The sequence below is a fragment of the Streptomyces sp. NPDC002138 genome, assembly GCF_040296485.1.
In the GTDB taxonomy this organism is placed as follows: Bacteria; Actinomycetota; Actinomycetes; order Streptomycetales; family Streptomycetaceae; genus Streptomyces.
Window position 1 is genome coordinate 1 of the sequence record NZ_JBEOXE010000058.1, and the last position, 44,995, is coordinate 44,995.

A 44,995-nucleotide genomic window follows, 5' to 3' on the forward strand; every position below is an offset into this window, starting at 1 on the left:
GGGGGGCCCGGGGGGGGGGCCCCCCTTTGGGTGGGGGGGGCGGGGCCGGGGGGGGGGGGGGGGGGGGGGGGGGGGGGGTGTGGGGGCGGGTTCCCCTTGTGGGCCCTCCGGGGGCGCCTCAAACGCCGGCGGGGCTGGGTTTGGGTGCGGGTTGTGGGCGCCTTGAGCGTCGGCGGGGCTGGGTTTGGGTGCGGGTTGTGGGTGTGGGTGGAGGGGGTGGCATTTCAGCCTGCCCGGCGTTTGAGGGCCCGCCGGAGGCGACTTCGGGCGGCGCTCGGGTACGCGCCTCAGGCATCGGCGGGGTCGAGTGTGGCGAGGCTGGGGGCGCCGTCCGGCGGGGGCGGTTTCGGGGTTGTCCACAGGGGGTGTGGGCTTGGGGCGGGGTGCGGGAGAGTGGGGGGATGGGGCGGTGGGGGGAGGTCGGGGGGCTGGTGTTGCCCTCCGCGTGTGCGGGGTGCGGGGTGGTGCGGGTGGTGGTGTGCCCGGGGTGCCGGGAGGCGCTGGGCGGGGCGTTGGCGGGGGCTGTGCGGCCGTGTCCGGGGCCCGCGGGCCTGCCCGTGGTGCATGCGGCCGCGCCGTACGCGGACGGCGTCCGGGGGGTGCTGCTGGCCCACAAGGAGCGCGGGGCGCTGACGCTGGCCGGGGTGCTCGGCGGGGCGCTGGCCGCGGCCGTCCGCGCGGGCGGTGGCGAGGCGGACCGCGGCGGGCTGGTCCTGGTCCCGGTGCCGTCCGCGCGACGCCAGGTGCGGGCGCGCGGCCACGACCCGGCCCGCCGGATCGCGCTGGCGGCCTCGGCGCGGCTGCGCCGGGCCGGGATCCCGGCGCGCGTGGCGCCCGTACTGCGCCAGCGGCGCCCGGTGGCGGACCAGGCGGGCCTGGGGGCCCGGCAGCGGCGGGAGAACCTGGCCGGGGCCCTGGAGGTGCGGCCCGGCGGCCTGCGGCCGCTGGAGGCGGGGCGGATCGTGCTCGTGGACGACCTGATCACCACCGGAGCCACCCTCGCGGAGGCGGCCCGCGCCCTGAGGGCGGCGGGAGGGGCTCAGGCCGGGCTGCGCGCGGCCGTCGTGGCCGCCCCCGCGGGGTCTTTCGACTCGAACAGCGCAAAAATCCGGTGAATAGATTTGGAACTGAGTGGGAAGGCGCATCGTTGCAGGTAGTGAGAGGGAATGGCCACCTGAACGGAGGTACGTTCCGGTAGCGGGTGCCGACAACCGGCCAACAGGGATATGTTCGGTTGAAGAGGAACTCGCGCTTCGGAGCTTCTCCGCATCGGGCAGGCGTGCCCCTCGACTCCAACGTCGGTGGGTGGTGATCTTGCCGATGGGGGAGGAGGAGGTGAAAGTCGCCAAGTCCGAGGCTCCGGTGACAGCCGGGGCCTGGTGCAAAAGGGAGACGCTTCGCCGCTGAGGCGGAGCTATCCGGGAACGGAGTTCTGCGTGGACATCGTCGTCAAGGGCCGCAAGACCGAAGTGCCCGAGCGGTTCCGCAAGCACGTGGCCGAGAAGCTGAATCCGGAGCGGATCCAGAGGCTCGACGCCAAGGTGATCAGCTTGGACGTCGAGGTGTCCAAGGAGCACAACCCGCGTCAGGCCGACCGTTCCGACCGCGTGGAGATCACCCTTCACTCGCGGGGCCCCGTGATCCGTGCCGAGGCGGCCGCCGCAGACCCCTACGCGGCGCTGGACCTGGCCCAGGACAAGCTCGAGGCCCGGCTGCGCAAGCAGCACGACAAGCGCCACAACCGCCGCGGCAGCGGCCGGCTCTCCGCGGCCGAGGTCGCCGACGTCGTGCCGGGTGTCGCGCAGCTCAACGGGAACGGTGAGGTGATCACCGAGGAGAAGACGGACGCCATTCCGACCACCCGCATCGGATCGCTCGAGGTCCAGGGTGAGGGCCCGCTCGTCGTCCGCGAGAAGACCCACTCGGCCTCACCCATGACGCTCGACCAGGCTCTGTACGAAATGGAGCTGGTCGGCCACGACTTCTATCTGTTCGTCGACTCCGAAACCAAGCTGCCCAGCGTTGTCTACCGACGGCACGCATACGACTACGGCGTCATTCACGTGAACCCCGACGGTGCCTCCAGCACGGAGGAATCGCCTGGTGGCGCGGGTGGCGCGCTCGGCGGCTGACCGTCCGTTCCGGTGCCCCCGGTGACGCTTACGCGCCACCGGGGGCACCCGTACGCACCCGGCGAACCCCCGACCCGCGGCCCGGGCATGGAATCATGGCGGGCAGTCAGCCGGCGTCCGACTGCGTCGGGTTGACCTCGGACGGCCTTGCAGGGGGAGGAACGATGGCGGACAGCTTCGGACCGGTGCGCGGTGATGGCGGTACGGACTGCCGGACCGGCCCGGGTGGTGAGCCGATCCGTGTACTCGTGGTCGACGACCACGCCCTCTTCCGGCGCGGGCTGGAGATCGTCCTCGCGCAGGAGGAGGACATCCAGGTCGTCGGCGAGGCCGGTGACGGCGCGGAGGCGGTGGACAAGGCCGCGGACCTGCTGCCGGACATCGTGCTGATGGACGTGCGGATGCCCCGGCGCGGCGGCATCGAGGCATGCACCTCGATCAAGGAGGTGGCCCCCTCCGCGAAGATCATCATGTTGACGATCAGCGACGAGGAGGCCGACCTCTACGACGCGATCAAGGCCGGGGCGACCGGGTACCTGCTCAAGGAGATCTCCACGGACGAGGTCGCCACCGCGATCCGCGCCGTGGCCGACGGGCAGTCGCAGATCAGCCCGTCCATGGCCTCGAAGCTGCTGACCGAGTTCAAGTCGATGATCCAGCGCACCGACGAGCGGCGGCTGGTGCCCGCGCCGCGGCTGACGGACCGCGAGCTGGAGGTGCTCAAGCTGGTGGCGACCGGGATGAACAACCGGGACATCGCCAAGGAGTTGTTCATCTCCGAGAACACGGTGAAGAACCACGTCCGCAACATCCTGGAGAAGCTGCAGCTGCACTCCCGGATGGAAGCCGTGGTCTACGCGATGCGGGAGAAGATCCTCGAGATCCGCTGAGGGCCCCGGCGGGCGCCCCGCCGCGGCCCTGCGCCGCAGCCCTCCGCCGCGGCCCTTTCGAACGCGGCCCCCGAACGCGCCCTACAGCGCGGCCAGTTCCGCCGTCACGGCGGCGGCTTCCGCCGGGCTCTGCGCACGGTCCACCCGGATCGCGTCGCAGCCCACCCAGCTCGCCGCCTCGCGCAGCGCCTCGGCCATCGGGCGCGCCGCGGCCGGGCTGGTCAGGGAGAGCTGGCGGGCCACCAGGGTGGTGCCCTCGCGGCCCGGGTCCACCCGGCCCTGGAGCAGGCCGCCCGCCAGCAGCGGCATGGCGAAGTACCCGTGGATCCGCCGGGGCTTCGGCACGTACGCCTCGAGCCGGTGCGTGAAGCCGAAGATCCGCTCGGTGCGGGGGCGCTCCCAGATCAGCGAGTCGAAGGGCGAGAGCAGCGTCGTGCGGTGGCGCCCGCGCGCGGGGGCCGCCAGGGCGGCCGGGTCGGCCCAGGCGGGCCTGCCCCAGCCCTCGACCTCCACCGGGACCAGCCCGGAGTCCGCGATCACCGCGTCGAACTGGTCGTTCTTCAGGCGGTGGTAGTCCGCGATGTCGCTACGGGTGCCGACGCCCAGGGACTGCCCCGCGAGCGTGACGAGGCGGCGCAGGCACTCGGTGTCGCTCAGTTCGTCGTGCAGCAGCGCGTCCGGGACGGCCCGCTCCGGCAGGTCGTAGACCCGCTTCCAGCCGCGGCGCTCGGTGCAGACCACCTCGCCGATGTCGAGCAGCCACTCCACCGCGATCTTGGTCTCGGACCACTCGAACCACTCCCCGCCGTTCTTCGCGCCGCCCAGCTCGGTGGAGGTGAGCGGGCCGTCCGCGCGCAGCCGGTCCAGGACCGTCTTCGTCGAGCGTTCCTTGTCCGCCAGGACGTGCCAGCGGTGTCCCTTGGCGCGGCGGGCCCGGCGGCGGAAGGCGAAGTGCGGCCACTCCTCGATGGGCAGGATGCAGGCCGCGTGGGACCAGTACTCGAAGGCGTGGTTCCCCGACCAGTACGAGGCCTCCACCGCCGGGCGGCCGACCGCGCCCAGGCGCGCGTACGGGATCAGCTCGTGCGAGCGGGCCAGCACCGAGATGGTGTCCAGCTGTACGGCGCCCAGGTGGCGCAGGACGCCCCGCACCCCGCCCTTGCGGTCGGGGGCGCCGAGGAACCCCTGCGCGCGCAGGGCGATCCGGCGGGCTTCGGCGGCGGACAGCGACACGGTGGCGGAGGTCATGCCCCGCAGCCTAGGGCGAGGCACCGACAACGCCGCCGGGCGGCGGGGGAACGAGCGGCCGTCAGGCGTCCCGGCGGGGAGCGGGCAGGTACGGCAGCCGCGAGGGCAGGCCCAGGTCGGAGGGGAGCAGCGCGCCGATCCAGCAGTCCCGCAGGGTCTCGCGGTGCTCCATGCCCGCGCGGTGCACGCCCTCGACGATGAAGCCGGCCTTCTCGGCGACGGCCCGGGAGGCGGTGTTGCCGACGCCGGCCCGCCAGATCAGCCGCAGGCAGCCGACGTCCGTGAAGGCCCAGCGGGCCACGGCCCGGACCGCCTCGGTCATGTAGCCCTTGCCGCGGTGCCCCGGGGCCGTCCAGTAGCCGATCTCGTGCGCGAAGTCGCCCCGGCGGTGGACGCCGACGGCGGCGACGAGGGGGCCGTCGGCCCCGAGCCGGACGGTGAAGTTGTACTCGGTGTCCTCGAGCCAGCCGCGCGGCGCCGTCTCCGTGACGAAGGTTTCGGCCTCCGGCAGCCCGTACGGCACCGGGACCGCTATCCAGTGCTGGATGGCCGGGTCCTGGCAGGCGGCGTGCATCTCGGCGATGTCGGAGGGCAGGTACGGGCGCACCGTCAGGCGCTCGGTGATCAACGTGCGGGGTTCCATGCCGGAATTCTGCGGGGCCGGGGGCCACCGGGCGAACAGTTTTCGCCCCACACCGGCACCTTCCGTGCTCCTTGTCCGTTCTCCTTGCGGGTGCCAGCCGCCCTGCGGATACGGCGGACCTCCCGGCGTGACCACGTCCTCGCTTACGATGGCCGTTGCGGTGGGGTCCACCTGCCGTGCCCGTGTACGAACAGTGCCCAGGCCCGACCGGCAAGGAGACAAACCTCGGTGTCCGTCTTCAACAAGCTCATGCGTGCAGGCGAAGGCAAGATCCTGCGCAAACTGCACCGCATCGCGGACCAGGTCAACTCCATCGAAGAGGACTTCGTCAACCTCTCCGACGCCGAGTTGCGGGCGCTCACGGATGAGTACAAGCAGCGCTTCCAGGACGGCGAGAGCCTGGACGACCTGCTGCCCGAGGCCTTCGCCACGGTGCGCGAGGCCGCCAAGCGCGTCCTCGGCCAGCGGCACTACGACGTCCAGATCATGGGCGGTGCCGCACTCCACCTCGGCTACGTGGCCGAGATGAAGACCGGTGAGGGCAAGACCCTCGTCGGCACCCTGCCCGCGTACCTGAACGCGATGTCCGGCAAGGGCGTCCACCTGATCACGGTGAACGACTACCTCGCCGAGCGCGACTCCGAGATGATGGGCCGCGTCCACAAGTTCCTCGGTCTCGAGGTCGGCTGCATCCTGGCGAACATGTCGCCCGCGCAGCGCCGCGAGCAGTACAACGCGGACATCACCTACGGCACGAACAACGAGTTCGGCTTCGACTACCTGCGCGACAACATGGCGTGGTCGAAGGACGAGCTGGTCCAGCGCGGCCACAACTTCGCCGTGGTCGACGAGGTCGACTCGATCCTGGTCGACGAGGCCCGTACGCCGCTGATCATCTCCGGCCCGGCCGACCAGGCCACCAAGTGGTACGGCGACTTCGCGAAGCTGGTGACGCGCCTGAAGAAGGGCGAGCCCGGCCAGCCCCTCAAGGGCATCGAGGAGACCGGCGACTACGAGGTCGACGAGAAGAAGCGCACCGTCGCCATCCACGAGGCGGGTGTCGCCAAGGTCGAGGACTGGCTCGGCATCGACAACCTCTACGAGTCGGTGAACACCCCGCTCGTCGGGTACCTGAACAACGCCCTGAAGGCCAAGGAGCTGTTCAAGAACGACAAGGACTACGTCGTCATCGACGGCGAGGTCATGATCGTCGATGAGCACACCGGCCGTATCCTCGCGGGCCGCCGCTACAACGAGGGCATGCACCAGGCGATCGAGGCGAAGGAAGGGGTGGACATCAAGGACGAGAACCAGACCCTCGCCACGATCACCCTGCAGAACTTCTTCCGCCTGTACTCGAAGCTGTCGGGCATGACCGGTACGGCCATGACCGAGGCCGCCGAGTTCCACCAGATCTACAAGCTCGGCGTCGTGCCGATCCCGACCAACCGGGACATGGTCCGCAAGGACCAGGCCGACCTGATCTACCGCACCGAGGTCGCCAAGTTCGCCGCGGTCGTCGACGACATCGCGGAGAAGCACGAGAAGGGCCAGCCGATCCTGGTCGGCACCACCTCGGTCGAGAAGTCCGAGTACCTCTCGCAGCAGCTCTCCAAGCGCGGCATCCCGCACGAGGTGCTCAACGCGAAGCAGCACGAGCGCGAGGCCTCGATCGTCGCCCAGGCCGGTCGCCGCGGCGCCGTCACGGTCGCCACGAACATGGCCGGCCGCGGTACCGACATCAAGCTCGGCGGCAACCCGGACGACCTCGCCGAGGCCGAGCTGCGCCAGCAGGGCCTGGACCCGGAGGAGCACATCGAGGAGTGGGCACACGCCCTGCCCGCGGCGCTCACCAAGGCCGAGGCGGCCGTCAAGGCCGAATTCGAAGAGGTCAAGGAGCTCGGCGGCCTGTACGTCCTCGGCACCGAGCGGCACGAGTCGCGCCGCATCGACAACCAGCTGCGCGGCCGCTCCGGCCGTCAGGGCGACCCGGGCGAGTCCCGCTTCTACCTGTCGCTGGGCGACGACCTGATGCGTCTGTTCAAGGCGCAGATGGTCGAGCGCGTCATGGCGATGGCGAACGTGCCGGACGACGTGCCGATCGAGAACAAGATGGTGACCCGGGCGATCGCGTCCGCGCAGTCGCAGGTCGAGACCCAGAACTTCGAGACGCGCAAGAACGTCCTGAAGTACGACGAGGTCCTGAACAACCAGCGTGAGGTCATCTACCGCGAGCGCCGCCGCGTGCTCGAGGGCGAGGACCTGCAGGACCAGGTCCGTCACATGATGGACGACACCATCGACGCCTACATCACGGCGGAGACGGTCGAGGGCTTCGCCGAGGAGTGGGACCTGGAGCGCCTGTGGGGCGCCTTCAAGCAGCTCTACCCGATCAAGGTGACGGTGGAGGAGCTGGAAGAGGCCGCGGGCGACCGCGCCGGGATCACCGCCGAGTTCATCGCGGAGTCCGTCAAGGACGACATCCACGAGCAGTACGAGGCCCGCGAGGCGCAGCTCGGCTCCGACATCATGCGCGAGCTGGAGCGGCGCGTGGTGCTGTCGGTGCTGGACCGCAAGTGGCGCGAGCACCTGTACGAGATGGACTACCTGCAGGAGGGCATCGGCCTGCGGGCGATGGCCCAGAAGGACCCGCTGGTCGAGTACCAGCGCGAGGGCTTCGACATGTTCAACGCCATGCAGGACGGCATCAAGGAAGAGTCCGTCGGCTACCTGTTCAACCTGGAGGTCCAGGTCGAGCAGCAGGTCGAGGAGCTGCCGGTGCAGGACGCGGCGCCGTCCCTGACGAAGCCGGAGATCCGGGCCAAGGGTCTGGACGCGCCGCAGCGGCCGGACCGGCTCCACTTCTCCGCCCCGACGGTGGACGGGGAGGGCGGCGTGGTCGAGGGCGACTTCGACTCCGACGGCGCCGAGGGCTCCGGCGACGGCATGACCCGGGCGGAGCGCCGCAAGGCGCAGAAGGCGTCCGGCGGGCGTCGCCGCAAGAAGTAACCCCCTTCGGGGACCCCGTCCGGGGCCGGGCACCGCGGTTCGCGGGTGTCCGGCCCCGGACGCGTTTCCGGGGCCGGGCGGCGGGCCGGGCGGCGCCTTGGACGGCGGGCCGGGGGAGGCCGTCACGGGCGAGGTGGTCACGGGTGTGGTGGTCACGGCCGGGGGCCCGCCACTTCCACGGCCGCGCAGCGCCAGCGCAGGTCGGGGCCCTGTTCCAGGCGGAAGGCCATGGCGGTGACGCGGTCGCCGGTCGCGATGCGGGCGAAGGCCTCGATCACGCCCGGGCCCGGGTGGAAGCGGCCGCACTGGCGCAGGACCGGGCGCAGGTGGTCCCGGTAGGCGCCCGCCGGGGCGGCCAGGGTGACCAGCTGCTCGTACGCGGGGCCCACGGTGTGCCCGAGCAGGGAGTGGACCGGCCGCTGGCCGCTGAGGACCGCCAGGAGCCGTTCGGCGAACCAGTGGTGCGGGCCGGGCCGAGCGCCGCGGGGCGGGCTCGGCGGGCGGCGCTGGTCGTGGCGGCCCGCGGGCCGGGTGGTGCTCCGCGTGCTGGTCATGGCGCATCCCCGAAGAGGCCGGGCCCGGCGGTACCGGGCGGTAACTTGGTTGGGAGACCTTCTACGGGCGCCGCGCCGGGCTCCGCAACGGCCCCGCGGCCCGGAGCCCGGCGCGGACGGGGTTCGCCTATCAGGGGCGCCCCGGCGCGGCCCGGCCCCGGGCCGCGGCCGCGCGCCCCCTCGGCGCGTGGACGCGCCCGGCCCCGCGGGCGGCACCCCGAAGGGGGACCGGGCCCTGCGCCGGACGGAGTCCGGCGGGAAGTGCCCCGGGGCCGCCGGGTTCGGGCCCGGCGGTCGTATCCTGAGGGCGTTTCCGACTACCGAAAGCAGCCGGCCATGCGTGTGTACGTCCCCCTGACCCTCCCCGGGCTCGCCGAGGCGCACAAGGCGGGCGAGCTGGGCCCCGCCCCGCTGCGCGCGTACGCCGTCACGCCCGGCCTGCGCGAGTGGTACGTCTCGGACGACATCGAGGAGCTGGAGTACGCCGCCCTGAACCGGGCCGCGATCGCCTCCCTGCGGCTGATCGCCGAGGACTCCGCCGCCCCGCGCAAGCGGGTCGTCGTGGCGCTCGACGTCGACGACAAGGCCGCCGCCGCGATCCCCGGCGTGGACGAGGCGACCCTGGGGCAGGTGTCCCTGGCCGCCACCGTGCGCCTCGCCGTGGCCGCCGCGGTGCACGTGGACGCCGAGGACGCCGAGGCCGACGTGCGCGCCGCCGCGGCCGCCGTGGCCGCCGCGGACGCGGGTGACGACGACGCGCAGTTCACCGTGGACGGCGCCGAGGACCACGACCTGCTGTGGTTCGGGGTACAGGAGATCCCGGGGCTGCTCACGTGACCGGCGCGGGCGATGGCACGGACGGCGCGGACGACATAGCCGTGGCCGAGGTGGCCGAGGTGGCCGAGGTGGCCGAGGTGACCACGGCGACCGGTGCGCACATCGTGTGGGACTGGAACGGGACCCTCCTCCACGACCTCGACGCCATCATGGCCGCGACGAACGCCTCCTTCGCCGAGCTGGGCTTCGCGCCGATCACCGTCGAGCGCTACCGCGAGCTGTACGTCGTCCCCGTGCCGCAGTTCTACGCACGGCTCATGGGGCGGGTGCCCACGGACGCCGAGTGGCTGGTCATGGACGCGACGTTCCACCGGCACTACTGGGCCGTGGCCGAGGACGCCGGGCTGGCCGAGGGCGCGCGCGAGCTGCTGGACGGCTGGCGGACGGCCGGGCTCACCCAGTCCCTGCTGTCCCTCGCGCCCCACGAGAAGCTGGTGCCCCTGGTCCAGCGGCACGGCATCCACGGACACTTCCTGCGCGTCGACGGACGCGTCGGGCCCTCGCACACCTCGAAGGCCGGGCACCTCGTACGCCATATGGCGGCCATGAAGGGGACGGGGGTGACGGCCACCCGTACGGTCCTCATCGGCGACGCCGTGGACGACGCCCTGGCGGCCGCTCACGTGGGCGCGCTGGCCGTGCTCTACACCGGCGGCTCGCACAGTCGCCGCAGTCTGGAATCAGCCGGAGTACCGGTCGTGGACACGCTGGCGGAGGCGGTCCGGACAGCTCGCGAATTGGCTGGATAACAGCGTTTGAGACGCCGACGAAGGGCCCCCGCACGCGCGAGGGGCCCGCGTCGCTGTCCAGAGTGTCAAAGTTCCACCCCCGGATTTGTACACAAGCCGCTCGTGACGCGCCCGGGGTGAGGCGAGATAGCCTAGTACCCGTGATCAGCCCGATAGTCCTCGGAGGCACTGGAGCCTCCGGCACTCGCCCGGCGCACTTCCGTGCCCGGGCCATCGCTGATCCCCGCCGCCGGGGCCCGTGGCCGAGAATGGCCCGTTCCGCCCCGCCCGGCTCCCACGACGGCATAGCGTCGATCCCGACCGGACTTCCCGACGGACTTCCCGCCTCGCGGCGCTACGTCATCCCTTCCTTCACCACCTACGTCACGCAATGGCGCGCGACAGGAGCCAGAGGACATGCAGACCAAGCTGGACGAAGCAAAGGCCGAGCTGCTCGCACGGGCGGCCCGGGTAGCTGAGAACAGCCCGGCCGGGGGGCTACTTCCGACTGGGTCCGGGGTAGGTGAGGGTCCCGACCGGGACATGACGCTCTCCTACCTCCAGCGCTACTACCTGCACACCGCACCCGAGGACCTCACCGACCGGGACCCGGTCGACGTCTTCGGCGCCGCGCTCTCCCACTACCGGCTCGCCGAGAACCGGCCACAGGGCACGGCCAGCGTGCGCGTCCACACCCCCACGGTCGAGGAGAACGGCTGGACCTCCAGCCACTCGGTCGTCGAGGTGGTCACCGACGACATGCCCTTCCTCGTCGACAGCGTCACCAACGAGCTGTCCCGCCAGGGCCGCGGGATCCACGTCGTGATCCACCCGCAGGTCGTGGTCCGCCGTGACGTCACCGGCAAGCTGATCGAGATCCTCGGTCCCGACTGCGCCCACCCGTCGCCCGACCGCCACCCCTCAACGAGTCCCTCCGGGACGCCCGACGTCTTCGGCCCCGCCACCGCGCGCCCCCACGACTCCCTCGTCGAGTCCTGGATCCACGTCGAGATCGACCGCGAGACCGACCGCGCCGACCTCAAGCAGATCACCGCCGATCTGCTCCGCGTCCTGTCCGACGTCCGCGAGGCCGTCGAGGACTGGGAGAAGATGCGGGACGCGGCCCGCCGCCTCGCCGAGGAGCTGCCCGGCGAGCCCACCGCGCCCGACCTGCGCGAACACGAGCTGGACGAGGCCCGGGAGCTGCTGCGCTGGCTGGCCGGCGACAACTTCACCTTCCTCGGGTACCGCGAGTACACCCTCGTCGACGGGGACGCGCTGGCCGCCGTACCCGGCACCGGTCTCGGCATCCTGCGCTCCGACCCGCACCACAGCGGCAAGGACGACGGCCACCCGGTCTCGCCGTCGTTCAACCGGCTGCCCGCCGACGCCCGTGCCAAGGCGCGCGAGCACAAGCTGCTGGTGCTGACCAAGGCCAACAGCCGCTCCACCGTGCACCGCCCGTCCTACCTGGACTACGTCGGCGTCAAGAAGTTCGACGCCGAGGGCAACGTCGTCGGCGAGCGCCGCTTCCTCGGCCTGTTCTCCTCGGCCGCCTACACCGAGTCCGTGCGCCGCGTCCCGGTGATCCGCCGCAAGGTCGTCGAGGTCCTGGAGGCCGCCGGCTTCGCGCCGAGCAGCCACGACGGCCGCGACCTGCTCCAGATCCTGGAGACCTACCCGCGCGACGAGCTGTTCCAGACCCCGGTCGACCAGCTGCGCGCCATCGCCACCTCGGTCCTCTACCTCCAGGAACGCCGCCGGCTGCGGCTGTACCTGCGCCAGGACGAGTACGGGCGCTACTACTCGGCCCTGGTCTACCTGCCCCGCGACCGCTTCACCACCGGCGTCCGGCTGCGCCTGATGGACATCCTGAAGGAGGAGCTCGGCGGCATCAGCGTCGACTTCACCGCCTGGAACACCGAGTCGATCCTCTCCCGCATCCACTTCGTCGTCCGCGTCCCGCAGGGCACCGAACTGCCCGCGCTCACCGACGCCGACGTCGAGCGCATCGAGGCCCGCCTGGTCGAGGCCGCCCGCTCCTGGGCCGACGGCTTCGCCGAGGCGCTGACCGCCGAGTGCGGCGAGGAGCGCGCCGCCGAGCTGCTGCGCCGCTACGCCGGCGCCTTCTCCGAGGGCTACAAGGCCGACCACTCGCCGCGCGCCGCCGTCGCCGACCTGGTCCGCCTGGAGCGGCTGTCCGCCAGCTCCAGCGACTTCGACCTCTCGCTGTACGAGCCGGTCGGCGCGGGCCCCGGCGAGCGCCGCTTCAAGATCTACCGCCAGGGCGAGCAGGTCTCCCTGTCCGCCGTGCTCCCGGTCCTGCAGCGCCTCGGCGTCGAGGTCACCGACGAGCGGCCGTACGAGCTGCGCTGCGCCGACCGCACGCACGCCTGGATCTACGACTTCGGCCTGCGCCTGCCCGCCTCCGCGGGCAACGGGGACCAGGTCGGGGACGCCCGCGAGCGCTTCCAGAACGCCTTCGCCGCGGTCTGGCAGGGCGACGCGGAGAACGACAACTTCAACACCCTGGTGCTGAGCGCCGGGCTCACCTGGCGGCAGGCCGTCGTCCTGCGCGCGTACGCGAAGTACCTGCGCCAGGCCGGTTCCACCTTCAGCCAGGACTACATGGAGGACACCCTCCGCAACAACGTCCACACCACCCGGCTGCTGGTCTCGCTCTTCGAGGCGCGGATGTCGCCCGGCCGCCAGGCCGCGGGCACCGAGCTGATCGACGCGATGCTGGAGGAGCTGGAAGGCGCCCTGGACCAGGTCGCCTCGCTGGACGAGGACCGCATCCTGCGGGCCTTCCTCACCCTCATCAAGGCCACCCTGCGGACCAACTTCTTCCAGCACACCAGCACGGGCGCGCCGCACGCGTACGTGTCGATGAAGTTCGACCCGCAGGCCATCCCGGACCTCCCCGCGCCCCGCCCGGCGTACGAGATCTGGGTCTACTCGCCCCGCGTGGAGGGCGTCCACCTGCGCTTCGGCAAGGTCGCCCGAGGGGGTCTGCGCTGGTCCGACCGGCGCGAGGACTTCCGTACGGAGATCCTCGGCCTGGTCAAGGCGCAGATGGTCAAGAACACCGTCATCGTGCCGGTCGGCGCCAAGGGCGGCTTCGTCGCCAAGAACCTGCCCGACCCGTCGGTGGACCGCGACGCGTGGCTCGCCGAGGGCATCGCCTCGTACAAGATCTTCATCTCGGCGCTGCTCGACATCACCGACAACCTCGTCGGCGGCGAGGTCGTGCCCCCCAAGGACGTGGTCCGCCACGACGAGGACGACACCTACCTCGTCGTCGCCGCCGACAAGGGCACCGCGACCTTCTCCGACATCGCCAACGCCGTCGCCGAGTCCTACGGCTTCTGGCTCGGCGACGCCTTCGCCTCGGGCGGCTCGGCCGGTTACGACCACAAGGGCATGGGCATCACCGCCCGTGGCGCGTGGGAGTCCGTCAAGCGGCACTTCCGCGAGCTGGGCCACGACACCCAGACCGAGGACTTCACCACGGTCGGCGTCGGCGACATGTCCGGTGACGTCTTCGGCAACGGCATGCTGCTCTCCGAGCACATCCGCCTGGTCGCCGCCTTCGACCACCGGCACATCTTCATCGACCCGAACCCGGACGCGGCCACCTCGTACGCCGAGCGCCGCCGCCTGTTCGACCTGCCGCGCTCCTCGTGGGCCGACTACGACACCTCGCTGCTCTCCGCGGGCGGTGGCATCCACCCCCGCACCGCGAAGGCGATCCCCGTCACCGCGCAGATGCGCCAGGCCCTCGGCATCGAGGCCGGCATCAGCAAGATGACCCCGGCCGAGCTGATGCAGGCGGTCCTCAAGGCCCCGGTCGACCTGCTGTGGAACGGCGGCATCGGTACGTACGTCAAGGCGACGGCCGAGACCCACGCCGACGTCGGCGACAAGGCGAACGACGCCATCCGCGTCGACGGCCAGGACGTACGCGCCAAGGTCATCGGCGAGGGCGGCAACCTCGGCCTGACCCAGCTGGGCCGGATCGAATTCGCCCGTCTCGGCGCGGGCGGCGAGGGCGGCAAGATCAACACCGACGCCATCGACAACAGCGCCGGCGTGGACACCTCCGACCACGAGGTGAACATCAAGATCCTGCTGAACGCGGTGGTCTCCGACGGGGACATGACCGTCAAGCAGCGCAACACCCTGCTCGCCGCGATGACCGACGAGGTCGGCCACCTCGTGCTGCGCAACAACTACGCGCAGAACGTGGCGCTGGCCAACGGCGCCGCCCAGGCGCCCAGCCTGCTCCACGCCCAGCAGCGCTTCATGCGCCGCCTCGGCCGCGACGGACTGCTCGACCGGGCGCTGGAGTTCCTGCCCAACGACCGGCAGATCCGCGAGCTGCTGAACAACGGCAAGGGCCTGACCCAGCCGGAGCTGGCCGTCCTGTTCGCCTACACCAAGATCACGGCGGCGGACGAGCTGATCGGCACCGTGCTGCCGGACGACCCCTACCTGCGCCGCCTGCTGCACATGTACTTCCCGGCCGCCCTGCGCGAGAAGTTCCCCGAGCAGATCGAGGCGCACGCGCTGCGCCGCGAGATCATCACCACGATCCTGGTCAACGACACCGTCAACAGCGGTGGCTCGACCTTCCTGCACCGGCTCCGCGAGGAGACCGGGGCCTCCCTGGAGGAGATCGTCCGGGCCCAGCTCTCGGCCCGCGAGATCTTCGGCCTGGCCGAGGTGTGGGACGCGGTCGAGGCGCTGGACAACAAGGTCGCGGCCGACGTGCTGACCCGGATCCGGCTGCACTCGCGACGGCTGGTCGAGCGCGGTACCCGCTGGCTGCTCAACAACCGGCCGCAGCCGCTCCAGATCACCGAGACCATCGCCTTCTTCGGCGAGCGGGTCACGCAGGTCTGGTCGGAGCTGCCCAAGCTGGTGCGCGGCGCCGACCTGGAGTGGTACGCCTCGATCGTGGACGAGCTGACCGAGGCGGGCGTCCCGGAGGAGCTGGCGGCCAAGGTCGCCGGATTCTCCTCGGCCTTCCCGACGCTCGACGTCGTCGCGATCGCGGACCGCACGGGCATCGACCCGCTGGGCGTGGCCGAGGTCTACTACGACCTCGCCGACCGGCTGGACATCACCCAGCTCATGGACCGGATCATCGAGCTGCCGCGGTCCGACCGCTGGCAGTCCATGGCCCGCGCCTCCATCCGCGAGGACCTGTTCGCCGCGCACGCGGCGCTGACCGCCGACGTGCTGGCGGTCGGCAACGGTTCCTCCACTCCCGAGCAGCGCTTCAAGGCGTGGGAGGAGAAGAACGCGGCGATCATCGGGCGCGCCCGGACGACCCTGGACGAGATCAAGGGTTCGGACGACTTCGACCTGGCGAACCTGTCGGTGGCGATGCGGACGATGCGGTCGCTGCTGCGGGCGCACGCCTGAGCCGTACGCCCGGGCCGTCCGCCCGGGCCGTACGCCGGCCATGAGTGACGGGGAGGGCCCCGGGACCGGAATCCGGTCCCGGGGCCCTCCCCGTTCGATGGGCGCCTCGCGCGCGCCTACTGCTTGCCGAACTCTTCGTAGGCGTCGCAGACCTCCTGCGTCGGCCCGTCCATCCGCAGCACGCCGTGCTCCAGCCACAGGACGCGGTCGCAGGTCTCGCGGATGGTGCCGATGCCGTGGCTGACGAGGAAGACGGTGCCCGCCGTCTTGCGCAGCTCCTCGATCCGCTTCTGGCTGCGCCGCTGGAAGGCGGCGTCACCGGTGGCGAGGGCCTCGTCGATCATCAGGACGTCGTGGTCCTTGGCGGCGGCGATGGAGAACCGCAGGCGCGCGCCCATGCCGGAGGAGTAGGTGCGCATCGGCAGCGAGATGAAGTCGCCCTTCTCGTTGATCCCCGAGAAGTCGACGATGCCCTGGTAGCGCTCCTGGACCTGCTGCTTGGACATGCCCATGGCCAGGCCGCCGAGGATGACGTTGCGCTCGCCGGTCAGGTCGTTCATCAGCGCCGCGTTCACGCCGAGCAGCGAGGGCTGGCCGTGGGAGAAGATCCGGCCGCTCTCCACGGGCTGGAGGCCCGCGATGGCCGAGAGCAGCGTGGACTTGCCGGAGCCGTTGGTGCCGATCAGGCCGATGGCCTCGCCCTTGTACGCGATGAAGGACACCCCGCGGACGGCGTGCACCTCGCGGATGCCGGGCTTCGGCTTCTTGCGGTTGAAGATCCGGCTGAGCGCGGCGGTGGCGCTGCCGCGGCCGGCTCCGGTGCCGACGATCCGGTAGGTGACGTGGACGTTGTCCGCGATCACGGTGGGGACGCGGGTGTCGGCGGTGGCGGTTGCGGGTGCCGGCGCGGATCCGGGTGCGGACCTGGGTGCGGGGGTGCTGGTGGGGGTCGTCGTCGTGTCAGCCACGGCCGTACTCCTCCTCGGCCTTCCAGAAGTAGATGAAGCCGCCGATGCCGACGACGAGGGCCCAGCCGATGGCGATCAGCCAGACGTGGTGCGGGAGGGACGAGGCCTTGGTGCTGTCGATCAGCGCGTACCGCATCAGGTCGATGTAGACGGCGGCCGGGTTCGTCTGGAGCATCGTCATCACCCAGTGCGGCAGGTGATCCTTCTTCAGCATGTCGCTGATGCTCCACATGACGCCGGAGGAGTACATCCAGGTGCGCAGGATGAACGGCATCAGCTGGCTGACGTCCGGGTTCTTGCTGCCGAGCCGGGCCATGATCATGGCGCAGCCCGCGCAGAAGACGGCCATCAGGAACAGCGTGGGGAAGACCAGGAACCAGTGCAGGGTCGGCAGCTGGCCGAAGCAGACCAGCAGGACGACCAGGGCGCCCATGGTGACGAGCAGCTGCTGGAAGAGCTGGATCACGCTGGACAGGGGCAGGCTCGCGCGGGGGAAGTGCAGGGCCCGGACCAGGCCGAGGTTGCTGTGGACCGCGCGGGTGCCGGCGTTGACGGAGGTGCCGATGAAGTCCCAGACGAAGACGCCCGTGATCAGGAACGGGACGTAGTCCGTGACGCCGCGGCTGGCCTTCATGATGATGCCGAAGATGAAGTAGTACACGGCCGCGTTCAGCAGCGGGGTGACCAGGTGCCAGACCTGTCCGAGCTTCGCTGTGCTGTACGTCGCCGACATCCGGGCGGTCGCGTACGACATGACGAAGTGGCGGCGCTGCCAGAGTTGCCCGACGTACGCGGGCAGGGAGGGGCGGGCACCGCTGAGGGTCAGGCCGTGGGCCGCCGCCAACGCGTCGATGTCGGGCTGGGGCGCCGGGGGTTTGGCCAGGGTCGTGGTCACGGAGGGTCGCTTTCGCCGGGGTCCGGGGCGTCGCGCACGATGGGACGGGGCCGTATCGTCGCTACGGCGAGGTTAGGGGGCGGCGGGACGGAACGCAACCGTATCGTCGTGACGGGTCCGGGGCGGCCTGCGCGGCTATGCTCCCTGTATGACCACAGACCCCGCCGCGCCTGTAGCCACCCCTGCCTCCGCACCTGTCTCGGCCCCCGTCTCGGCCCCCGCCTCCGTCGGCGCGGGCCGTCGGCGGGCGCCTGCCGGGGCCGCGGTCCTGCGGGAGGACGTGACCGAGGCGATCCGGGCGGCGGTGCTGGAGGAGCTGGCGGCGGTCGGGTTCGCGCGGATGTCGATCGAGGGGATCGCGCGGCGGGCGGGGGTCGGCAAGACGGCCGTCTACCGGCGCTGGAAGTCCAAGCTGCACCTGGTGCTGGATCTGGTGGCGGCCTTCGCCGTCGACGGGCTGCCGGTGCCGGCCACGGGGTCGCTGTACGGGGATGTGCGGGCGCTGCTCGAGGTCATGTCCCACGTGCTGCGGCACCCCGTCGCGTCGGCCGTCATTCCCGACCTGCTGGTCGAGGCGGCGCGGAATCCGGAGATCGCGGCGGCGGTGCGGGGGGCGTTGCTGGACGGGCAGCGGCGGCTGGCCGAGGGGATCGTGTCGGAGGCCGTGGCGCGGGGGGAGCTTGCGGAGGGGGCGGACCCTGAGCGGGCGCTCGATCTGGCGATCGGGCCGTTGTACTGGCGGGTGGTGGTCGTGAGCGGTGCCGCTCCGCGGGGGTACCTGGATTCCCTGGCCGCGTCGGTGGTGGCGGGCCTCAAGGCCTGACCCCTGCGGGGGTGGGGCCCTGCGGGCGCGCTCGCCCTCCGGGGGCGCCTCAATCGCCGGCGAGGCTTGATTTGCCCCCTGGCGCCGGTGGTGCGCTGCGGGTGCGTGTGCCCTCCGGGGGCGCCTCAATCGCCGGCGAGGCTTGATTTGCCCCCCTGGCGCCGGTGGTGCCCTCCGGGGGCGCCTCAAACGCCGGCGGGGCCGATGTGGCCGCCCGGGGCAAAATCAGCCTGCCCGGCGTTTGAGGGCCCGCCGGAGGCGAGGCGGGGTCGCAGGTGGCTGCGGCGCGGGGGCAAATTCAGCTGCCCGGCGTTTGGGGGCTCGGGCTATGGCCAGAGGGGGGACGTCGGGACCAGGGCGGGGGCTGCCGGGGTGGGGTGGCGGGCTTCCAGGGGGGTGACCGGGGGGTGCGGGGTCGGGTCGTTCAGGAAGACGTGGCGGACCACGCGCTCCGCCGCGTGACCGTCGTCATGTGTGGAGAAACGGGCCCGGAACGCCGCCCGCAGCTGCGCCGAGCGCGAGCCCCGCCAGTGCCCGGTGGCGAAGATGTCCACCAGCTCGTCCTCGGTCCGGGCGATCGCCCCCGGGGGAAAGGCCCGCAGGTCGAAGTACGTGCCGCGCGAGGCCTCGTAGGCCTCCCAGTCGTCCGCGTGGATCACGATCGGCCGGTCCAGCGCCGCGTAGTCGAACATCAGGGACGAGTAGTCCGTCACCAATGCGTCCGACGCCAGGCAGAGTTCCTCCACCGACGGGTGGCCGCTCACGTCCAGCAGCCGCGGGTGCCGCTCCCACGACGGCGGCGCGTCCGCGTACGTCAGGTGCGTGCGCACCAGGATCGTGAAGCGGGGCCCGAGGTCGCGCAGCACCCGCTCGAAGTCCAGGTGCTCCGGCCGGCTGCGCCGGTAGTCGCGGTGCGTGGGCGCGTACAGGACCGCCGTGGAGCCCGCCGGGATGCCGAGGCGTTCGCGCAGGTCCAGGACCTCGGCCGGGCCGGCCCGGTGGAAGACGTCGTTGCGCGGGTAGCCGTACTCCAGCGTCGTGTACGAGGACGGCAGCGCCTTCTCCCACACCAGGGTGGAATGCCGGTTGGCGGAGAGCAGGTAGTCCCACTGGTCGGCGCCCCGCAGCAGGCCCGCGAAATCGGTGGTCGGGGTGGCCGCCGGGCGGTCCTGGAGGTCCAGGCCCACCCGCTTGAGCGGGGTGCCGTGCTGGGTCTGCACCAGGATCTGCCCCGGCCGCTTGACCAGGGCGCGCTCGAAGTTGACGTTCGTGACCAGATACGTCGCCCGGGCCAGCGCCGTCCAGTAGGCCGCCGAGCCGGGCCGCAGCGCGGCCGTCTCCTTCGGCAGGGTCGCCGCGTGCGCCGGATCGCAGATCCACGCGGTGCGCGTGCCGGGCACGAGCTCGCGCAGCTTCGCCTCGATCGCGGCCGGGTTGCAGGCGTAGCCGCCGTGCCAGTACGCGCTGAACACCGCCAGGTCGGGCCGCAGCGGCAGCAGCCGCTGGATCCGGTAGTGGCAGCGCAGGGCGCTCTCGCGCAGCCCCCGCCAGGCGCCCCTCGCGCCCCGCCCGAGCCGCAGGGCGGTGGCGCGCAGCGCGGAGGCCAGCCCGTACGCGCGCCGGACCCCCAGCCGCATCAGGGTGTGCCGCAGCCGGTCGGTCCGGGACAGGGACACCGGCTGCGCGTCGGAGCGCACCGGGACCCGGTAGCGGCGCAGCAGGGCGGCCGCGCGCCGGAAGAACTCCGGCCGGGCGGCGCGCGGGAGGCGGCGCGGATCGGCGTACAGGGCGCAGAAGTGCTCGGCCATCCGACGGTGTACGACGGCCCGCCAGCGGTCGAGCTCCGGGCGGGTGCCGAGGTAGGCGAACACCCGGTCGTACTGGTCGAAGATGTCGAGGTGGCGCCGGCTGGAGGTGGTCAGGATCGAGCCGGTGCGGCGCTGGCGGTAGTGCACGCACACCCGGTCCAGGACGGCGACGGACTCGGCGGCCAGCAGGGCCGGATAGGTCCACGGGGTGTCCTCGTAGAACCCGGGCGGGAAGGTGAGGCCCTCGCGCTCCACGAACTCCCGGCGGTACGTCTTGTTCCACACCACCATCAGCATCCCGAGCAGCGCCGGGCGGTCGGCGAGCCGGAAGCTGGCCGGGCCGTCCTCGCGCAGGCGGTGGGCGAGCCGGTTGCGGGTGGTCTCGCCGGTCCAGAAGGTGCGCGCGTAGTCGTAGACCAGGACATCGGGGGAGCCGGTGGCCTTCAGCCGGTCGGCGATGGCCTGCAGGGCGCCGGGGGCCAGGGTGTCGTCACCGTCGAGGAAGACCAGGTAGTCGCCGGTGGCCCGGGCCAGGCCCGCGTTGCGGGCCGGGCCCAGACCGGCGTTGTGCGCCAGGTGCACGGGGGTGACCCGGGGGTCGCGGGCCGCGTACTCGTCGATGATCCGGCCGCAGGCGTCCGGGGAGGCGTCGTCCACCGCGATCAGTTCCAGATCCGGGTACGACTGGGACAGCACCGAGTCCAGCCCCTCCTGGAGGTACGCCTGGACCTTGTACGCGGGCACGATGACGCTGAACCGGGGCACGGCACATCCATGGGTCGGCGCGGGCATATTGCCCAGCAACCCCCGGGGTCGTGATCGGGTTACGCGAGCCGTGGCATTCGGGTTACCCAGCGTCAACGCAGCACGTCAACGCGGCGATTCGCGCTCCGCGACCACTCGATCCCGGTCGGCGGCCACCCGGTCCCACGCGGAAATCACTTGATCGCGCCCGCCATCACCCCCGACACGAACTGCCGCTGGAACGCGAAGAACACGGCCAGCGGGATCACCATCGACAGGAAGGCGCCCGGCGCCAGCACGTCGATGTTGTTGCCGAACTGCCGCACCTGCTGCTGGAGCGCCACCGTGATCGGCGGGTGTGCCGAGTCCGCGAAGACCAGCGCCACCAGCATGTCGTTCCACACCCACAGGAATTGGAAGATGCCCAGGGAGGCGATCGCCGGGCCGCCCAGCGGCAGCACCACCCGGGCGAACAGCCGCAGTTCGCCCGCCCCGTCCAGGCGCGCCGCCTCCAGCAGCTCGCGCGGGATCTCCGCGAAGAAGTTGCGCAGCAGGAACACCGCGAACGGCAGCCCGAAGGCGGTGTGGAACAGCACCACCCCGGCCGTGGTCTCGAACAGGCCGATGGAGCCGAAGAGTTCGGAGACCGGGATCAGCGCCACCTGGACGGGCACCACCAGCAGCGCGACGACCAGCAGGAACAGCGCGTCCCGGCCGGGGAACTCCAGCCAGGCGAAGGCGTATCCGGCGAACGCGCCGAGCACGAGCACGAGCAGGGTGGCCGGCACGGTGATCGCGACCGTGCTCAGCAGCGAGCCCGTGATCGTGTCGTTGGACAGCAGCCGCTCGTAGTTGGCCGTGGTCAGCCGGGACGGCGCGGTCAGCACCTGCCACCAGCCCTGTTTGTTCAGATCGGCCGGGGCGAGCAGCGAGGAGACCAGCAGCCCCAGCGTCGGCAGCAGCCAGAACATGGCGGTCAGGACCAGGAAGACGCGTACGGCGCCCCCCGCGGCGCGCGCCGCCAGCCTGCCCGTGCGGGTCGGCGCGGCCACCGCTATCGGCGCACTCGGCGTGTGCGGTGTGCTCGGCGTGTTCGGCGTACTCATCGGGAAGCCTCCCGGCGCATCCGGCGGATGTTGTAGAGCATGACCGGAAGGACGAGCACCAGCAGCAGCACCGCGATGGCACTGCCGAGGCCGGGGTTGGCGTCCGTACCGAAGGAGGTGCGGTAGAGCTGGAGCGCGAGGACGTTCGCGTCGTCCTGCACCGAGCCCGGCGCGATCACGAAGACCAGGTCGAAGATCTTCATGACGTTGATGACCAGGGTCACCAGCACCACGCCCAGGACCGGCGCGAGCAGCGGCACGGTGATCCGGCGGAACACCTGCCACTCGTTGGCCCCGTCCACCCGGGCCGCCTCCAGCAGCTCCCGCGGTACGGACGCCAGCCCGGCCCCGATCAGGACCATCGCGAACCCGGCCCACATCCACACGTACGCACCGATGACGGCCGGGGTGACCAGCGTCGGCCCCAGCCACTGCACGCCCGCGTACGGCGCCGCGAAGTTCGAGGCGGGCAGCCGCAGCAGCGCCCCGTCGGCCTTCGCGGAGAGGCTGAAGGTGCCGTCGCCCGCGGCCGTGGCCGACTCCACCACCTTGCCGTCCTTGACCGCCTCCACCCGCATGCCCGCGTACCCGGACTCGGCCGGGTCGAGCGCGTTGGTACGCCCGCCCCCGCCCCGGGTGAAGTCCTGCCAGGCGGTCCCGGTGACCCGGCCCGGCTCGGCGGTGGCCGCCTTCGCCGGGCGGGTGCCCTTGGGGAGGTCGTCCGGCGCCACCCCGACCAGCGGGATCAGCACGGGGACGCCCGCCCGTACCGGATCGCGCGTCACGAACGCCCCGCCGCCCGCGTCCACCAGCGGCGAATCCCGGCCCGGGCGGGCCTTGGGGAAGGCCGACGACGGCGCGAAGGTGTCGTGGACCCCGACCCACACCGCGTTCGCCACGCCGCGGTCCGGGTCGGCCTCGTACACCAGCCGGAAGATGATGCCCGCGGCCAGCATCGAGATGGCCATCGGCATGAACACCAGCAGCTTGAACGCCGTGCCCCAGCGCACCCGTTCGGTCAGCACCGCGAAGATCAGACCGAGCGCGGTCGCCGTCGTCGGCGCCAGCACCACCCACAGCGCGGTGTTGCCGAGCGCGGTGCGGATCGTGTCGTCGTGCAGGATCTCCCGGTAGTTCGCGGCGCCCACGAACGAGTCGCCGGAACGGTCGAAGAGACTGCGGTAGAGCGAATAGCCGATCGGGTGCACGACGAGCGCGCCGAGCAGCACCAGCGCGGGCAGCAGGAACGCGCCCGCCACCAGCCGGTGCCGCCGGGCCGCGCGGGTCCGGGCCCCGGCCGGGGCGGTGGCCGTCTTCGAGGTCACCGGGATCAGTGCCCGAAGGCCTTGGCCGCGTCGGCCTCCAGCTTCGCCTGGGCACCCGCGACATCGGCGGGGTTGGCCAGGAAGTCCTGGAGGTCCTTCCACTCGCCCGCCCCCGGCGTACCGCCGAAGGACGCCGGAGCCTGGTCGGACATGTCGAAGCGGAAGTCGTCACCCGCCGCGAGCAGGTTCTTCGCGATGTCCCGCTGGATCGCGTTGGGATACGCGCCCGGGTTCACCCCGCGGTTCGGCGAGACGAAACCGCCCAGCTTCGCCTGGATCTCCGCCGCGTCCGCCGAGGCCAGGAAGGTCAGCAGCGCCTGCGCGCCCTTCGAGGGCTTCAGCGCCACCGCCACGTCACCGCCCGAGACCACCGGAGCCTTCGCACCGACCGCGGGGAAGGGGAAGACCAGCGCGTCCGTGCCGACCTTCGCCTCCGTCTGCGCGATGTTCACCGCCACGAAGTCGCCCTCGAAGACCATCGCCGCGCCCGGCCGGTCCCCGCCCGTGAAGGTCTGGGTGACCGACTTCGGGAACTCGGTGGCCAGCGCGCCGGTCTGACCGCCCGCCAGGAAGTCCTTGCGCCCGAACAGCTGGCCCAGGGTGGTCAGCGCCTGCTTGACGCTGTCGTCCGTCCACTTGATCTCGTGCTTGGCCAGCTGGTCGTACTTCTGCGGCCCGGCCTGCGAGAGGTAGATGTTCTCGAACCAGTCGGTGAGGGTCCAGCCGTCCGCGCCGCCCACCGACACCGCCGGGACGCCCGAGGCCGACAGGGTGTCCGCGGCCTCCAGGAACTGCGCCCAGGTCGTGGGGGGCTGCACGCCCGCCGCCTTGAACGCCTTCGCGTTGTACCAGACCAGCGACTTGTTGGCCGCCTTGTAGTACACGCCGTACTGCGTCCCGCCGACCGCGCCCAGGGCCTTCCAGCCCGCCGAGTAGTTCTGGTCGAGCTGCTTCTGCGCCTCCGGACCGACCGGCTGCGCCCACTTGTTCGTCACGGCCGAGACCAGCGCCCCGACCTGCGGCAGCAGCGCCACGTCCGGCGGCTGGCCGCCCGCGACCTTCGTACCGAGGAACGTGACGATCGGGTCCTGGGCCGGGACGAAGGTGACGGTGGCGCCCGTCCGCTTCTCGAACTCCTTGAGGACCTTCGTGAAGTTCTCCTGCTCCGGTCCCGTCCAGACCGCGGCGACCTCCAGCTTCTCCCCGGCGAGGGAAGGTAACTGGACGCGCGGTCCGCTCTGGGTGCTCCCGGCGTCCGGACTCGCGGAGGAGTCCTTCTTCCCGTCACCGTCACCGCCGCCGCAGGCGGTCAGCGCGAGCGCGCCCGCGGCGGCCAGCACCGCCCAGGTGCGCGGGCGTGCGGTGCGGCCCGTTCCGTGCGTACGCATGGCTCTGCCCCCGATGTCCATGGTGTGTCCCGGACCACAAGGTCTACGCCGCGCGGTGCGCCCCCGCAATACCGCGTCGGGCACGGATGCCCCCCGCCGCGCGGGGGACCAGCGGGACTCAAGGGGCCGGCGGGAACAGCACGGGTATCGCCGAGACCAGGTGGGAGGCCCGGTCCAGGGCGCTGGCCAGCAGCGCGAGGTCGGTCGGACCGTTGCCCAGCTCACGCACCGGACGGCGGGCCGGAGGATCACCCATCCGCTCCCACTCGACCGGAACGACAGTGGGTCTCTGGGTCGCCGTCCGCGGGATCCGGCCGGTCACCCGGCCCGCCTGGAACGCCACCGCGCGCCCGTCGGCGTACCGCAGCAGCCCCCGGCCGGGCCCCGGCTGGTCGGGCGCGTCCAGCTCCACCCGCAGGGTCGTCAGCCGGGCCAGCTCGGTGCCGTCCGTACGGTCCGGGCGGGCGCTGGTCGCCACCAGATGGACGCCGAGCCGCGCGCCCTCCCGGGCCACCGCTTCCAGGGCGCGCACCACCGAACCGGCCGAGGGGCGGCCCGTACTGCCCAGGGCGGGCGCGACGAGCGCGTCGAAATCGTCCACCAGCACCACCAGCCGGGGCAGCGGCCCGGCCCCCGGCACCTCCCCGCGCGGAGCGGCCGAGCGCAGCCGCAGGGTGCCCGAACGGGGCGGGTCCAGATCGCCGCGCAGCTCACTGGCGCTCGGCCGGCGCGGCGCGACCATCCGGTCCGTGACCTCGCGCCGGGCGTGCCACTCGGCGAAGGAGATCCCCTCCAACAGCTCGTGGCGGCGCTTGAGTTCGGCGCCGATCGCCTGCGCGAACTCGCGCATGCGCAGCGGATCGGAGGCCACCAGGTGCGCGGAGACGTGCGGCAGCTCGGTACACGGCAGCAGCCCGTCACCGCGTTCGCCGCCCGCGCCGTCCAGCAGCACCAGACCGAGCCGGTCCGGGCGGGCCGCGGCCGACAGGGACGCGGCGACGGAGCGCAGCAGCTCGGTGCGCCCGCTGCCCGCCGGGCCCTCGATCAGCAGGTGCGGGCCGTCGGTCACCAGCTCGGCGCCGACCGGGCCGCGCCGGCCGCTGCCGAGGACGATCTCCACGTGCCCGCCGACGCCCTGCCCCTGGTCGGTGGCGGCCGCCCAACGGGCCATCAGGGAGGCCGGGGTGGCCCGGGCCAGGCCCAGCTCGTCGAGCAGCCGGGCGGTCGCGGGCAGGGTGGCGCTGGCCGTGCGCAGCGGCTCGGCTCCGGCGCCCTCGGCGCGCAGCGGGGCCAGGGCGCGGGCGAACCGCTCGGCCCACGCGGCCGAGACGGCGTCGGCGACGGCCGTCTCCCCGGGGGCGACCGGGCGGCCCCCCGAGACGCGGAAGCTGCGGACGGCGGTGGCCACGTCACCGCTGAGCAGGCCGACGGCGCCGCAGTCCCGGAAGGCCGGGGCGCCCGCGCAGGCCGCCTGGTACGTCTCGTCCACCGTGGAGGCGGGAGTGGCGGGCGGCGCGTCGGCGAGGGCCAGGACATGGATCCCGGCGGCCGGGCCGTGCGAGGCGAGGCGCCCGGTCACATCGCGCAGCCGGCCGGGACCGGGGTCGCCGTCGAGGATCAGGAGGGTGAGCGGACCGGCGTACGAGCGGGCGGCGTCGGCCACATCCTGCCGGTCGGCGGTGGCCCAGCTCGTCCCGAGCGGGCCGTCGTCGAGCCGTCGCGTCAGCTCCCCGGTCCGGGCGGCGGCCTGGTCCCGGTCGTAGGCGAGGAGCAGACGGCAGTCCTGGCCGTGCGCGGGCCGGGCGTGCGGGAGCCAGCCGAGCCAGCCCCAGTCGGCGCGCCGCTCGGCCAGCGGGCGGGCCCGGTCGGCGGCGATCAGCACGATCTCGAGGGTGGCGGGGGAGTGCAGGGCGGCGAGCTGGGCGACCACGGACCGGGCCAGACCGGTCAGCCGGGCGCGCGGCCCCGCCAGGCCGAGGGCCCCGGCGGTGCGCAGCGGGACGCGGCAGCCCGCGCCGAGCCCGACGACGAGGCGCTCGGGGTGGCCGGGGCCGCGGCTCCAGAGCCGGCCGGTGGGCCCGAGCGCGGCCAGCAGCAGGGAGGCGGGGTCATCGGGCCCCGGCTCCGCTCCGGTCACGACGGCCGCGGCGGGGACCCCGGCGGCCGCTTCGGCCTCCTCGTCCCGCCCGACCCACTTGCGCGCCCAGGCCCCGATACCGCGGCGCCGGGGGGTGGCGGGGGAGACGGGGGCGGAGCCGGTGGCGAAGGAGTCCGGGGTGAAGGAGTCCGGGGCGCCGGGGCCGGTGGCCTGGCCGGCCGGGGCGGGCCAGTGGGTGGCCTGGTGGCCGGAAGTCGCTCCCGCCGCGGGGGTTTCGTGGCCGGGCTGCGGCGGGTGCGCGGGGTGTGGGGTGTGCGGGGTGTGCGGGGGGCGTCCGGGTTGGCCGGGCCGCTGGCCGGGCTGGCCGGGCTGTCCGGGCTGGCCCGGCTGTCCGGCTCCGCCGGTGGAGGCCGCGTACGGGTCGGCCGTACCGGAGGCGCCGCCGTGGGAGGGGTACGGGCTCGGGCCCGGCCCCGCGCGGTGCGCCCCGGGGGGCCGCCCGGCGCCGGTGTCCGGGCCGCCCGCGGCGGGCCAGGGTGTGGCGTAGTGGCCGGAAGTAGCTCCCGCCGCGGGCGGGTCGTACCCGGCGTCCGGGCCGCCCCCGCCCGGCCGGGCCGGGGCGCTCGCCGGGGCTGCGGCGGGGGCCCGGGGGGCCTCGGCGGAGGCCGCGGCGGGCGCCGCGGAGCCGGGGTCGGCCGGGGCGTCGGGGTGGGGCGGGAGCGCCAGGTGGCCCTCCAGGTCCGGGGTCAGCGGGAGCGGGAGCGGCGTCGGGCCCGCCAGCCGCAGGGTGGACTCGCCGATCCGCAGCAGCGCGCCCGGCGCCAGCCGTACCGGGGTGCCCGCGACCGGGATCCCGTCCAGCGCGGTGCCGTTCGTCGAGTTCAGGTCGGCGACGCTGACCCGGCCGTCCTCCGTCACCGTCACCGCGCAGTGCAGCCGGGACACGTCCGGGTCGTCCAGCGGTACGTCCGCGTCCGCCGAGCGCCCGATCCGCAGCGCTCCGGGGTGCAGCAGGTGCACGCCGCCCGCGTCCGGTCCGGCCACCACGTGCAGCTGGGGCGCGCCGAGGCCCTCTTCCAGCGCGGGCAGTACGTCCGGAACCGGCGTGTGCAGCGCCAGTACGGCTCCGTCGACCAGCGGCGGCTCGCCGAGCACCCGGCGCTGCGGATCGAGGCGCTCCGCCCCGGCGTAGAGGACGACCGTGCCCCCCGTGTCCGGGCCCGCCACGGTCGCCGCCAGCCCCGAGGCCACCGCGGCCAGGGGAGTGCCGACGGGCGCGGTGACGAGGACGTCACACGTCGCGGGCGCGATCTGGTGGCCGCTGCGCGGCCCGAGGACGGTCAGCCGGATCTGCATCGCCGTCAGCGGTCCCTTCTGCGCGGTGCGCGCTGCGTGCGCCGGGCAGGGAAACGGCGGGACATGGCTGCCCGTTCGCCCCCCACCCGCCGCGGACGCGTCGTCCGGTCAGGTCATCCGGAAGGCGGGGCTCCCGACCCCACCCACTCCGTACGGGTGCATCCTCGCACCTGTCACCGACAACACGCCCGGCACCCAGCCATAAGTGATCTTGATCGATCGCGGCTCCGTCCACACCCCGTACAGATACGGACAGCAAGCCGCGGAAAATCGCCACGGGCATACCCCACGAATGTCACTCTTCGTACATATGTACGGCAACCATCGCCGGACGCCCAGCGTCTTCCCCCGGGACAGCGCCTAGAGTGGGTCGGAAAACCTCGGGGAGAACCTCCGGGAAGACCTCCGGAAGACCGCCGGAAAAGCACAGGCGGAACACGACAGCAGGGGAGCGCGAGACGTGCGGCCAGTCGGCAGCAAATACCTGCTCGAGGAGCCGCTCGGACGCGGCGCCACGGGCACCGTCTGGCGTGCCCGCCAGCGCGAGGCCGCGGGCGCCGAGGCGGCGGTCGCCGGCCAGCCCGGCGAGACCGTGGCCATCAAGGTCCTCAAGGAGGAGCTGGCCCACGACCCCGACGTCGTCATGCGCTTCCTGCGCGAGCGGTCCGTCCTGCTGCGCCTGACCCACCCCAACATCGTCCGCACCCGCGACCTCGTCGTCGAGGGCGATCTGCTCGCGCTCGTCATGGACCTCATCGACGGTCCCGACCTGCACAAGTACCTCCGGGAGAACGGGCCGTTCACCCCGGTCGCCGCCAGCCTGCTGACCGCCCAGATCGCGGACGCGCTCGCCGCCAGCCACGCCGACGGCGTGGTCCACCGCGACCTCAAGCCCGCGAACGTCCTGGTCGACGAGCGCGACGGCCAGATGCGCCCCATGCTCACCGACTTCGGCATCGCGCGCCTCGCCGACTCCCCGGGCCTCACGCGCACCCACGAGTTCGTCGGTACGCCCGCCTACGTCGCCCCCGAGTCCGCCGAGGGCCGCCCGCAGACCTCCGCCGTCGACATCTACGGCGCGGGCATCCTGATGTACGAGCTGGTCACCGGCCGGCCGCCGTTCGCGGGCGGCACCGCGCTGGAGGTCCTGCACCGCCACCTCAGCGAGGACCCGCAGCGGCCCTCGACCCTGCCCGAACCGCTGTGGACGGTCATCGAGCGCTGCCTGAGCAAGGAACCGGACGTGCGCCCCAGCGCCGTCAGCCTGGCCCGCGCCCTGCGCGTGGTCGCGGCCGGCATCGGCGTGCACTCCTCCCCCGCCGAGGTCGAGGCCGCGCTCGGCGTCGGCGCGCTGCTCGCGCCCGACCCGGCCCCGGCGCCGGTCCCGGAGATCCCCGGGGCCGCGGACCCGACGCAGGTGCTGCCGCCCGTCAGCGGGCCCATGGGCGCCTACGACCCGAACGCCGCCACCAGCGTCATGCAGTCCATGCCCCCGGCCCCGCAGTACGCCCCCGGCGCCGACCCGACCTCGGTCATGCCCCCGGTGCAGCAGCCGGACCAGCCGCACCCGTGGCAGTCGCAGATGCGGGCCGCCCGGGACCGCAACGAGCAGACCTCGATCCAGTACCTCGACCCGGCCGATGACCCGCTGCGCCGCCGTCCGCACCGCCAGGCGCCGCCGCAGCAGCCCCAGCAGTACGGTCAGCAGCCCCGGCAGCCGCAGCAGTACCAGCAGCCTCAGTCGCCGCAGCAGTACCAGCAGCCCCAGCAGCAGCAGCCGTACCGCCAGCAGCCTCCGCCGCAGCAGTACCAGCAGCCGCAGCAGCCCCAGTACCAGCAGCGGCCGCCACAGCCTCAGCAGCGCCAGCCGCAGCACCAGCCCCAACACCAGCCCCAGCCGCAGCAGTACGCGGCGCCGCCCCAGCAGCCGAACCGGCCGCAGCAGGCCGCCCAGCGCGAGCCGCGCGAGCCGCGCCGCCGCAGCGCCAACCCGATGCGGATCCCGGGGCTCGGCTGCCTCAAGGGCTGCCTGTTCACCCTCGTCCTGCTCTTCGTCGCGGGCTGGCTGGTCTGGGAGCTGACCCCCCTCCAGGAATGGGTGGGCACCGGCAAGGGCTGGTGGGACCAGGTCTGGTCCTGGGGCTCGCAGGTCTCCGACTGGATCGGCGAACTCGGCGGCAGCGGCGGCGGTGGCAGCGGTGGCGGGAGTACCGGCTGACGGGGTGCCAGGGCGGCCCCGCCGTACCGCTGTAGCGGTGAGTTCGTGGATTTGTCGACTTCTGGGACACGATTTCGCCCACAGAAGTGAAGGTCGTCGCGAATCGGGCCCCCTGCTGGCCTCCAACCCCCACCCGGCCGCGTAGCTTTGGTGCGTACGCCAGCCGCTGAGGGAGCAGTCGTGGCACGGAAGATCGGCAGCCGGTACACCGCGCACCAGATCCTGGGGCGCGGCAGCGCGGGCACGGTATGGCTGGGCGAGGGGCCCGAGGGCCCCGTCGCCGTCAAGCTGCTCCGTGAGGACCTCGCGTCCGACCAGGAGCTGGTGGGACGGTTCGTCCAGGAGCGCAGCGCGCTGCTCGGACTGGAACATCCGCACGTCGTCTCGGTCCGCGACCTCGTCGTGGACGGCAACGACCTCGCGCTCGTCATGGACCTGGTCCGCGGTACGGACCTGCGGACCCGGCTCGACCGGGAGCGGCGGCTCGCCCCCGAGGCGGCCGTCGCGATCGTCGCCGACGTCGCCGACGCGCTCGCCGCCGCGCACGCGGCCGGGGTGGTGCACCGCGACGTCAAGCCCGAGAACGTCCTGCTCGACATGCAGGGCCCGATCGGTCCCGGCGGGGCGCACCCCGCCCTGCTCACGGACTTCGGCGTCGCCAAACTGATCGACTCCCCGCGCCGGGCCGCGCCGCCGCCCGGTGGCAGCCGGGCCACGGCGCCGACCACGCGGATCATCGGTACGCCCGACTACCTCGCCCCCGAGATCGTCGAGGGGCTGCCGCCGCGCGCGGCCGTGGACATATACGCGCTCGCGACCGTGCTGTACGAGCTGCTCGCCGGGTTCACGCCCTTCGGGGGCGGGCACCCGGGGGCGGTCCTGCGGCGGCACGTCACCGAGACGGTGGTGCCGCTGCCGGGGATCCCCGACGAGCTGTGGCAGCTGATGGTCCAGTGCCTGGCCAAGGCCCCCGCCTCGCGGCTGCGGGCCTCCGAGCTGTCCGTCCGGCTGCGCGACCTGCTGCCGCTGCTGGCCGGGATGCCGCCGCTGGACGTCGACGAGCCGGACGACCTGGAGGCGGAGCCGGCGTCGGAGGCGCAGGAGAGCGCCCCGGCCGATCCGGTGCGGCGGCGGGGTGTGGTGCCGCTGGTTCCGGGGTCGGCGACGGATTCGAACCGGGACACGCATACGTCGATGCGGGTGCCGGGGCCGGACGAGCTGGCCGGGGGTGCGCTGGGGACGGCCCGGGTGCCGAGGCCGGCCGGGGGGCATCGGCCCGGGTCCGCACGGCATCGGGCCGATACCGTGCGCAAGCGGCGGCTGATGCTGTCCGGGGCGGCGGTGCTTCTGGTCGTGGCCGTGGCGCTGGGCACCTGGCTCTCCACCTCGGACGACCCCCCACCCCCGCCGAACACCAAACAGTCGGCCCCGACGACCCCGTAACGGGGGCCCTGCCCGCGCCGGTCGCCCCGCCCTCCGGGGCGACGCCCGCCTCAATCGCCGGCGGGGCTGGGGGTGGACGGGTCTGGTGGGTGTGGTGCGGGCTGTCGTGCCCTCCGGGGGCGCCTCAAACGCCGGCGGGGCTTGGTTGGGTTGCGACTCGTGGACTGCTGTCTCTCCGGGGGTGCCCCGGTCGTCGGCGCAGCGCCCGTACGTCGACTCCTGGCCAGCCACCCCCAACGTCTCAGTCGCCCCCAAAGGGCGCCCCAGCCGCACCCGGCCGGACGGCCATCCCGCACCGACCCCCGCCAAGCGCGTCCACCCCCAGCCTCGCCGGCGTTTGAGGCGCCCCCGGAGGGCGGGACGGCTTGCGCCCGGCGGTCGGGCGCGGTCACCCCACCCAGCCTCGCCGGCGTTTGAGGCGCCCCCGGAGGGCGGGGGCGGATGCCCGGTGTGGGGACGCCGCCCCGCCGGGAGGCGGGGGGTCAGGTCGGGAGGAGGGCGGGGTGCCAGCGGGCGGCCACTTTGGGGTGGGCGCGGACCCAGCCCTTCAGTTCGTTGCGGCCGTACTCGGCGTGCAGCGGGTTCGCCGCGTCCTCGGCGAGCCCCGGCGCGGACCGGAGGTAGTCGCCGGGGACCGTCTCGACGACGGAGTCCAGCCGCGGGTTGTAGAAGAACGGCACCGAATACCGCTCCACCGCCCCCGGCGGACTGACCACCCGGTGGTCGGTGGCCCGCAGATACCCCTGCGTCGCGATCTCCAGCAGCTCGCCCAGATTCACCACGAACGCCCCCGGCAGCGGCGGCACGTCCAGGAACCCGTCCCCGCGCCGCACCTGGAGGCCCCCCACGGAGTCCTGGAGCAGCAGGGTCAGGAACCCGTAGTCCTTGTGCGCGCCCACCCCCTGGCCGGTGCCCGACGGCGCGGAGCCGGGGTAGCGGATCAGCTTCGTGTGCAGGTGGGGGCGGTCCGCGAAGGCCGCGTCGAAGAAGTCCGCGGGGGCCCCGATGGAGGCGAGCAGCTCCTGGAGCAGCCGGTGGGCCACCGCCGCCAGCCGAGACTGCCAGTCCAGGACCACGGTCCGCAGCTCGGGCAGGGCCGCGGGCCACTGGTTGGGCCCCTCCAGCCACAGGTACGCCGGGTCCCCGGGCCCCACCGGCAGCGCGTCCCGCTCCGCGCCCACGTCCAGCTGGTCGCGCCAGTCGGAGGCGCCGCCGGTCAGCTCGTGCCCGATCCGGGTGTACCCGCGGAAGTGCGGGGAGTTCAGATTGCTGACGGCCAGCCGGTCGGCCTCGGGAAGCGCGAAGAAGGCCCGGGTCACGTCCAGGATGCGGGCGGTCTCGGCCGCGCCGATCCCGTGTCCCGTCAGATGCAGGAATCCGGTGTCGCGGGCGGCGGCGTGCAGCTCCTCGCGGAAACCGGCCCGCTCGGCCGGGTCGTCGGCCCGGGAGAGGTCCAGGACGGGGAGCGAGGTGAGAGGGGTGAGGGAAGTATGCGCGGACGGCATGACGGCTCCGTTTCGGATGTCACGGGGTCCTGTTCCCCAGAGGTGGCGGGGACAGCGGGTGGGGAGCGGGCCGTCGGCAGGGGTGGCGCCGGGGCCGCGTGAGCCGCGTGAACAGGACCGGGTCGAATCGATCAGCTGGGAAATCAGGCTGTGGTTCGGTCCGGCGGCAGACAGCTCGTCGTCGTGACACGCATGTAGTCCACATGGCGGCGTGTGACGAGGAAGACGGTCATACGGTGAGCGTACGCCCGTTCGGGGGCCCGGCCGTAGGGGGGTATTCGGCCTGGCCGGACGGGGCCGTCCGGGGACCGGCTACGCTGGACCCGTGGCAGTCGTCGATGTTTCCGAAGAGCTGAAGTCCCTCTCCTCGACCATGGGGTCGATCGAGGCCGTCCTGGACCTCGACAAGTTGAGGGCGGAGATCGCCGTGCTCGAGGAGCAGGCCGCGGCGCCGTCCCTGTGGGACGACCCGGAGGCCGCCCAGAAGATCACGAGCAAGCTTTCCCACCTCCAGGCCGAGGTCCGCAAGACCGAGAACCTGCGCAGCCGGCTCGACGATCTCGAAGTCCTCTTCGATCTCGCCCAGGAGATGGATGACGCGGACACCCTCGCGGAGGCCGAGACCGAGCTGGTCTCCGTCCGCAAGGCGCTGGCGGAGATGGAAGTCCGTACCCTCCTGTCCGGCGAGTACGCCGAGCGCGAGGCCCTCGTCAACATCCGGGCCGAGGCCGGCGGCGTGGACGCCTCCGACTTCGCCGAGCGCCTCCAGCGGATGTACCTGCGCTGGGCCGAGCGGCACGGCTATCCGACCGAGGTCTACGAGACGTCGTACGCCGAAGAGGCCGGCATCAAGTCGACCACCTTCGTCGTCAAGGCCCCGTACGCCTACGGCACCCTCTCGGTCGAGCAGGGCACGCACCGCCTCGTCCGGATCTCGCCCTTCGACAACCAGGGCCGTCGTCAGACGTCCTTCGCGGGCGTCGAGGTGCTCCCGGTCGTCGAGACCAGCGACCACGTCGAGATCGACGAGGCCGAGCTGCGCGTCGACGTGTACCGCGCCTCGGGCCCCGGCGGCCAGGGCGTCAACACGACCGACTCCGCGGTGCGCATCACGCACCTGCCGACCGGCATCGTGGTCTCCTGCCAGAACGAGCGCTCGCAGATCCAGAACAAGGCCAGCGCGATGAACGTCCTCCAGGCCAAGCTGCTCGAGCGGCGCCGCCAGGAGGAGAAGGACAAGATGGACGCCCTCAAGGACGGCGGAAGCTCCTGGGGCAACCAGATGCGCTCCTACGTCCTGCACCCGTACCAGATGGTCAAGGACCTCCGGACGGAGTTCGAGGTCGGCAACCCGCAGGCCGTCCTCGACGGTGAGATCGACGGCTTCCTGGAGGCCGGGATCCGCTGGCGCAAGCAGCAGGAGCAGGCCTCCTAGCCTCCGCCCGCGCCCCCTGGGCCCGCTCTGGGCCCCCTGGGCCCCTGAACAGCGAAGAAGCCCGGACCCCTGGCAAGGGGTCCGGGCTTCTTCGGTCGGTACGTGTGGCGCTACGCGGCCTGGTGCGCCACCAGCGCGAGCGCTGCCACGAGCACCACCATGAGCGCGATCAGCGTCATGGGGTTGAGGTTGGCGAAGGGGCGGTCCTCCTGCTGGAGGCGCTCCCTGTTCGCCCGGCACACCGGGCAGCGGCCCTGACTGACGGGCGCGGCGCAGTTCGCGCACACGAGCCGGTCATACGTCATGCGCTGTCCTCCTCTCGTCCCCATGTACAACGGCGGGGGGAACCGGTCCGTTCCCCCTACCACTGTGCCAGCTCCCGCGACATTCGGCGCGGCCCGTCCGGTCACACGCGATCCGGCCTCTTCCGCACCAGGGGATATAACGGACAACTCCGGATGCCGGGTCCCTAGCCTGCGCCCATTCGCGTATGGTCACGCTCACCTACTCCCGGCGACCGTGGTGCACCCGTGATCCGATTCGACAGTGTGTCCAAGTACTACCCGAAGCAGAGCCAGCCCGCACTCAGAGACGTGTCCCTGGAGATCGTCAAGGGCGAGTTCGTCTTCCTGGTCGGCTCCTCCGGCTCCGGCAAGTCCACCTTCCTGCGGCTGATACTGCGCGAGGAGCGGGCCAGCCAGGGGCAGGTGCACGTGCTGGGCAAGGACCTCGCCAGACTCTCCAACTGGAAGGTTCCGCACATGCGGCGCCAGCTGGGGACCGTCTTCCAGGACTTCCGGCTGCTTCCCAACAAGACGGTCGCGGAGAACGTGGCCTTCGCCCAGGAAGTCATCGGCAAACCGCGCGGCGAGATCCGCAAGGCCGTCCCCCAGGTCCTGGAGCTGGTCGGACTGGGCGGCAAGGAGAGCCGGATGCCCGGCGAACTCTCCGGCGGTGAACAGCAGCGCGTGGCCATCGCCCGGGCCTTCGTCAACCGCCCGGCGCTGCTCATCGCGGACGAGCCGACCGGCAACCTCGACCCGTCGACCTCGGTCGGGATCATGAAGCTGCTGGACCGGATCAACCGGACCGGCACTACCGTGATCATGGCGACGCACGATCAGCAGATCGTCGACCAGATGCGCAAGCGCGTCATCGAACTCGAGCAGGGCCGTCTCGTCCGCGACCAGTCGCGCGGCGTCTACGGCTACCAGCACTGAAAGGCCCCTGAGACGCGATGCGCGCCCAGTTCGTCATGTCGGAGATCGGGGTCGGTCTCCGCCGCAATCTGACCATGACCTTCGCGGTCATCATTTCCGTGGCCCTGTCGCTGGCCCTGTTCGGCGGCTCCCTGCTCATGCGCGACCAGGTGAGCCAGATGAAGGGCTACTGGTACGACAAGGTCAACGTCTCGATCTACCTCTGCAACAAGAACGACGCCGAGGCCAGCCAGGGCGCTTCCTGCGCCAAGGGCGCGGTGACCGCCGAGCAGAAGAAGCAGGTCGAGGCCGACCTCAAGAAGATGGACCTCGTCGAGACGGTCTCGTACGAGTCCTCCGACGAGGCCTACAAGCACTACAAGGAGCAGTTCGGGCACACCGCCCTGGCCGCCTCCATCACTCCCGACCAGATGCCCGAGTCCTTCCGCGTGAAGCTGAAGAACCCGGAGAAGTACAAGGTCATCACGACCGCCTTCGCCGGGCGGGACGGGGTCCAGTCGGTGGAGGACCAGCGGACCGTGCTGGACAACCTCTTCCGGCTGCTCGGCTACCTCAACGTGGCCGCGCTCGGCATCATGCTGATCATGCTGGTGGTGGCGCTGCTGCTGATCGTCAACACGGTGCGCGTCTCGGCGTTCAGCCGTCGGCGGGAGACCGGGATCATGCGGCTGGTGGGCGCCTCCAGCTTCTACATCCAGGTGCCGTTCATCATGGAGGCCGCCTTCGCCGGTCTGATCGGCGCGGTGCTCGCGTGCGGCATGCTCGCCTCCGGGCAGTACTTCGTGATCGACCACGGCGCGGGGCTGCGGCACAAGATGGAGCTGATCAATTTCATCGGCTGGGACGCGGTTCTCACCAAGCTCCCGCTGGTGCTGGTCATCGGCCTGCTGATGCCCTCGCTCGCGGCCTTCGTGGCGCTGCGCAAGTACCTGAAGGTGTGACGAGCGCCCCGTGGGCGGTCCGGCCAACCCGCCGTGCCGGCCCGGGGCTTGTCCTAGACTCGGCGCCATGCCGGGCCACCCCGTCCCCCTCTGTAGCCGGCCCCGCGACCTGCGTCGCGGGGCCGCCGTGACGTTGGCGCTGATCGGCGCGCTGGGCGGGCTGGGGACCGCCGTGAGCACCGGGTACCGGCCCGGTCCGGGCGAGGAGGGCCGTACGTCCGCCGCCCTCGCCCGTACGAAGACCTCCGCGCCCCCCGGCTCCGGGAAGACCGGGACCGCCGACCGGGAGGCCGTCGCGCGGGCCGCGGCCGAGGCCGTCGCCGAGGGCAAGTCCGGCAAGAACGCCGCCCAGGACGTGGTCAGCCGCAGCGGGGACCGCTGGGGCGTGGTCTACGACCAGGGCGAATACGCCACCTTCGCGGACGACCTCGACGGCCGCTACTCCGGCGTCGGGCTCTGGGCCGAGCGCCGCCCTGACGGCCGGATCACCGTGACCCGGGTCCAGCCCGGCGGCCCCGCCGCCCTCGCCGGGGTCCGCGCCAGGGACCGGCTGACCCGCGTCGACGGGGCCGCGGTCACCGGCTCCACCGTGGCCCAGGTGGTGGCCCGGCTGCGCGGGGACGCCGGAACCGCGGTGACGCTGGAGGTCGAGCGCGACGGCGCGGACCTGACCGAGACGGTGCGCCGTGCCCGGATGAGCACCGAGGCCGTGACGGTACGGGAGCTGGGCAAGGGGGTGGTGGTCATCAAGGTGTCCTCCTTCACCCGGGGCTCGGGCGAGCGCGTCCGGGAGGCCGTCCGCGCGGCCCCGCCCGGCGCCGGGGTGCTGCTGGACCTGCGCGGCAACCCGGGCGGCCTGGTCACCGAGGCCGTGAGCGCCGCCTCCGCCTTCCTGGACGGCGGGCTGGTGGCGACGTACGACGTGCGCGGCGCCCAGCGCGCCCTGTACGCGGACCGGGGCGGGGACACGGTCCGCCCACTGGTCGCGCTGGTCGACGGCGGCACGATGAGCGCGGCCGAGCTGGTCACGGGCGCGCTCCAGGACCGGGGGCGGGCCGTGACGGTCGGCAGCCACACCTTCGGCAAGGGCTCGGTGCAGATGCCGACCGAGCTGGCGGACGGTTCCGTGGCCGAGCTGACGGTGGGTACCTACCGCACTCCGGCGGGCCGCAGCCTGGACGGGCGGGGCATCAGCCCGGACCTGACGGCCGACGCGGGCGTCGAGGAGCGGGCCCGCCAGGTATTGGGTGGCCTCGGGGTGGGTCCGTAGTGCGAAAATGACCGCACTATGGCTAAGGAAAAAGGGCGCAAGCTGATCGCCCAGAACAAGAAGGCCCGGCACGACTACACGATCATCGACACCTACGAGTGCGGTCTCGTGCTCACCGGTACCGAGGTGAAGTCGCTGCGCCAGGGCCGCGCCTCGCTGGTGGACGGCTTCGTGTCGGTGGAGAGCGGCGAGGCCTGGCTCTACAACGTGCACGTGCCGGAGTACAGCCAGGGCACCTGGACCAACCACAGCGCCCGCCGCAAGCGCAAGCTCCTCCTGCACCGCGAGGAGATCGACAAGCTGGACTCGAAGACCGGCGAGACGGGCAACACGATCGTGCCGCTGGCCCTGTACTTCAAGGACGGGCGTGCCAAGGTCGAGATCGCGCTGGCCAAGGGCAAGAAGGAGTACGACAAGCGCCAGTCGCTGCGCGAGAAGCAGGACACGCGCGAGACGAACCGGGTCATCTCGGCCGTGAAGCGCAAGGAGCGCGGCGAGCTGTAATCTCCTGGCATCCCGTGGTCCACTTCGCGTACCATGGGCGCAGCACCTCCCCGCAGGGGTCGTGCGCCTTGAGCGGTACCCAACTGAATAGCGTGAAACATGGGGATGATCGGTTTCGACAGCGGATGTCGATGCAGGGGAAGCGAGCCGAGGAAGCGGCAATGATCTCGTTAACCACCTGTCGCAAAAAATAATCGCCAATTCCAACAGCGATAACTCCCGCTTCTCCCTCGCTGCCTAATAACAGCGAACTGAAGCCTCTGTGAGGAGCGTCAGCCCGGAAGTGGTCCCGGTCCGGATCCTGGCGTCAATTAGGGATCTAAACCTCTAACCCCGGTCACGGGGGTTAGGGGGAAACCAAACAGTGACTGAGCCCGTCGGAGACTTGTCCGTGTGATCTCCGGGGCCGAGAAAAGCGCAGCGGAATGCGCTCGGAGAAGCCCTGCTTCTGCACCGCTGGACGCGGGTTCGATTCCCGCCATCTCCACCACCCCATGTGTGGCCCCTGGCCCGGCGAGTCCTTCGCCGGGCCAGGGGCTTTTTGCTGCCTGCTCGCGTACCTCGGCGCTAGGCTGCGGAGGACGTCCCGCCGAGGTGCGGGCAGGCCGCACGAGACGGAGGAGGGCACCCATGACCACCGCTGCCGTTGGCGGACAGGGCATCCCGGCGATGCCCGAGAGGACCCCCCGGGCCCTGCGCGAGGCCATCGCCCAGCACGCTCCGCAGCTCCTGCCCGACTTTGACGCGCACTGGAAGCGGGACATCGCGGATGCTTACGACATCGCGCCGGTCCCGGCGTTCATGGCCCGGTGGTGGGGCGAGTACGCCATCGCGCGGGACCCCCTGTTGGAACAACAGGTGCACCACCTAGAGGACGAGGCGGCCGAAGCGAGCGACATCGACCGCGCGAAGGCGCTCCTGGAAGAGGCCGGACACCTCCGCCGCCAGGCCCGCCAGGTGGAGCCCGGCCGGTGACGGACGACTTCATGGGACCGCCCTGGCAACTGGACTGGGTCGAGGCGGCGCGGACCTACCGGGACGCTCTTCCGGAGGAAGTGCGCAAGCAGGTCCGGGAGGGTGTCACCGAATTGGTCACTGCTCGCAATCCATACCTTCCGCAGGACGAACTCCCGACAGGACTGCATTTGGAACCGGCGCGGTCCAGCCGTCCGAGGGGCCCGCACATCCTGGCCTTCGACCGGGGAAGGGGATGGCTGCGGTTCACCTTCGTGCACCGCGCCGAGGATCCGCAGATCGTCGTGGAAGAGATCTTCTGGCAGTGAGGCAGAGGGCCGCCGCGGCCGCCGCGGCCGGGAGGGCGTACGAGGTCGTCGGGCCCAGGTGGTCCACGGTCGCGCCCGCCGTGGCCGAGCCGGCGGCGATGCCTCCCAGGATGGCGGTGACGGCCAGGGTCATGCCCTCGTTGAGGCGGGCCGCCGGGGTGGCGCGCTGGACCAGGGCCATCGCCGTGACCATCGTCGGGGCGGTGGCCATGCCCGCCAGCAGCAGGGCCACGGCCAGCGCGGGCACCGACCCGGTGGCCGCCGCCGCCCAGGGCAGGGCCATCAGAACCGCCAGGGCGCTCACGCACACCCCCAGGCCGCGCGGGCGCAGGGTGCCGTAGAGCAGACCGGCCGCGCAGGAGCCCGCCGCCTGGAGCGCCAGGACCGGGCCCGCGGCCGTGGTCAGGCCGTGCGCCGTGAGGTAGGCGATCGAGGCGACCTCCATCGAGCCGAAGACCGCGCCCAGGGCCAGGAACAGCGCCAGCAGCCCCGGCAGCCCCGGGGAGCGCAGCGGCGAGCGGTGCGGGGTGCGCCCGGCGGGCGGGGGTTCGGTGGCCCGCCGGGAGGTGAAGAGGGTCATGCCGATGAGCAGCAGGGCCGCGCCGGCCAGGGTGCCCGCCTCCGGGAAGGCGAGGGAGCACAGGCCGGCGGCGAGGACCGGTCCGAGGAGGTAGCACAGCTCGTCGGCCGCCTGCTCGAAGGACATCGCGGTGTGCTGGGCGGCGGGGGAGTCGCGCAGCAGGTGGCTCCAGCGGGCGCGGGAGAGGCCGCCGATGTTGGGGGTGGTCGCCGTGGCGGCGTAGGAGGCGAAGAGGGTCCAGGCGGGGGCCTGGTGACGGACGCACCACACCAGGCAGAGCGAGCCGAGGACCGCGATCAGGGTGGCGGGGAGGGCGATCCGGGCCTGCCCGTACCGGTCGACGAGCCGGGCGGTGAAGGGCGCGACGACAGCCGTGGCGGCGAGGCCGGTGGCGGTGACCGCGCCCGCGAGGGCGTACGAGCCGCGCTGGCCCGCGATCATCAGGACCGCGCTGACCCCGAACATGCCCATGGGGAGCCGGGCGAGGAGGTTCCCCGCGGTGAAGGCCCGGGTGCCGGGGAGGGCGAAGAGGCGCCCGTAGGGGCCGGGGGCGCGGCGGCGGGCGGCGGGCCGTGCGGCGCGGGCGGCGGCCGGCGCGGCGAGGACCAGGGTGGCGCCGGTGACGGCCATCAGCGGGGCGGGGGGCGCGGTGGTGGGCATGGATCAAGACTCGCGGCGGGGGGCCGGCGCGGTCCAACACCTGTTCCGGAGTGATTCACGCACGCGTGTTGTCAATGCGGCGGCCCGGGTTACGCTGCCGCGGTGAACGCACCCGATGTGGACCCCCGGCTGCTGCGCGGGTTCGTCGCCGCGGCCGAGGAGCTGCACTTCACCCGGGCCGCCGCGCGCCTGTACGTCGCCCAGCAGGCCCTCAGCCGCGACGTCCGGCGCCTGGAACAGGCCCTGGGGACGCGGCTGTTCGTCCGCACGACCCGGCAGGTCGAGCTGACGGCCGACGGGGAGCGGCTGCTGCCGTACGCCCGCCGGGTGCTGCGCGCCCACGAGGAACTCGCCGCCGCCTTCGGCGCGGCCGGGCGGCCCCTGCTCGTCGACCTCAACTCCGATGGCCCCGGCACCGCCCGCCAGGTCCTGGACCGGGCCCGCGAACTGGCCCCGGACCAGGAGCTGATGGCCCGCTTCGAGAGCGGGCTCACGCACAGCGCCGGGGAGATCGCCGCCGGGCGCCTCGACGTGTCCTTCGGCCGGTTCGGCGGGCTCGGCCCGGCCCTGCGCGCCCGACTCGCCCACCTGCCGGTGCGCCTGGAGCCGCTGGCCGTGGTCCTGCCCGAGGAGCACCCGCTGGCCGCGCGGGCCACCGTCCCCGTCTCCGCGCTGGCCGGGGAGACCGTGTACGCCGGGGCCGGGAACCCGCGCACCCTGGAGTGGACCGACCTGGCCCGGCGGCTCTTCGCGGGCCGCGGCACCGCCCTCGCGCCGCCCGCGCCCGTCGCGATCGGCAAGGAGGAGTTCCGGCGGGTGATGGCCAGGACGGGCCACCCGGTCCTGGCCACCGTCGACTTCCCCGACATGCCGGGCTGCGTGCGCCGGCCTCTGACCGACCCCGTGCCGCTGTCGCCCCTGTCCATGGTGTGGCGCAAGGGTTTCGCCCACCCCGGGCTCACCGCGCTGCGCGCGGCCGCCGCCGAGCTGGGGACCGTACGCGGCTGGCTCCGGATGCCCGACGGCGGCTGGCTCCCCGAGGGCGACGCGGAGCTCATGCGGAGCTGACGCGCTCACATCGAGCCGCGACGGCGGGTGAGAGCACGGTATCCCCGCGGTCATCCGGCGGGGACCGGGGGCGAAACGAGCCGTCCCTACGGTCGTCATCACGGACACGAGAGCAGTGGAGGCGTGATGACCGCACCGCGCACGGGCGGCCGCTGGATCGAGCGGTGGGACCCCGAGGACGAGACCTTCTGGAAGGAGTCGGGGCGGCGGACCGCCCGGCGCAATCTGGTCTACTCGGTGCTCTCCGAGCACGTCGGCTTCTCGATCTGGTCGCTGTGGTCGGTGATGGTCCTGTTCATGGGACCGACGTACGGCATCGACCCGGCCGGGAAGTTCACCCTGATCGCCACGGCGACCTTCGTCGGCGCGCTGGTGCGGGTCCCCTACACCTTCGCCGTCGCCCGCTTCGGCGGCCGCAACTGGACCATTTTCAGCGCGCTGACCCTGCTCGCGCCGACGGTGGCCGCGCTGGTGGTGATGGAGCCCGGGACCTCGTACGGCACCTTCCTCCTCGTCGCGGCGCTGACCGGGGTCGGGGGCGGGAACTTCGCCTCCTCCATGACCAACATCAACGCCTTCTTCCCGCTCCGCGAGAAGGGCTGGGCGCTCGGCCTGAACGCGGGCGGCGGCAACATCGGCGTCCCCGTCGTCCAGCTCGCCGGACTGCTGGTCATCGCCGTGGCCGGGGCCGGGCACCCGCGGATCCTGCTGGCCGCCTACATCCCGCTCATCGTGCTCGCGGCCGCGCTGGCGGCGGCTCGCATGGACAACCTGGCACCCGTGCGCAACGACACGGGGGCGGTCCGCGAGGCCGTGCGCGACGCGCACACCTGGATCATGTCGTTCCTGTACGTCGGCACCTTCGGGTCCTTCATCGGCTACAGCTTCGCCTTCGGGCTGGTCCTGCAGACCCAGTTCGGCCGGACCCCGCTCCAGGCCGCCTCCCTGACCTTCATCGGGCCGCTGCTCGGCTCGCTGATCCGGCCGGTCGGCGGCCGGCTCGCGGACCGGTACGGCGGCGCGCGGATCACCCTCGGCGCGTTCGTCGCGATGGCGGCGGCCACCGGCGTGGTGGTGCTGGCCTCGGTACGGGCCTCGCTGCCGGTGTTCCTCACCGGGTTCGTGGCCCTGTTCGTGCTCAGCGGGCTCGGCAACGGATCGACGTACAAGATGATCCCCGGCATCTTCCAGGCCAAGGCGCTCGCCCGCGGCATGAGCGGCGTGGACGCGGCCGCCTACGGGCGACGGCTGTCCGGGGCCGCGATGGGCCTGATCGGGGCCGTCGGCGCGCTCGGCGGACTGGGCATCAACCTCGTCTTCCGGCAGGCCTTCCTCAGCTCCGGATCGGGCACCACCGCCTTCGTGACCTTCCTCGGGTTCTACGCCGTCTGCTGCGCGGTGACCTGGTCGGTATACCTTCGCCGGCCCGCCCCGAAGGCCGGGGCCGCCCCGGACCCCACGGCGAAGCCGCAGCTCACGTCGGTGTAACGGCGGTTAACGGCGCCGAAATACGGGTGAACCGAGCCTGACACGACCGCTTGACAGGCTCGGCACACGCTCACGCCCCCCTTGCGCAAGGCAGGTCACGATGGACGACACACAGGCCGGGCCGCCGCCCGCCGGGCCGCTCTCCGGCTACACGGTGGGGGTCACCGCCGCGCGGCGCGCCGACGAGCTGATCGCGCTGCTGCGGCGGCGCGGCGCGGTGGTCCTGCACGCGCCCGCGCTGCGGATCGTGCCGCTCGCGGACGACAGCGAGCTGCTGGCCGCGACCAAGGAACTCATCGGCTGCGCGCCGGACGCGGTGGTCGCCACCACCGCCATCGGCTTCCGGGGCTGGATCGAGGCCGCCGACGGCTGGGGGATCGGCGAGGAGCTCCTGACCCGGCTGCGGGCCACCGAACTGCTGGCCCGCGGACCGAAGGTGAAGGGCGCGATCCGGGCCGCCGGGCTGGTCGAGACCTGGTCGCCGAAGTCGGAATCGCTCGCGGAGGTACTGGACCGGCTCCTCGCGGGCGGGGTCGCCGGGCGGCGGATCGCGCTCCAGCTGCACGGGGAGCCGCTGCCGGGGTTCGTGGAGGCGCTGCGGGCGGGCGGGGCCGAGGTGATCGTCGTACCGGTGTACCGGTGGATGCCGCCGGAGGACGTCGGGCCGCTGGACCGGCTGCTCGACGCGATCGCCCTGGGGGCGGTGGACGCGGTCAGCTTCACCTCCGCGCCCGCCGCGGCGTCGCTGCTGGCGCGGGCCGCGGAGCGGGAGATGACGGAGGCGGTGCTCGACGGGCTGCGCACGGGGGTGCTCGCGGCGTGCGTGGGGCCGGTGACGGCGCTGCCGTTGCAGGCGCAGGGGGTGATGACGGTGCAGCCGGAGCGGTTCCGGCTGGGGCCGCTCGTGCAGGTGCTGTGCCAGGAGCTGCCGGGGCGGGCCAGGGTGCTGCCGGTGGGCGGGCACCGGGTGGAGATCCGCGGGCACGCGGTCCTGGTCGACGAGGAACTGCGGCCGGTGCCGCCGGCCGGGATGTCCCTGCTGCGGGCGCTGGCCCGGCGGCCCGGCTGGGTCGTGGGGCGGGCGGAGCTGCTCCGGGTGCTGCCGGGGGCGGGCCGCGACGAGCATGCCGTGGAGACGGCGATGGCTCGGCTGCGGGTGGCGCTGGGCGTGCCGAAGCTGATCCAGACGGTGGTGAAGCGGGGGTACCGGCTGGCGCTGGACGCGGGCGGCGAATCGAAATACGCCGCCGAGCCGGACGCCTGACCCCGGGCCGGGGGCGCGATCAGCCTCGCCGGCGTTCGAGGCGCCCCGGGAGGGTGGGTGCGGCGCCGCCGCCGGGGCTCCGCCCCGGACCCCGCGCCTCAAACGCCGGCGAGGCTGGGTCTGCCCGGGCCGGG

33 protein-coding genes and 1 other RNA gene are annotated in these 44,995 nt (G+C 72.8%); 21 read left to right on the top strand and 13 right to left on the bottom strand.

The features are described 5' to 3' along the window. Window positions 1-401 precede the first annotated feature (401 nt). From ABT084_RS29235 to ABT084_RS29245, 3 genes are all read left to right on the top strand, one after another. Window positions 402-1,115 carry a ComF family protein gene (locus ABT084_RS29235; protein ID WP_351050079.1) on the top strand — a complete coding sequence of 238 codons (714 nt, stop codon included), beginning with the start codon at window positions 402-404 and terminating at the stop codon, window positions 1,113-1,115. 321 nt (window positions 1,116-1,436) lie between these two features. Then, complete coding sequence (gene hpf, locus ABT084_RS29240) at window positions 1,437-2,132, top strand: ribosome hibernation-promoting factor, HPF/YfiA family (RefSeq protein WP_502969223.1); 696 nt, start codon at window positions 1,437-1,439, stop codon at window positions 2,130-2,132. A gap of 164 nt (window positions 2,133-2,296) precedes the next feature. Further along, window positions 2,297-3,022 carry a response regulator gene (locus ABT084_RS29245; protein WP_351050081.1) on the top strand — a complete coding sequence of 242 codons (726 nt, stop codon included), beginning with the start codon at window positions 2,297-2,299 and terminating at the stop codon, window positions 3,020-3,022. An 81-nt stretch (window positions 3,023-3,103) separates the two neighbouring features. Here the strand turns inward: ABT084_RS29245 and ABT084_RS29250 are convergent, their stop codons facing one another. Both ABT084_RS29250 and ABT084_RS29255 read right to left on the bottom strand, forming a co-directional pair. Next, window positions 3,104-4,270 (bottom strand): winged helix-turn-helix domain-containing protein, encoded by a 1,167-nt coding sequence (locus ABT084_RS29250; RefSeq protein WP_351050084.1) that lies wholly within the window; start codon window positions 4,268-4,270, stop codon window positions 3,104-3,106. A 61-nt stretch (window positions 4,271-4,331) separates the two neighbouring features. Continuing rightward, the gene (locus ABT084_RS29255; RefSeq protein ID WP_351050085.1) at window positions 4,332-4,913 is read right to left on the bottom strand and encodes a GNAT family N-acetyltransferase; all 582 of its coding nucleotides are present in this window, start codon (window positions 4,911-4,913) and stop codon (window positions 4,332-4,334) included. A gap of 228 nt (window positions 4,914-5,141) precedes the next feature. Between ABT084_RS29255 and secA the strand changes: the two genes are divergently transcribed. Next, window positions 5,142-7,922 carry a preprotein translocase subunit SecA gene (gene secA / locus ABT084_RS29260; RefSeq protein WP_351050087.1) on the top strand — a complete coding sequence of 927 codons (2,781 nt, stop codon included), beginning with the start codon at window positions 5,142-5,144 and terminating at the stop codon, window positions 7,920-7,922. A 152-nt stretch (window positions 7,923-8,074) separates the two neighbouring features. Here the strand turns inward: secA and ABT084_RS29265 are convergent, their stop codons facing one another. After that, window positions 8,075-8,476, bottom strand: a complete 402-nt coding sequence (locus tag ABT084_RS29265; protein WP_351050089.1) for an Rv3235 family protein — start codon at window positions 8,474-8,476, stop codon at window positions 8,075-8,077. A 336-nt stretch (window positions 8,477-8,812) separates the two neighbouring features. Here ABT084_RS29265 and ABT084_RS29270 point away from each other — a divergent pair, with 336 nt between their 5' ends. From ABT084_RS29270 to ABT084_RS29280, 3 genes are all read left to right on the top strand, one after another. Further along, entirely contained in the window at window positions 8,813-9,313 is a 501-nt protein-coding gene (locus tag ABT084_RS29270) for a DUF6912 family protein (protein WP_351050092.1), read from the top strand. Between the two features lie 77 nt (window positions 9,314-9,390). Continuing rightward, complete coding sequence (locus ABT084_RS29275; RefSeq protein ID WP_351050160.1) at window positions 9,391-10,062, top strand: HAD family hydrolase; 672 nt, start codon at window positions 9,391-9,393, stop codon at window positions 10,060-10,062. Between the two features lie 396 nt (window positions 10,063-10,458). Then, on the top strand, window positions 10,459-15,471 hold the full coding sequence (locus tag ABT084_RS29280) for an NAD-glutamate dehydrogenase (RefSeq protein ID WP_351050095.1): 5,013 nt from the start codon (window positions 10,459-10,461) through the stop codon (window positions 15,469-15,471). 116 nt (window positions 15,472-15,587) lie between these two features. On the opposite strand, the gene ABT084_RS29285 is transcribed toward ABT084_RS29280, so the two are convergent. Together ABT084_RS29285 and ABT084_RS29290 are read right to left on the bottom strand one after the other, a co-directional pair. Continuing rightward, the gene (locus ABT084_RS29285) at window positions 15,588-16,439 is read right to left on the bottom strand and encodes an ABC transporter ATP-binding protein (RefSeq protein WP_502969224.1); all 852 of its coding nucleotides are present in this window, start codon (window positions 16,437-16,439) and stop codon (window positions 15,588-15,590) included. Further along, window positions 16,432-17,334, bottom strand: a complete 903-nt coding sequence (locus tag ABT084_RS29290; RefSeq protein ID WP_351050097.1) for an ABC transporter permease — start codon at window positions 17,332-17,334, stop codon at window positions 16,432-16,434. Before ABT084_RS29290 ends, ABT084_RS29285 begins: the two co-directional genes overlap by 8 nt. A 148-nt stretch (window positions 17,335-17,482) precedes the next feature. Here ABT084_RS29290 and ABT084_RS29295 point away from each other — a divergent pair, with 148 nt between their 5' ends. Continuing rightward, complete coding sequence (locus ABT084_RS29295; protein ID WP_351050100.1) at window positions 17,483-18,157, top strand: TetR/AcrR family transcriptional regulator; 675 nt, start codon at window positions 17,483-17,485, stop codon at window positions 18,155-18,157. 326 nt (window positions 18,158-18,483) lie between these two features. On the opposite strand, the gene ABT084_RS29300 is transcribed toward ABT084_RS29295, so the two are convergent. The 5 genes from ABT084_RS29300 to ABT084_RS29320 all read right to left on the bottom strand — a co-directional run bounded on the left by ABT084_RS29300 (window position 18,484) and on the right by ABT084_RS29320 (window position 27,982). Continuing rightward, window positions 18,484-20,730 carry a bifunctional glycosyltransferase/CDP-glycerol:glycerophosphate glycerophosphotransferase gene (locus ABT084_RS29300; RefSeq protein ID WP_351050103.1) on the bottom strand — a complete coding sequence of 749 codons (2,247 nt, stop codon included), beginning with the start codon at window positions 20,728-20,730 and terminating at the stop codon, window positions 18,484-18,486. 173 nt (window positions 20,731-20,903) lie between these two features. Further along, window positions 20,904-21,815 carry a carbohydrate ABC transporter permease gene (locus tag ABT084_RS29305; protein WP_351050106.1) on the bottom strand — a complete coding sequence of 304 codons (912 nt, stop codon included), beginning with the start codon at window positions 21,813-21,815 and terminating at the stop codon, window positions 20,904-20,906. Continuing rightward, on the bottom strand, window positions 21,812-23,140 hold the full coding sequence (locus tag ABT084_RS29310; RefSeq protein WP_351050109.1) for a carbohydrate ABC transporter permease: 1,329 nt from the start codon (window positions 23,138-23,140) through the stop codon (window positions 21,812-21,814). The genes ABT084_RS29305 and ABT084_RS29310 overlap by 4 nt, the downstream gene beginning before the upstream one ends. 5 nt (window positions 23,141-23,145) lie before the next feature. Further along, complete coding sequence (locus tag ABT084_RS29315; RefSeq protein ID WP_351050112.1) at window positions 23,146-24,528, bottom strand: ABC transporter substrate-binding protein; 1,383 nt, start codon at window positions 24,526-24,528, stop codon at window positions 23,146-23,148. A gap of 118 nt (window positions 24,529-24,646) precedes the next feature. Next, window positions 24,647-27,982: an FHA domain-containing protein gene (locus ABT084_RS29320; protein WP_351050115.1), complete on the bottom strand. Its 3,336-nt coding sequence runs from the start codon at window positions 27,980-27,982 to the stop codon at window positions 24,647-24,649. 460 nt (window positions 27,983-28,442) lie between these two features. Here ABT084_RS29320 and ABT084_RS29325 point away from each other — a divergent pair, with 460 nt between their 5' ends. Beyond that, window positions 28,443-30,200, top strand: a complete 1,758-nt coding sequence (locus ABT084_RS29325; protein WP_351050119.1) for a serine/threonine-protein kinase — start codon at window positions 28,443-28,445, stop codon at window positions 30,198-30,200. Window positions 30,201-30,380: 180 nt separating this feature from the next. Then, the gene (locus tag ABT084_RS29330; RefSeq protein WP_351050122.1) at window positions 30,381-31,643 is read left to right on the top strand and encodes a serine/threonine-protein kinase; all 1,263 of its coding nucleotides are present in this window, start codon (window positions 30,381-30,383) and stop codon (window positions 31,641-31,643) included. A gap of 482 nt (window positions 31,644-32,125) precedes the next feature. On the opposite strand, the gene ABT084_RS29335 is transcribed toward ABT084_RS29330, so the two are convergent. Then, window positions 32,126-33,148: an isopenicillin N synthase family dioxygenase gene (locus ABT084_RS29335; protein WP_351050124.1), complete on the bottom strand. Its 1,023-nt coding sequence runs from the start codon at window positions 33,146-33,148 to the stop codon at window positions 32,126-32,128. 325 nt (window positions 33,149-33,473) lie between these two features. Here ABT084_RS29335 and prfB point away from each other — a divergent pair, with 325 nt between their 5' ends. Next, a complete protein-coding gene (gene prfB, locus ABT084_RS29340; RefSeq protein ID WP_351050127.1) occupies window positions 33,474-34,583 on the top strand; it encodes a peptide chain release factor 2 in 1,110 nt (369 codons plus the stop codon). Between the two features lie 110 nt (window positions 34,584-34,693). Here prfB and ABT084_RS29345 read toward each other — a convergent pair whose 3' ends face one another. After that, entirely contained in the window at window positions 34,694-34,888 is a 195-nt protein-coding gene (locus ABT084_RS29345; RefSeq protein WP_283448847.1) for a hypothetical protein, read from the bottom strand. A gap of 225 nt (window positions 34,889-35,113) precedes the next feature. On the opposite strand from ABT084_RS29345, the gene ftsE reads away from it, so the two are divergent. From ftsE to ABT084_RS29380, 7 genes are all read left to right on the top strand, one after another. Further along, entirely contained in the window at window positions 35,114-35,803 is a 690-nt protein-coding gene (gene ftsE / locus ABT084_RS29350) for a cell division ATP-binding protein FtsE (RefSeq protein WP_330330715.1), read from the top strand. A 17-nt stretch (window positions 35,804-35,820) separates the two neighbouring features. Next, on the top strand, window positions 35,821-36,744 hold the full coding sequence (gene ftsX / locus ABT084_RS29355; protein WP_351050131.1) for a permease-like cell division protein FtsX: 924 nt from the start codon (window positions 35,821-35,823) through the stop codon (window positions 36,742-36,744). Window positions 36,745-36,811: 67 nt separating this feature from the next. Then, window positions 36,812-38,014: a S41 family peptidase gene (locus ABT084_RS29360; protein WP_351050134.1), complete on the top strand. Its 1,203-nt coding sequence runs from the start codon at window positions 36,812-36,814 to the stop codon at window positions 38,012-38,014. 18 nt (window positions 38,015-38,032) lie between these two features. Further along, the gene (smpB, locus tag ABT084_RS29365) at window positions 38,033-38,518 is read left to right on the top strand and encodes an SsrA-binding protein SmpB (RefSeq protein WP_351050137.1); all 486 of its coding nucleotides are present in this window, start codon (window positions 38,033-38,035) and stop codon (window positions 38,516-38,518) included. Window positions 38,519-38,619: 101 nt separating this feature from the next. Then, window positions 38,620-39,008, top strand: a transfer-messenger RNA (tmRNA) gene (ssrA, locus tag ABT084_RS29370). Between the two features lie 140 nt (window positions 39,009-39,148). After that, a complete protein-coding gene (locus ABT084_RS29375) occupies window positions 39,149-39,493 on the top strand; it encodes a hypothetical protein (RefSeq protein WP_351050140.1) in 345 nt (114 codons plus the stop codon). After that, the gene (locus ABT084_RS29380; protein ID WP_351050143.1) at window positions 39,490-39,801 is read left to right on the top strand and encodes a hypothetical protein; all 312 of its coding nucleotides are present in this window, start codon (window positions 39,490-39,492) and stop codon (window positions 39,799-39,801) included. Before ABT084_RS29375 ends, ABT084_RS29380 begins: the two co-directional genes overlap by 4 nt. Here the strand turns inward: ABT084_RS29380 and ABT084_RS29385 are convergent. After that, a complete protein-coding gene (locus ABT084_RS29385) occupies window positions 39,740-41,041 on the bottom strand; it encodes an MFS transporter (RefSeq protein ID WP_351050146.1) in 1,302 nt (433 codons plus the stop codon). The two genes, ABT084_RS29380 and ABT084_RS29385, sit on opposite strands and share 62 nt — an antisense overlap. A gap of 102 nt (window positions 41,042-41,143) precedes the next feature. Between ABT084_RS29385 and ABT084_RS29390 the strand changes: the two genes are divergently transcribed. From ABT084_RS29390 to ABT084_RS29400, 3 genes are all read left to right on the top strand, one after another. After that, window positions 41,144-42,109: a LysR family transcriptional regulator gene (locus ABT084_RS29390; protein WP_351050149.1), complete on the top strand. Its 966-nt coding sequence runs from the start codon at window positions 41,144-41,146 to the stop codon at window positions 42,107-42,109. A gap of 126 nt (window positions 42,110-42,235) precedes the next feature. Further along, window positions 42,236-43,597 carry a nitrate/nitrite transporter gene (locus tag ABT084_RS29395; protein WP_351050152.1) on the top strand — a complete coding sequence of 454 codons (1,362 nt, stop codon included), beginning with the start codon at window positions 42,236-42,238 and terminating at the stop codon, window positions 43,595-43,597. Window positions 43,598-43,697: 100 nt separating this feature from the next. Beyond that, window positions 43,698-44,861 (top strand): uroporphyrinogen-III synthase, encoded by a 1,164-nt coding sequence (locus tag ABT084_RS29400; protein ID WP_351050154.1) that lies wholly within the window; start codon window positions 43,698-43,700, stop codon window positions 44,859-44,861. Window positions 44,862-44,995 lie beyond the last annotated feature (134 nt).

Coding starts and splice junctions, on each gene's coding strand:
- ABT084_RS29235 (WP_351050079.1), top strand. CDS start 402: ATGGGGCGGTGGGGGGAGGTCGGGGGGCTGGTGTTGCCCTCCGCGTGT.
- ABT084_RS29245 (WP_351050081.1), top strand. CDS start 2,297: ATGGCGGACAGCTTCGGACCGGTGCGCGGTGATGGCGGTACGGACTGC.
- ABT084_RS29250 (WP_351050084.1), bottom strand. CDS start 4,270: ATGACCTCCGCCACCGTGTCGCTGTCCGCCGCCGAAGCCCGCCGGATC.
- ABT084_RS29255 (WP_351050085.1), bottom strand. CDS start 4,913: ATGGAACCCCGCACGTTGATCACCGAGCGCCTGACGGTGCGCCCGTAC.
- ABT084_RS29265 (WP_351050089.1), bottom strand. CDS start 8,476: ATGACCAGCACGCGGAGCACCACCCGGCCCGCGGGCCGCCACGACCAG.
- ABT084_RS29270 (WP_351050092.1), top strand. CDS start 8,813: ATGCGTGTGTACGTCCCCCTGACCCTCCCCGGGCTCGCCGAGGCGCAC.
- ABT084_RS29280 (WP_351050095.1), top strand. CDS start 10,459: ATGCAGACCAAGCTGGACGAAGCAAAGGCCGAGCTGCTCGCACGGGCG.
- ABT084_RS29295 (WP_351050100.1), top strand. CDS start 17,483: ATGACCACAGACCCCGCCGCGCCTGTAGCCACCCCTGCCTCCGCACCT.
- ABT084_RS29305 (WP_351050106.1), bottom strand. CDS start 21,815: ATGAGTACGCCGAACACGCCGAGCACACCGCACACGCCGAGTGCGCCG.
- ABT084_RS29315 (WP_351050112.1), bottom strand. CDS start 24,528: ATGCGTACGCACGGAACGGGCCGCACCGCACGCCCGCGCACCTGGGCG.
- ABT084_RS29320 (WP_351050115.1), bottom strand. CDS start 27,982: ATGCAGATCCGGCTGACCGTCCTCGGGCCGCGCAGCGGCCACCAGATC.
- ABT084_RS29335 (WP_351050124.1), bottom strand. CDS start 33,148: ATGCCGTCCGCGCATACTTCCCTCACCCCTCTCACCTCGCTCCCCGTC.
- ABT084_RS29345 (WP_283448847.1), bottom strand. CDS start 34,888: ATGACGTATGACCGGCTCGTGTGCGCGAACTGCGCCGCGCCCGTCAGT.
- ftsX (WP_351050131.1), top strand. CDS start 35,821: ATGCGCGCCCAGTTCGTCATGTCGGAGATCGGGGTCGGTCTCCGCCGC.
- ABT084_RS29360 (WP_351050134.1), top strand. CDS start 36,812: ATGCCGGGCCACCCCGTCCCCCTCTGTAGCCGGCCCCGCGACCTGCGT.
- smpB (WP_351050137.1), top strand. CDS start 38,033: ATGGCTAAGGAAAAAGGGCGCAAGCTGATCGCCCAGAACAAGAAGGCC.
- ABT084_RS29375 (WP_351050140.1), top strand. CDS start 39,149: ATGACCACCGCTGCCGTTGGCGGACAGGGCATCCCGGCGATGCCCGAG.
- ABT084_RS29385 (WP_351050146.1), bottom strand. CDS start 41,041: ATGCCCACCACCGCGCCCCCCGCCCCGCTGATGGCCGTCACCGGCGCC.
- ABT084_RS29395 (WP_351050152.1), top strand. CDS start 42,236: ATGACCGCACCGCGCACGGGCGGCCGCTGGATCGAGCGGTGGGACCCC.
- ABT084_RS29400 (WP_351050154.1), top strand. CDS start 43,698: ATGGACGACACACAGGCCGGGCCGCCGCCCGCCGGGCCGCTCTCCGGC.